The following is a 57,671-nucleotide window of genomic DNA, read 5'->3' on the forward strand; positions in this document are numbered from 1 at the left end:
ACGCGTGTGCTGACGACCCCGGTGGGCGCTGAGCGTCTGGGCGGGACGACGCAGGGGGTGGCGATGTGGGAGACAGTCGATTTGACGGCAGAGGATGGCTCGCACGTCCGCGTGACGGCGACGCCCGCTCTACACGGTCCATCTGAGTTGAGGCAGGTTGGCGAGGTGAATGGATGGATCGTTGAATGGGATGGCCAACAGCGCGGAGCGCTCTACATCTCGGGTGATACGGTGCTCTTTGAGCAGTTAGATGAGATCATTAAGCGCTATCGGATTGGTATTGCGCTGCTGCACTTTGGAGCGGCCCAGGTAGAGGCCTATGGGCCTGTCCTGCTGACCTTTGATGGTGTTGAGGGCGCAAGCTTTGCGAAGACGCTTGGAGAGGCGACGGTTATCCCCATCCACTACGAAGGCTGGGCGCACTTCTCCGAAGGGCTTGATGAGGTGGAGCAGTCTTTCGCGGCTGCAGGATTAGCAGAACATTTGCGCGTTTTGCCACTGGGTCAGCCTACATCCATCGATGCTTGAGGGGACTTATCGTGGTCCTGTCTGTGACGCATCGTCAAGAAGGAATAGCTCTGGTCAGTGCTGGAGCTATTCCTTTCTTATTTATATATCCTGTAGCGGCCTGGTGTAGGCGCTCTTAGACGCTCAAGGAGCGGTTGAGGGCGCTTAGAATGGCTTTGATGGGTGCGATCTCGATATTGGTATCGATGGCTGCTCCGAAGAAGGCTCCTGCCTCCGTGTCAAGCTGGATATAGGAGACCGCTTGCGTCTCCGCGCCGTCACCAATAGCGTGCTCGGCGTAGGAGCGCAGGGTAAAGGTGGCGATGTTGTGCTCGTTGAGGGCACGTACGAAGGCATCGATGGGACCATTGCCGTGACCGTGTACGGCGCGGACCACGTCGTTGATAGCAATACTGGCTGTACATTCGACCGATTCTGTGCCGCTGGTATCGATGTTGGCTCGGGTCTCGAATTTCTTCAAGACCAATGGGGTGCTGCGCTTGAGATATTCGCGGTCGAAGGCGGCAAACAGTTCGGTGGAGAGTATTTCGCCGCCGCGTTCATCTGAGAGGTCCTTGATAATTTTGCCGAATTCGATATGCATGGCCTTCGGCAATTGAAAGCCAAATTCGCTCTCCATCAGATAAGCGACGCCACCTTTTCCCGATTGTGAGTTGATGCGGATGATGGCTTCATAAGAACGTCCAATATCTTTGGGGTCGATGGGCAGGTAGGGAACATCCCAGAGGTCGCTTTCGGATTTGGCTTGTGCGCTCATCCCTTTGTTGATGGCATCCTGATGCGAGCCGGAGAAGGCGGTAAAGACCAGCTCTCCAGCGTATGGATGACGGACGGGTACTTCCATGCGCGTGCATTTTTCGTAGATCTTGCGTGTGGCGCTGATGTTACTGAAATCGAGCCCTGGATCAACTCCCTGCGTGTACATATTGAGTGCCAGCGTGACGATGTCGACGTTGCCCGTACGCTCGCCGTTGCCAAAGAGCGTCCCTTCAACCCGATCGGCTCCTGCAAGCAGACCCAGTTCAGAGGCGGCTACTCCTGTGCCGCGATCGTTGTGCGTATGCAGGCTGATAAAGGCGTGGTCGCGGTTGCGCAGATGGCGACAGAACCATTCGATCTGGTCGGCGTGGACGTTTGGGGTGAAGACTTCGACGGTCGCGGGCAGATTCAAAATAATCTTATTGGTCGACGTAGGCTGCCAGACGTCCACGACGGCTTCGCAGATTTCGAGGGCAAAATCGATCTCAGTCAGCGAAAAGCTTTCTGGCGAGTACTCCATGATAACCTGCGTCTCAGGAAGCGTGGCAACGAGTTGTTTGATCAGGGTGGCACCGCGTACGGCGATATCGATGATGGCTGGTCGATCGAGTCCAAAGACGATACGTCTCTGCTGCTCGGAGGTTGAGTTGTAGAGGTGCACGATGACCTTTTTCGCGCCACGGATCGCTTCAAAGGTGCGTTTGATGAGATCCTCTTTGGATTGCACCAGGACCTGGATCGTGACGTCTTCGGGGATGAGGCCTTCTTCGATCAAGCGTCGCGTGAATTCATACTCGGTCTGCGAAGCCGATGGGAAGCCGACTTCGATCTCTTTGAAGCCCAGCTTGACCAGCAGATCGAACATTTCAACTTTTTCCGCCACGCTCATCGGGATTGGGAGAGCCTGATTGCCATCGCGCAGGTCGACGCTGCACCACGTGGGAGCAGTCTTGATGCGCTTGGACGGCCATTGTCGATCCGGCAGATCGATCGGAACAAACGGTTGATACTTGCTAATGTGCCCTTTTTGCATGCCGCTGCGGGCACGAATACTGGTTTGCATTGACGTCTCCTTGCTACATGCGTCGATGGAGTCTAGTTTGGATAAGCGAGAATGATTGGATAAGCGCATTTTGTGTATGTGCTATCATACCATATGCCCCCAAAGACTGTCGAAAAATCCCCCTTTTGACTGATGACTTTTGCCTCTTTACCGGACCCGACGTGGCGGCGTCGGTGGGCGTGCCACTCCATAGCCTTCCTCCCGGACCTGCTTTGGATAGTATGCGATACGTTGGATGGTATGCGATACGCTACGAAGAGGTTTTTCGTTCTGGTTTCCTTTGGACGGAAGTGACGAAAAAGGTCACTTGAAAGACCGCTAACGCCCTCTGAAAAAGCGGCATGAGAGAGTATCCTTTTTTTGAAAGGATCACATGCATCATGCAAAATAGAGTAGAGCAGATTGACAACTGGATATTGGTGGAGCTTCCCCGCTTGAACCGTGCTATCCTGGATAAACATCTTACCGTTGAAGACCTGATGGTTCGTGCAAACCATCAGGTGCTTGACACTGCCCCAATACCAGAAGAGCTGACGCCATTGCAGGCGCAGCAGCTGGTGGTCGATATCGGATTGCTTGGAGCTTCTGTTGGCAGGCATCGGCAGGAGGCTGACCTGGAGCTACTCCGCACGCCTCAAAACAGCTTTTTGCCGATGGTTGCATCGCAGGACAAAATTCCATTTCTGGACTATATGAGGCGGCTTGCACAACGCACACATACGGGGCATCCGCCTCGAGACGCTTATGCCTCGCTGGTGCGCTGGAACGTGCCCACAATAGAAGTGAAGTGGCAAGGTCAAATCCTGGGATATAACCATTCCGTCTTTACTGGTAATCTTGTGCGGACTTATACGGGTAACCAGGGAGAAGAACTGTTCCTGGTCCTGCTAAAAAAAGCGGAGGCGTTGGAAGCTGTTGTGAACGAGTTGCTGTATCCAATCGTATCGGGAGCGGTCCAGGTCAATAGTCCCCAGGCGCTAGAGTCAGCGACCCTGGCAACGAAACTGTTGGATGTGGTGCATCAGATCAATCTGGAGTTTGCTGTAAAGAACGAATTTGGTCAATATATCTTTGAAGCAGCGCATTTTATGGATATTCTTCGTCAATTCGCTATCCACTGGGCTGCTGGAGACTCACCGCCAAGTGGCGCGCAGGACCCTGAGTTTATAAAAAGGGATTTTTATCTCGGCTACCAGTTTGCTGATTATACGAAACATGTGTATAAAATTTTCCCGGCACTTTTAGCGTCTGAAAGAAACGCGTTGGAAGAGGCTATGAGGTTGCCCGGCATCCCCTCTCTGCTGGGAAGCCTGATAGGCATCGATGCTGATATCTTTGCCAATGGTAGCCCTTCTCAGCTCCTACAACTGGCGGACGATTATCCGTGCGTTATTCCTTACTTCTTCTTGATGCAAGCTAATGGCAGGGTTGCCTCTTCGCATTTGATGCTGACCAAACGCTTTCTTTTTAAACCCATGCGCGAACGAGATCGCAGCAATATCCCCGATAGCCCTCTCGTAAGCAATCGTGCGGGTACTACAGGAATGCTAGAAAGCCTTTTGGAGGCGCTAACAAAACCCAGGCGCAATCATAGGCTCATCGGCTTCAGCCGCATTCCGCTCAGCCAACTGGCAAGTATACAAAAAACAGAGCCAGGCGAACGATATAACAGAGAGGAATTACTGGGTATGGTGAGCTTATGTTAATGAATCCTCTCATCATTTTGAGATAGAAGATACTTTTGTATTTAGTACCGGAACAAATTTGTTCCGGTACTAAATATTTATAATATAGCTATATAAAATACATGCGCTAAATACTTGACTTTATCGCATGTACATGGTATCTATATGTACAGAGAGTTTTGACAAATTTCTCCTACTATTGGGCTCTTTATGTGTTAAGCTACAGCAACTGGATATATTTCATTGTGTATGTCTGATACCCTATAGACATTCTTGTGCGAGCTTCAAGCACAACAGTAGATAACATACTGGTCGGGCATGCATTTGAAGTATGCGAAGAAGGAAGGACTCTTCTGTTCCAGGAGCCATGCTGTAGCGGTGTTTCTGACTGTCTGTTCGTGCTGTCAACAGCGATGTTATCAGTGGGAATAAACTGTAGCCAGAGCGCTATCGTGAAAAGGAATAACGATGCAACGCTTTCAATTGATGCAACCTCGTTCTACTGCTCGCTTCACCGTCTTGCCTGTGACACAGCTTTTTTTCTTCGACTCGCGCCTGGCCTGGCTGTGGCTGATTGTCCGTTTGTATGTCGGGTATGAATGGCTGAGTGCGGGCGCTGCGAAATTGACCGGCTATTCATTTACGCTTGGCTCACTGGGTCAGCCATCCAAGGGTGGATCGTGGCTCGTGGGAGGACATGGATCGGTCGCACTGACAGGTTTCTTCAAGCATTCGCTCGCGCTGGCCGGCGGAACGAGTCCTGCCGTGCAAGGCTGGTATGCTGCTTTCTTACAACATGTGGCCTTGCCGGGTGTAGGCGTCTTTGCCTACCTGATCCCTTTCGGCGAGACGCTCGTCGGCCTGGGACTGATCTTTGGAGCGTTCACCGGAGTCGCTGCGACCTTCGGTGCCTTGATGAATCTCAATTACCTGCTGGCCGGAGCTGTCAGCGTCAACCCGATCCTGCTCCTTTTAGAGATCCTCTTGATCCTCGCCTGGCGCATCGCCGGTTTCTACGGTCTTGATTATTCTCTGCTCCCACGCCTGGGTGTGCCATGGGTTTCCGCTACGAGCGCAGAGAGCATAACTCCCGCAGAGAATGTCGAGACCTCCACGCCTGAAACGCTGCCACAGACGTCATAATCCGGGCGTATTGTGGCTTTTTGTGTAGAGGCCGTGGAAGCCGAAGGGGATGATGTGTGGTACTTCGGCTCGTGCCACTTCTGTGAAGGATGCGGCATCGAGTACGAGCAGGAATGAATGTCCGCGTGAGCCGTCCAGGACGACCGAGAGAATGACTCCTTGATCTTCGTCCTGGGCGTCCGGGGCGGCTACAAAGATAGGCTCTCCCGGATAACATCCCTCTTCGTGCCAGGTCCGTGTCGTTTTGTGGTGGACATCGACCTTCACCAATTGATTCAGGAAATCATCATTGATGTGTTTGTGTGGTCCAATTCCATAGGCGTACTGATAATCTTTGCCGTTAAAGCGTCCATAGTTGATGCTGGGCAGCTCGATGGATTCGTCACTGATCGCTTCCGACGTGAGGTCGGAACCTTGCAATGGCAGATGATAACGGGTGAATGTGGGATCAGGCACGCCATTTTTTGGCTCTCTGATGCTGCTCAGGTACAGCTGGTCGATGATGGCCGCACTGGGCGTTGCACAGATGTCGACGATGATCTCGTCGTTCCGCTCAAAGGCGTTGATATGATGAAAGGAGAAGAATGCAGGCCCTACCAGCGTGTTAACGACCTCCCCGCTATCCTTGCGCATGATATAGAAATGTGTACCGAGCTCGGGTTTCCAATGGAAGTTCTCGATAAAGGGTTTCCCGCTCAAGAGCATCTGCAAGGGATTGGCAACCAGTGGATAGGCAATCAAGATGGCATAATGTTCGGTGATGCTGAAGCTGTGGATATATGCGGGTTCTTTGACAGGGATCGCACCCAGGAGGCGGCGTTTGGTGGTCCCATCGGGCGTCTCAAAGATCTGATAGCTGCTCTGAGGGCCGAAGTTGGTGATCGAATTGATGCCTGCGTGCCGCTGCTGATCATAATGGGGATGTGGTGTGCAATGCTGTCCCTTTATATCGTCATCATAGCGAATGACCCCTACCGTTGCTAGCGTCTGTGGATCAAACTCAATCGGCATGGGCGTCTCGGTGATGGCTACAAAACGTTCGCCAAGCTTGCTTATATTGACGTTCACATTGTTTCCAGGTTCGGCCGGAACGAAGAGTGCTGTGATACGTTTGAAAATTGAGCGACAGGGATCGGTTGCGAACTCGGCATAGCTGATCTTGCCATTCTTTTGCGCGCCCAGATAGGCAGGGCTCTTTACAAAAGCGTTTGCATAGGAGACCTCACCGGCTTGAAATGAGAACTTGTGCAGCATTGCCAACCCATCAAACCAATGGCGATAACTCGTCTTGCCCACCTCGAATTGTGCCGGACCGTTACGGAGCAGACTTCCCGCTAACCAATCTGGCATCGTGCCAGTTACAGGTAGATGATCGCATGTAATCTCTTCGGTAAGAGAGGAAAATCCTTCAACGTATTGAGCTGTCATGACTTTTTGATCCTTTTCTTTTCTTGAGTGTATCTCTTTTAACTACGAACAAAGAACATATGAATGTAAATAAACACCGTTCATTAAAGCGCAAAATTTTTATGGACTCAGTGCTTTTCTAATCATAGCTTGCGCGAACACAGTGATCTGGCGGATGCGTTCTTCATCAAAGGATGGCATGGTAATTGCCATCGACACAATTCCGTGCATCACAGCCCAGAGCGTATCGCTACAGATGCGAGCATCGCCTGCAACCATCGCCTTCTCATCCATCGCAATCTGCACGGCCCGCTCGATGACTGCGAAAGCGTTCAGGCGTATTTGGGTCTCGCCAGGACGCGCCTGCGTCAGATAGTCAACGCGCCACAAAAACATCAGTTGATAGTAGACTGGATTGCGTAAACCAAAAGCAATGTAGGCTTGCGCAAGATTGTTCAGGCGTGTCCATGGATCGTTGCTCTTCTCCGCCTCGGTAGCCAATTGTTGCGCAAAGATGGTAAAACCTTCATCGACAATGGCAAACAACAAAGCATCTTTATCGCGAAAATAGAGATAGAGTGTCGCCACCGAATAGCCAATCTCCTCAGCCACGCGCCGCATCGAAAAATGATCATAGCCCTGCTCCAGGAACAGATCTCCGGCAGCTCGCAGGATCATTTGCTGTAACTCTTCTTTTTCCTGATCACGGCGGTGACGGCTGGCTTTTCTAATGCGATCGTTACGCGTCGGCGCATCTTTTCTCACTACTTCTCTCCTCATAAATGAACACTGTTAATTATATAACACACTAATAGTAATTATGTCAAGGGATGAGGGAGAGATGTTTTTGCTAACGTATCACTACTACTTTCTCTGCTGGTCTTTTGCCTGAGAGACCTCTACAGTCTCATGTGTCTCGATAGCTCTCAAGAGCTTATCTCGACGCTGTAGAGTTATCTGCTTCTCTGATGAGAGAAGGTCGAGGCCACTCAAATCGAGTTGTTTGATACTTTTGTGAAGTTCCGAACCGGGGATAAATTGTGATAATTTCTCAGGGGGGATGTCTGGAATCGGATGTATTGAGCCAAAACTCTGATCATTATCATAGAGAACACATCGGCCCTCTTTGGTGCTGCCCCAGTTAACATTGACATGGTAGTCGGCTCGAAAGTCTTCATCCTTAAGAAAATCAAATTTTGTGATGCGATCTGTATGCCCTATCAGGTAGTCAAAAACTTTGGCATCGTTAGGAAGGCGATTATCTCCCTTTTTCAGGTCATTGACCCACAACTGGACTGATGTGGTGATACCATCAAATTCACGCAACACTGTCATCGGGACCATCTTTAATCCAAGGATTTTTTCACCCAGCTCATAAGCTGCAACTTCGCGGCGAGGTATGCATATGTCTAGATATTCGGGTTTAGCTACACAAGTCATTCCGCATCTTAGCGTTATTTTACTGGGAGAAAGACGACGTAGGTGCTCCATCTCTGTTCCCCCTATCTTCTCTGAATGTATAATATCGTCAGTTGCCATCAAGCGTTTTACCCATCTCGGATCTAAATGGCCTGCCCAGATATTCGCTTGTGCATCTTTTAAGAGTTCCTTTAAGTTTTGAGGAATATCTTTTATGGGGACCTTATCACCTGCATCAAGATTTTCTCTCATCGCGTGTAATAAACCCTGCTTAGACAAAAAAGTATTTTTTCGCATCCTCCCATTGCGGGCTTCAACTGCATTTTCAGTTTCCCTATGGCTTTCAGCGAGAATCTGCTCTATCGTTTTTTCAGAACCTTTTCCTCGCGTATCATCTTGTATTCTATCAATATTTCCCTTCCACTCATCAGCTAACTTTGTGGCTCTTCTGTACCTATCATTCTCTGTTGGTATGTGATGAGTAAGAATGACCTCTCTTCTGAGAGTGTCTACGTATCCTTTTGCTGTTTCTCTGAGCATATCAGCCCTTTGCTCTTGTGGAGGGTTTGGCAAACTCTCACGAGGCTGTTCGAATGATTTCATCGTACAAAATTGCCTCTTTTTATATGTTCTCTGTGCGAGAGCGTCAGTTGCACTGGTCTCATCTTTCTGACTATCATCGCCTCTCTGGCAAATTACGCGACTCACAATAGTTTGCCAGAAGAAGCCAACTATATTATAACCTGAGAAGCAAGAAGATTGTGAGGGGCAAGAGCGTAAAGCTCTCATTTGCATCTATTCGGGGATAAGCGCCAGTTTCCCGCCTGGATGCTGCTTGCGAAGCAGATCGAGGGCGCTTTTCGCCTCGGCAAAGGGAAAGGTCCGAGCTACCGGCACAACGAGTTTGCCTTCGGCTGCCAGTTGGATAAGATGAGCACGTATGCCATCGCGGAACGCGACGCTTGCAGGGACCATGCCACTCACGACCTGATACCCATCCTTTTTTGCACGGCCAAATGCTGCAATGCTCACGATGCGTTGTCGATCGGGCATGAGAGCCAGAGAGACGTCGATGGCCTCATCAGTGCCCGAAGTATCCAGCGACGCGGCCACTCCGCCTGGGGCAGCCTGACGGATACGTTCTTCAAGACCCGCTCCATAGAGAATTGGTGTTCCTCCAAACTCCTTGATCGTATCGAAGTTGCGTTCGCTAGCCGTGCCAATGACGTGTACGCCGATCAAGCGCGCCTGCTGTAGCACGCTTACTCCCACCGCTCCGGACGCGCCGTGAAGCACAATTGTATCTCCCCTTACGACGTGTGCTACGTCGAGCATCTGAGCGGCCGTTGCTCCCACGAGAAGAAGATTCGCCGCCGCAGCGAAATCAAGCGTGCTCGGCTTGGCAAACACATCCTTTGCCTTCACCGTCACAGCCGTAGCATAGCCTCCTGAAATCCTGAAAGCCAGAACCTCATCACCAACTTTGCCTCCTCCGGAAGCAATTTCCGTGTCAGGACCGAGTGCACTGATCACGCCAGCTACTTCATAGCCGATTGATAAAGGGAGAACGCTACGATCCTCGCCAGCCGCAAAGCCCTTGTAATCAGCGGGATTCATGCCGACCGCACGCACCTCGATTGTCACCTCACCGTGTGCGGGTGTCGCTACTTCTGTATCCACCTCACGGAGAACATCCAGCCCCCCGAAATCTGTTGCAATCCATTTTCGTGCCATCTTCAAACCCATCCTCTCTGACTAAAACCATCGCAGGTCGACTTTCACTAAGATGTTTCAGTCTACCACTCCTCTATGGAACAGTTCAAGCTCACGCTGTTGTTCTGATCAATATTATCATGGCAGGTAGAAACGGTGTTCAGAACCTACTTGAGACGCTTGATTTCTCTGAGATGAGCTGGGAGATTTTCGCCGGGGTATCTGCTTCTGCCAGGGGTGTATAGATAACCACTTTGAGATCTGGCGCGTCGATCACCTGAAAGGCGAGATACTCGAACCGCAGTGTACCTACCTGTGGATGATTGAACGTTTTTGATCCTTCGAGTGCACCGAGGACCTCATGATCAGGCCACCAGGCTCGAAATTCCGGGCTGCGCAGCATCAGATCGTTGATCAACGCGTTCAGTCGGGGATCTCCAGGATAGCGAGCGCAGGTAGCACGAAATTGTGCTAAGATTTGTCGCGCATGTTTTTCCCAATTGACCAGTATACGCCGATGATCTGATGTGGTGAAGAGTCGCCAGACGGAATTGCGCTCAAAGGAGGTCATCTGCCCATAATCGCCAAAGACGACGCGGGCGGCTTCGTTCCAGGCCACCACATCCCATAGTCGTCCTGATACAAATGCTGGACTGAGACCCTGCTGATCGAGGAAGCGCTGTAAGGTCGGACTTACGCTCTCAGGCTCCATCGCCCTTTCTGGTGGAGGTTGTTGGTGGGCTAAGAGGAAGAGATGTTCTCGCTCATTAACCGTCAGGCGCAGAGCCTGCACGAGGCTTTCTAAGAGTTGTGTCGAAACACTAATCGGACGTCCCTGCTCCAGCCAGGTGTACCAGTCTACACTGACGCCGGCCAATTGGGCCACTTCAGCGCGTCTGAGTCCGGGAGCTCGCCGCCTGCTTCCCCGTGGCATTCCTACGTCTTCAGGAGCCAATCGGGCTCTCCGGGTACGCAGAAAATCTCCGAGTTCTTGCAGGCGTTGCTTGTCCTGCTCACGTTGTATCATTCTTTTTCTTTTTCCTTTTCCTTTGTCGGCTATTATGGCGGGAACGTAGGAGCTCTACACCTATGATAAACACTTCTCTTGTTCTAGTATTCCTCCCAGTATACACTCTCAATATGCCGAGCACAACGCCAGCAGAAAGCTGTCTTCGCTTCGCTTAACCGATAATTCATTTTACATCTACAGGAGGAATTTCCTATGAAAGTTTTTGTTACTGGTGCAACCGGTTATATCGGCACCATGGTCACTCGTGAGCTTTTAGCTGCCGAGCATCAGGTTATTGGCCTGGCTCGCTCAGATACATCTGCCGCGTCGCTTACCGCTGTTGGTGCGGAGGTGCAGCGCGGGACCCTTGAGGATCTTGATAGTCTCCGTCGCGGTGCCGCTGCTGCGGATGGCGTGATCCATCTTGCCTTTGTGCACGACTTTTCGGACATCCCGGCTGCGGATGCGGTCGACCTGCACGCCATCGAGGCGATGATGACAGTGCTCGAAGGTACTGGAAAACTGTTCATCGGTACCTCGGGCACATTGATGCTTCCTCTCGGTCGGCTCGGAACGGAAGAGGATGCTGGTCAGCCTGGCATGCGCCGCGTCGCTGCGGAGCATGCTGTCCGATCCATGGCCGAGCGCGGTGTGCGCGCATCGTTTGTGCGGCTTGCACCGACTGTGCACGGCCATGGCGACGCTGGCTTTGTCACAGGTCTCATTGGCATTGCACGCACGAAGGGCGTGTCTGCGTACATCGGTGATGGCTCGAACCGCTGGCCCGCTGTACATCGTCTCGACGCGGCCCATCTGTTCCGGCTGGCCCTGGAATCTGCTCCAGCGGGCTCGCGACTGCATGGAGCCGCTGAAGAGGGCGTGCCATTCCGGGATATTGCAGAGGTCATTGGCCGTCAGTTGAAGGTACCGGTCGTCAGTATTACCGCTGAGGAAGCGAGCGACCACTTCGGCTGGCTGTCATTGCTGGTGTCGGCCGACAACCCGACGTCGAGCACTTTGACGCGGGAACGTCTGGGCTGGCGGCCTCAACATCCTGGATTAATCGCCGACCTTGAAGAAGGCCACTACTTTACAGATCACAAGGCATAAAGTAGCAGTAGCAACTGATAGAAGGAAGGAATTTTATTCATCGGAGAAGTGCCATAATAAGAAGGGGCCAACATTTTCGACCCCTTCTTATTATGACAAAAGGAGCTTATCTGTATGTGCTATGACGACAATGCCCGCCCGCCTGTACCGGCGACGGCTGGAGGAAGTGCTCATGGAGAGGATATTGTCCTGACGGCCTCCGATGGCAATCGCTTTGCCGCCTACGCGGCCTATCCAGATCAACCTCTGGGAGCGCAAGTCATTATTTATCCAGATGTACGTGGCCTGCATCAATTCTACAGGGAGCTGGCGCTACGTTTTGCGGAGTCGGGTGTGCAGGCGGTGGCGATCGATTATTTTGGACGCACAGCTGGTTTGACATCGCGTGATGACTCTTTTGAATGGATGCCGCACGTACAAAAACTGGAGATGTTGACTTTTTTCTCCGATGTCCAGGCTGCTTTGGATTTCTTGCATGGGAGTGAACAGGGGGCCTTACCGACTTTTACCGTTGGATTTTGTCTGGGAGGAACCTTCTCGCTCCTCAGCGCCACACAAAGTTTTGGGCTTGCCGGTGTAGTTGGCTTCTATGCTGCCCTGTCGCGTAGTCTGGGTGGAGAGGGGACAGTATTGGATCGTGTTCCGGAGATCAAATATCCTGTGCTTGGACTCTTTGGCGGAGCTGATCAAGGTATCCCGGTTGAGCAGGTTCATGAGCTCGAAAAGAAGCTGAACAGTACAGGCGTCGAAAATACGATCGTCATCTATCCTGACGCGCCACATAGCTTCTTCGATCGTCGTGCTACCGATCATGCTGAAGCTTCGGCGGATGCCTGGCATCGGATCTTCCACTTTATCGAAGACCACAAAAACAAGGCATCTTAAATCCGCAGGAGTCTTGGACCCTGTGTCCGAGGCTCCTCGCTCATATTTCCTGGAGACGTTTTTCTTCCAGCGTACCGCGCTGTTTGAGTTGGAGATAGATCCAGAGCGTCACACCCAGAAGTACGCCACCAATCAGATACGATCCCAGCACGTCGCTGGCCCAGTGGTCTCCCAGATAGATGCGCGAGGGACCCACTAAGATGACGAAGAAGGCTGAAACTGCCAGCAGGGCCACGCGCCACCAATGCCAGCCCTTAAAGACGATGATACCGAAGGAGAAAAGCAGTCCCCAAAATGCGATATACGCCATCACGTGTCCGCTGGGGAAACTCTTTCCCTGCGCGGCCTGGATCACATCCACCAGTTGCGCGTTCGGACGTGGTCGTGCGACCAGAAACTTGATGAAGACGTTTAAAAGCGAGCTCACTACGGACAGGATCACGATGAAGAGCGCTTCCAGACGTAGTCCGACGATCGCAAAGATCAGAGCCGCCACCACAATCAGGACTGAAAGCAGCACTGTGCTTCCCTGATAGCTGATGAAGAGCATGAAAATGCGCAATATCGGCGTTTGATTTTCCTGAAATTCACGTGTGATAGCGACATCAATCGCCAGCACTGGCGTCACATGCACCCACCAGGCCAGGAGCGCAAAGAGAATCAAGAGGACGGCGTAGATGATAAAGAGCGTGCGGGCCACGCTGGTTAGCGTATACCAGGGACGATGTGCGAGTCGCGTCTCCTCCATCGCACCCTCTACCATAGACTGCACACTATTAGATTTCTTATTCAAGATCCTGATCCTCCTCTATTCATTTTTTTTCAATTCTACAAACACTCCTGCATATATATATGTGAGCTCCCAGCCTTCGCTCGCAGCAATTCAGCCTGCCACATTCTAGCATGCAATACTGTGAGTGAAACTGTCTGGGAGTCTTAGCTTTGGATTCAGCAATCATTAAAGCCAACTCTTTTTAAACGGATGAACCTTTGTACCGGACGCATATGCCGCAACACTTGAACTCTTCGATTACCGTTTTTGAACATAAGCGTCAAGAAAAATTTAATGGGTTTCTCGACGTAGTAACACGGAGAAAAGAAGGAGACTATAATATGCTCTCCCTGCTAGAAAGATCAGGGAAGCTCTTGACTGTTCAGTGTGCTACCATAACACAAGGACATGAAATGTGGATGAAAGGCCTTGAGGGGGAGTACGTTCCTGAAGGCAACATTAACATCTGGAAGATGATTGTAAAGCAGAGGAAAACCGCACAAATTTCCTAGACAATCTTATCAGGAGGAGGCTATTCTGGAAGGAGTATAGAAGCGCAATGGGGCGAGCATCTGATCTATTATGGGTGCTTAACAGTAAGTATGTTGTTTACTGACTTTGATAGCAGGTGGTTTACCCAACATTGTAGAGAAGGGGAAAGCATTCATGAGACCTCTCGGTATGAGAGTTGGATCTGAGGTAGTCGACAGTGGCGTTAAAATGTGGCGACCGTGGCAACTCGAGCAATTCGAACTTTTCCAGGGATCGGCCTTCAGTAATTCCTCGATTCACCATTATTATACTCAGCAGTATATGGTTGTGGCACTACAATCTGGTGTTGGGGACTTGCAGTATCGAACTAACCATGAAAGTATCAATGCCACCGATGGAACCTTTTATGTCTTCGAGCCCGGAGAACTCTGTATCTGTCAATCCAAAGATGTCACTTTCCAAGTTCTCTGTGTTGATCCTGCCTGGCTACAACAGATCGCTACAGAGATGACCCAAAGGGAGAGGTCCCAGCCCCATTTTCCCGGCCATTGCCTCTTTGATCCATCCTTGAGCAGGATCTTGCGCGAACTCGCTGCCAGTTCGCAGGCACCTGTTTCTCGTCTGCGACAGGAGGAATTGCTCCTCTCGTTTGCTCGGATCTTGCTGTCTCACGCTGAAGATCCTGGAGCTCTTCCTCGACCAGGCAGGGAGCACCCGGCTGTCAAGCGTGCTAAGGAGTACCTACAAGCGTATTATGCCGAGGAGATCACGCAGCAAAAACTGGCCCAGGAGGCCGGCCTGAGTCCCTTTCATTTTACCCGGGTTTTCCGTCAGGCTGTTGGTCTCTCTCCCCACTCCTATCAGACCCAGATACGGTTGGCACACGCCAGAACGCTGTTGGCGCAAGGGCACGAGGTGGGCTATGTCGCGATGGAAACGGGCTTTTTTGATCAATCCCACTTCACCCGGCAGTTTAAGCGCATCCTCTTCACGACACCTGGAAGCTATCGCAAAACCGCACAAATTTCCTAGTCTGTCTTCCTTTAGAATGCTATCTTGGAGCAAGACGGGGTGAGAAGCGTCTTGTCTTGTCCAAAGATTTGGGGTACCGGAGTATTTCGGATGAACCCTCTGCTTAGAGTTAATAAATGTGAAGCGCTTATACACTAAAAGGAGACTTTCCATGAAATATCAAGGCATTCACCATGTGAGCTTGCTCGTACGAAATAATGAAAGAGCGAGGCATTTTTTTCTTGAGGTGCTCGGTTTAGAGCAACATGAGCGTATTCCTGTCTGGTTCATTGCCGGGGAGAGTACCATACACGTTGTAGAGATTCCTGATGCATCGTCGGAGACCACTCCCTACGATGTTGTTCGACACGTTGCCTTACAGGTGGATAACTTGAATGAAATCCTCTCACGCCTTCTCCTGGCATCGCTCAAGCCGTTTCAGGTTGATATCGAAATGCGAAAAAAGCCGCTGACTGATCTCCATGATGATCTCTCTTATGGCACGGGAACTATTTTTGTCTTTGATCCTGATGGAAACCTGATTGAGTTTGTCCAGATCGGTCGGGGCCTCTTCGCGCAAGATTCAGAGCTCTTACGATCGATCGAGGCTGCCTTTTCGGAGAACTGATCTCATTGTCTGGCTTGATCGCGACATGCCCGGTGTCAACGTCCACCGACGCAACGCTCCATTGTGAGAAGATCGCTTAATGGAATCTCATGAGGTGCATGGTCGTACGACCCACGGGATGCCATTCTCGTGGCGCATCTTATGCCGAAGAGTCACGTTCAATCACGTAGCGTCAGGCCCAAGTCCTGACGCTACGTTGGCTGGCCTGTCACCCTTGTTTTGGAGCCATCGTCCGGGAAACTGTCAGTGGGTCTCTCGACGTAGCGACACGAAGAGAAGCAATAGGATGGCAACAATCAGGATCACGCCTGAAGCTGCCCGCAAGGCGTTGAGCGCGGCAATTGTATCGATGAGGGCCAGCAGCAGCACGGTGATCAGGACGCCCACCAGAAATACCATGTCACCAACAAAGAAATTGTAGATGGCCTTTATGATTTTCATCAATGCTTCTCCTTGCTAGTTTGACACATGCGCCGTCGTATTTTGCCGCTGCGTCTGCTGCTGTTTAACCTGTTTCAGCCAGAGCACCAGCAGGAACGTTCCCAATAAATAGATGATTGCCAGGATCGGAAGAAAGAGATCTGCATAGGGCCAGTTGACGCCGAAGCCTTCGCCAGTCCAGAAGGTGCCGAAGGTTGTTAGCATGATACCGACCACAAATTTGAGTGTATTCTCCGGCACCTTTGTCAGCGGTGCCCGTACGACAAAACCCAGAATGATCACCAGGATGCCCGCCAGTGCTGCTCCGATGGCGGCTGACGTGATGCTGCTTGATCTGCTGACGCTCGCCGTGACGGCGCTACTGCCGAAGGTGATCACGATGAAGGCCACTTCTAATCCCTCCAGCAGGACCGCTTTATAGGATAAAGCCACTCCAAAGGGTTGGATGCGTACAGCTGGCTGCTCTCCACGGGCATTTACCTCGGCCATCTGCTCTTCAAAGATAGCCTCTTCATCGTGCAGGGCCTTCATTCCGCTGTAGCGCAGAATGGATTTTTTTAGCCACTTTAAGCCAAAGAGGATCAATAGTACTCCGACGACCAGGCGTAAGACGTCCAGAGGGACAAACTGAACGATCGCGACTCCAAAGGTTGCAATAATGGCGGCGAGCGTGAGCGCGGCCGCCAGGGCGCCAACTAATGAGCTACGCCAGTTAATCGTGACACCAACCACAAGGACAATCGTAAAGGCCTCAACGAATTCCACCGCCGAAGCCAGAAATGATGCTATCGCCACAGCCCATTGCATAGAAAATCTCCATTCCAGGTGCATCAGAACATCATAACGAGAAAGGCCCTCTCTTTTTTCATCGGAATAGCATAGAGAGAGGAGCACGTAGTTTTCTCTTCTTGCCAGAAAGATTGAGGAAAGCTCTTAGATGCTCAGTGTGCTACCATAGCACAAGGACATGAAACGTGGATGAAAAGCCTTGCACTTCATCTTCGCTTCATGTGAGAAGAGTAAAGTAGTTATCTTACTGGCTAAATCTAACACATCTCGTCGTAGAATACGAAGCTCTGAGGAGAACTCTTATGCGTCTCTTGCTCGTGGAAGATCATCCTGGATTGGGTCCTGACCTTAAAAGGGGGTTGGAGGATTGTCTCTATGCGGTAGATCTGGTCACCAATGGGACGGATGCTCTGGCTGTAGGAACACTCATACCGTATGACTTGATCATTTTAGATATCCTGTTGCCGGGGATGAACGGTTGGGAGGTGTGTCGTCAATTGCGTGAGCAAAAATCTCAGGTTCCGATCCTCTTCCTGACGGCGCTCGATGATGTCAATGACCGCGTGCGTGGCCTGGATCTGGGTGGTGATGATTATCTAATCAAGCCGTTCGCGTTTCGTGAATTGGAGGCACGTATTCGTGCACTACTGCGCCGCGAACATGCTAGCAAATCGCCGCTGTTACAATTTCTCGACCTCACCCTTGATCCGAGTACCTATGAGGCGCGACGCGGCGAGCGTCTGATACCGCTCTCACACAAGGAATACGCCCTGCTCGAATTTTTGCTACGCCATCCACGCCAGATTATGAGTCGCATGATGATCACTGAACACGTCTGGAACGAGGATGCCGATCATCTTTCCAATGTGATCGATGTCTATATTCGTCATCTGCGTCAAAAACTCTGTGCTGGTGGTGAACCAAACATCATCCAGACCATTCGTCACGCAGGCTATCAACTCAAGGAACCGGCCAGCTCATGAAAACCTTTTGGCGTGCCATCTGGCCGCTCAACATTCGCCTGCAACTCATGGCCTGGTACACTGGAGTCTTTGCCGTCCTGCTGCTTTTCACGGGACTCTTCTTTTATCAGCACCTTGAAACGTCGCTGGAAACCAGCCTGGACAGCTCCTTGCAAATTCGCGGGCAGCAGATCGCCAGCGAGATTGTGACTTCCAATGGAGAGCTTACCTTTAATGATCTGACCTTAAACCCTTCGGGACAGATCATTAAAGGGCAAGCCTCACCGCAGGGGAATGTGGATTATGGAGAAATGGTGCGTCTCCTCGATGATCGTGGGAAGATCTTACGACAAACTCAGGCCTTCAGTCTGCTGAATGTCCCCAATAGTAGCATCGTACAATCGCTTCAGGGGAATCCCTGGCAGGGCACGGTGAGAGTCAAGGATGTAGAAATTCGCGTCTACAGCCGTGCGCTACTCCAGGGTGGGCATGTGATCGCAGTGATCCAGGTGGCACAATCGCTGGCCCCATTGCATCAACTCCTGCACGAACTGGTTGGAGAACTGCTGCTACTTGGAGCACTGGCCTTGCTCGTCTGTGCCCTGGGAAGTTACTGGCTGGCCGCACGAGCGTTTGCACCCATTCGACATCTGGCCCAGGTTGCCAGGCACATCAAGGCGGATGACCTTCAGCAGCGCGTCCTCATCCCAGCGGCTCGTGACGAGATCCAGTATCTCGCCCTGACCCTGAATGAAATGCTTGACTCGCTGGAACAAGCCTTTCTCCGACAGCGTCGCTTCGTTGCCGACGCCTCTCATGAGTTACGGACACCTATCGCTGTGCTACGCAATAAAGCGGATATTACTCTGCTCAAGATGCGTGACCCACAGGAGTACGCGCAGGTTCTGCAAGAGGTCAGTGAGGAGTCTGAGCGGCTCGGCCATCTGATCGGAGACCTGCTGGCGCTGGCTCGCGGCGATGAGGGACGGACACAATTCACCTGGGAAACAGTCTCGCTCAACCAGCTCGTCGAAATGGTGATCGCTTATGCTCAGCCGCTGGCCGACGAGCGAGGTATCAGCTTATCCGTGCAGGACGTTGATATGGCGATTATTTGTGGAGATGAGACACGCTTGATCCAGATCTTAATGAATCTGGTAGAAAATGCGATCTTCTATACCAATGAAGGCGGAGCAGTCGACATCTCAATTCAGAAGCAGCAGGAGACGGCCAGTATTATCGTTCGGGATAGTGGTGTTGGGATCGCCCCAGAGCATCTCCCGCATATTTTCGAGCGCTTTTATCGCGGAGATCAAGCGCGCCAGAAAAATACTCAGGGGAGTAGTGGACTGGGGCTGGCGATCGTCGATTGGATTGTCCAGGCGCATGGAGGTTCAGTCTCCGTTGAAAGCGAGCTCGGTCGCGGATCGACCTTCACGATCACGCTTCCAATCGGCAACATTGTTCAGGTAAACAAGTGATCAGGTAGCTGCTGGCACTTCCTTGCGGAATGGTCTCCTGACGAGGAGCACTGCGGCTAGCAGGGCTATGATGAGCGTTACGACGAGGAGACCTCCCCATCCGAGCGCCACAAGCTGTAACAGAGTATCTTCGCGTTGCTCCACTTCACGCAGCGAACGGCCTGCGACCACAAATCCTGAACTTGCTCCACTAAATTTAGTCACGACAATGGCATGGCGTACACCATCCTGAGGCTGCCAGGTGATTTTGTCTTCGCCGTCTTGCCTGACGGAGTCAAAGACTCCTGCCGGGATTGCTGGCGTCTGACCATTGAGCTGTGCCGATGATGCTACTGGCTTGCCGTTAGCATCGAAGACGATAATATAAGGTGCCAGACTCTGCTTGATGTCGACCTTTTGCGTTGGTACAACACTTTCTATCGATTGTCCGTTTGTTAAGGCTGTAGCAGCGTCTTCAGCCATCTGCGTCTGTGGATCATTGGCGTTGAGCCGCAGATCCTGTTGCATTACAATGTAGATCAGGCCAGATGCCCCCGATAAGATGATGGCTGCGCACAGCCAATAGAGCAAAGCTTTTTTCATTGATATTTCCCTCTTGCGTATATCTTCTTGAGGGAAGAATAGCGGAAGTATCAACTATTTACTATGTTTCGGGTGCCGTTTGAAGATCATCTGAGTGCGCGATTATTGGACGCGTGCGTACGATGCTATTGAGGTAGGCGAGGATTAGTATGATGAGCAGGACGTTTCGTATGGCGGCGACTTCGAAGAAGCCGGTGGGGATCTTGATATGATTGGGGTCGAGGATCTGTGAGTAGAAGACGACATAGATAAAGGTGGTCAGGAATGCAATGATACTCCATACAATGGTCCAGGCTTTTGTGAACGCATCCGCATAGGCCAGTAGCGGGATGAGCCAGATGAGGTATTGTGGGCTAAAGACTTTTCCGGTTGCGATAAAGACCAGCATCAGAGCGATCACTGTCTGAACAAGATTGAGCTTATTTTGCCACTGGAGCCAGAAGACGAATAGCACTCCCAGGATAAACAATCCGCTAAACAGCGGCGAAATGAGGCTGTTCAGATAGGCATAGGCATTGATGGAGCCATAGGTATACTGAATGGTCCATGGCATGCCGCCGAGATGGGCGAGCCAGAGCAGAGTGGCTCCGCTCGATTCGATCTGGATCGGCCGACTGAGAAAATAGCTGATCTGACTGACCACTGCGTATTGAAAGTTGATGAGTGCGAAGAGTCCCGTAACGATGATGATGACGGCGCAGCAGATCAAGCTGTTCCGCCATTGCCAGCGCAGACACGTACGGAGTGTACGCCAAAGCTGCGCTGGCAGTTGTCGTAGCGCCGACGTCGTGGGGACATCCATCAGTTGTTTGCTGCGCTGCTCGGCGATGAAGAGGGCGGGGAGCAGCAGGATGGGATAGATTTTGAGCAGGACTCCTCCGGCGAGGGCGAGATAGGCCAGTATCCAGCGCTGCTGGCGAGCGGCGATGACGCTCAGCAATGTGAGCACGGATGGAAGCAGGTCGTAGCGCATCGGCACAAGGGCGCAGGCTCCGATCACGATATACAGCAGGAACGCCACTGCACCGCCGGGTTGCCCATAGCGCCGTATGATCAGGTAGGTGAATAGGGTCAGCGCGGACATGATGCAGACGAAGCCAACTTGATAGTAAGCCAGCGGAAGCACTAATGGGAGTGAGAAGAGGAGCAGGGTGAGCGGGGGATATTCTTTGGGAAGCATCTGAAAGGCTGGCTGCGCTGTGCTGATGTCAAGAAAGCTGCAATGATTGGCTGGCAGCAGATGGGTCGCCTGACTCCCGAGCCAGAAAGTGAGGGCATAGCATTGATAACGTGCCGGATCAGTTGTGGGCCAGAAACTTTGTGCCGCCCCGCCGGCCAGGATCAGCAGTGTGATGATGAGAGCGGGCAGTAACGCCATGAACGTATTTCGTTGTTGCCAGCGCTGCTGCGTCCGTGCAAAAAAAGACTTTTCGGGCTGATCCTTCTTATATTCATCTTCCTGTGCATCATCCTTGCTTGATATCTGCTCCAAAGATGTATCCATCCTCTCTTTTACTTATTTGACAGCGTCCCGAGGCCAGTGCTACAATCCCGAACAGCATAGCATATGCGTCCAACATTTATCAACGAAGCCATTGCGGCTTTTTGGTGCCTGATAGGCTGGAGATTACTTAAATGGATAGTAGAAATCGTCGCGAAACTCAAACGTTGAAGGTCGGTGATCTGGCTCCTGATTTTACGCTGAATACTGAAGAGCGCCAGCCGTGGCACCTCAGCGATCTGCGTGGCAAGAAGAACGTTGTACTGGCATTTGTGCCTTTTGCCTTTAGTGGCGTTTGTTCTGCACAGTTGCCGGCCTACGAAGCTGAGCTGGAGCGCTTCCGGGATTTCGATACGGAAGTGGTGAGCATCAGTATGGATAGCTTTCATGCTTTGAAGGCCTGGAAGAAGGCGATGCAGACAAGCTTTCCGTTGCTCTCGGATTTCTATCCCCAGGGGAGCGTGGTGGACCTCTATGGGGTACGTCATCCTGCTGGTATGGCTGAGCGTGCGCTGTTCGCGATCGACAAGGAGGGCGTGATCCGCTATATCGAGGTCCAGTCTTCTCCTGGCGAGATGCCCGATAATGAGGATCTCTTTGACGCGCTGCGCAAATTATAACGCCCACGATCAGAGATAGTATGCTCTTTTGTCCCCACGGGGAAGTCTGCATGCCAGGTTTTTTAATGGGTGATGGTCCAGATGGCGTGCGTATGCGCGGTCGCCGATGTATTTTTCTCGGGCTGTTCTTGCTCTGGATCAACTACAATCGGGATGACGATGCTAAAGACACTCCCCTGTCCCAGGAGCGTCTGCACTTCGATGTGTCCACCGTGGCGCTCGATGATCTTTCTGGCAATGTAGAGACCAAGTCCCAGGCCGATGCGCGTTCCTGATTGAATCTCAACCCCTGGGACGCGATAAAATTGTTCAAAGATATGTGGGAGATCTTCTTCGGGGATGCCGATCCCCTGATCTCGCACGGAGAGCGTGGCTTCGTAGCCGGATTGCTGGAGCGTGATGGTGATATCTGTCCCCTTCTTGGAAAATTTTCGTGCGTTCGACAGCAGGTTGATGATGACCTGCGAAAAGCGATCCTGATCGATGTCGACTTCGATTGGATCTCCCTTGAAATCGCACTGTAAGGAGAGCACGGAACGCGTGGTGTATTCGTTGAAGAGCTTGTCACAGACCTCTATCAGGTTGTGATGCTGGCGCTTCAAGACAAAGAGATTGGTCTCAATTAATGACGTGTCAAGGAGATCCTGGACCAGATATTCTGTGCGGGTGATTGAGCGCTCCATGTCAACGAGTCCCTGATGGACCGTATTGGTGGCATCTCCACGCTCAAGCTGATGGCGCATCATCTGAGTCATCCCTTTGAGGTTGGAGAGAGGGGATTTTAATTCCTGCGAGACGATATCGATGAATTTGTCTTTGGTGGCGTTGGCGGTGACCAACTCACCGGTGCGCTTCTCTACCAGACGCTCTAGCGACTTGGCATGTAGGGCCAGGGCTAATTGTTGCTCCGTTACCTTGCGGCGCAGTTGACGCGTCTGGATGGCACGGTTGAGTGCACTGATAAACGCATCGCGATCGATCGGTTTAAGGATATAATCATAGGCTCCGCCACGGATCGCCTGGATCGCTAATCCATGGTCGCCGTGACCGGTGATTAGCACCACCGGCGTATCGGGACGAACTTCCCGTATCTGTGCCAGGAGCTCAATACCATCCATACCAGGCATCTTCACATCGCTTACAATCGCATCATAATCGTTTTCTTTGATCAGCGTGAGCGCTTGCTGAGCCGAATCAGCCGTTTCCACCTGCACATCTTTCATACGCAGATCAACTACTTGAGGCAGAGCCTGTAACAGTGCGGCATCATCGTCAACAATCAGGATAGGTGCATTGTTGATTTCTTCATCCATAAGTCAACCCTTATTCTACTTGTTTTTATATTATACGTAAGACGAGCTTAATTTGTTTCGTAGAATATTCCTTCTTCAATATATATATATCAGATATAACATATACCATATTTTAATGGTTTTTGCCTCTTTGTCTGTTTTTTTGCTCTCTTGATGAATCTGCTCTGAAAATTGGCGCTATGAGCCTACGGGATGCGCAGTTGGCCGGTCGGGCTGCTGAGAGCTTTCTCCGATAATCCGATTTTGATTAGCCCTCGCTTTGATCGATGGGCTGCCAGCTGCTACTATCATAGCCAGGATACTCAATCGTCCAGCTCTGTCCCGGCTCCTCACGAGCCTCCCAACGCTTTAAGGCATCCAGAAGCACACTGCGCTGCACGTCGCGCTGTCCGGGACCACCCAGGCTATTGCCTAATTTAAAATGCAGTGGTGCCAGCTCGCGTGGTGGCCCCGACTGTTTGGATTGATCCGGTGCGACGGTGATTAGAACGGTGGGAATACCGACCATTTCGACTTCACGCGCAATCGCGCCCGCCACGCGGTGACAGAGAGGACATCCAGCCGTAACGATGACTCCATCAGCTCTGGAGCGCAGTATGATCTTCGCCATCTCCGGCGCCACGCGCTCATAGAGACCGCGGAAATTCTGTGTAAAGCCCATAAAGCCCAGATGTTTGTCGGAGACGCCTGCGATGATGCCTTCTGCGGCCAACTCGCGCAAGCGATCGAGTGGAAAAATGCAATTGATATCCTGATCGGCATCGTGATGATCATAATGATCGTGCGTGACCATCAACTGATTGCTCTCAAGATCTCCGGGCAACACGCGCCAGCTATTATCGCCCTCAATATTATATGGCTCCTGCTCACGCAAATGCACGCCAGCCGTGCTGATCAGCGCAAACACCGTCTCATTTACTGCGCGGCTGCGGGGAGTATATGGGATACAACGCTTCGACATAACCATCTTTTTTTGTCCTTTGCCACCATCAAAAGAATGAATAGATGCCAACATTGTAGCCCATAGCTCCACGTTTACCAAAACCCGGTGCCGGGATAGGTTTTTTTGCCTACTGCGTGCTGCGACGAAATGGTTGATCAATCTCGCATCTACGGTCGATAGTGGTAAATGAGCGCATTGAGAAGTGGAGGTGTGAAGGGGGTGCCCAGCCCGCTGGAGGCATCCCAGCCGTTGTGCGACGTGTAGCCCAGGATCGGGACCTGGTAGCCTGCCTCTTTATAGGTAAAGTTGTTGGTGCCGACGACGATGTCACGGAAGATGCGATGATAGAAAAGTCCATTTTTTCCGAGCGTATAGAGGGCAGGATTGAGGAAGCCGAGTCTTCTCTGGGCCATCTGATTGGCGAGGGCGGCGATGCCGGCCCATTGAGGGGCTCCTGCGCTGGTGCCTCCGATGGGAATGATGACTGGTTTGTTGGGATGGACGCTGATGACGACCGGGACGCCAAATTCTGGATCGGCGCTGTAGGAGATATCTGGCAGCCCCCGCTTGACGCCAATGGCTGCGATGCCGTTCTGATAGGTTGGTTTGGTGAAGATTCGACTGAAGCCGCCGCCGGTGGCTCCGGTCGTGTTGCTCCAGACGGTCTCGCTCGACACTCCGGTGGTGGGATTGACTCTGAGGCTGGTGCCGCCGACGCTTGTGACGAGTGGATCGCTGGCGGGATAGTTGACTCCCGGGCTGAGGGCGATGATTTTTTGTGGCTTCTTTTGTGTGTAGATTGGCTCAAGCGTACCTGTGTCGCCTGATGAGGCGAAGACTGAGATGTTTTTTGCTCGTGCCTGTGTGAAGAGTGCATGCACAGCGGTCAGGTACGCACTACTCTCGGCAGTCTCGGGAGCTCCGAAGCTTTGCGAGATGATGCCGCCTAGATTATGCTGAATCGCAAATTGAGTTGCATGATAGACATCAGCGTCCTCGGGCGTCCGTCCCAGGACGAGCGCGATGTCGGCGGCTGGCGCGATGGCATGTGCCCATTCGACATCCAGATTGGTCTCGTATGCATAGATGATCTGCGATGGATCGTTGCTATTGAAGGGAGCATATCCATCGGGAGCGTAGATCGTTAACTTTGGATCTGGTAAGCCGAACAGGGTATCAAACAGATGCAGATCGTGGCGGATGTTCGGACTTTGATAAAAATCAATGATGACGATGGTCTGTCCCGCGCCGGTGATGCCTGCTTTGGTCAGAGATTGTATCTGATATGCTTCTCGCATTTGCAGTGGCGAGTAACAGTGCGGAGCTCCTACGTTTGTCAGGCAGGCGGGCAGACCTGTTCCATAGGGGATGGCGTATTTGTTGAGCGGGATGGCGTGCACGAGCGGTTGCCGCTTGTGCATGGCGTGCTGGAGCAACTGGACCTGGCCGGGCGCGCCCGCTGTTCCTGTACGGCCGGCGTGTACTACCGGATTACCCTGTACAAGTTGTGACATCGTCATAAGTAAACTGGATAGAAGAAGGATGGTTGCTATCTGTAAAATGCGTTGGCGTCTATATCTCATCTGCTACTGCCCCCATGGTGAATAGACCAAACGTAGCGTCGTGCCCTCGGGCACGATGTCCCAGTTCCTCGCACGAGACAGCTCGATCTCGCCAGTCCACGCTGGCCTGCCTGATCGTACGTCAAGTGGGACATCGTGCCCGAGGGCACGACGCTACGTTTGGTGCTGACAGTGTTCTTGCTAAACGGTACTCTGTACCTGTGAGTAGAATCTTTTCGTCATTAAGCAGTATAAAATGGAAACGTGTATGTCAACATCGGCTAAATGGTTGATTGAAAGATGGAGTTTTTGTCTATTGCTCTGCCGAGGTTTGGATGCTAGCATCAGGTTTACGCTTTGTTCAGGGCTCCCTGAGGGAGGAGTCCAGCGTAGAAAGAAGGTAGGTTGCGCCGTGTACGCAGTTGAAGCAGGGAGGCCACGTCCATTGGGAGCTACTCCCGATGCCGCTGGCGTGAATTTTTCGATTTTTTCCGAGCATGCCACTAATATCGAGCTCTTGCTCTTTGCACACAGCAGCGATGTGGAGCCGTTCCAAATCATTTTATTGGATCAGCTTAAAAACCGCACCTTTCACTTCTGGCACGTCTATGTTCGGGGCCTGCGTCCTGGGATGCATTACGCCTACCGTGTCTTCGGCTCTGAGCAGACAGAGTTAACGGGCGATCGTTTCAACTTCAATAAAGTTGTGATTGATCCCTATGGTCGCGGCATCACCAGTGAGCTCTGGCAGCGCGAGGATGCCATTGGTCCGGCCGATAACGTTGCGACTGCGTTACGTAGTACGATTATCGACATCTCTCAATACGATTGGGAGGGGGATCAATGCCTGAACCGGCCGATGAGCGAAGCTATTATCTACGAGCTGCACGTTGGCGGCTTTACGCGTTTGTTGACCGATCAATGCGTGCGACCAGGCACTTTTTGTGCTTTAATCGAGCGCATCCCCTATTTGAAAGAGCTGGGCATTAACGCCATCGAGCTCATGCCCGTCTTCGCCTTTGATCCAACCAGCGTCACGCGACACAATCCGCTCACCGGCGAGCGGCTCACCAATTACTGGGGCTATGATCCTATCTGTCACTTTGCGCCGCATCCCGGTTACTGCATCGACAGCGAAGGCGGTAACCATATCAATGAATTTAGAGATATGGTTAAAGCGTTTCATCGAGCGGGCATTGAGGTGCTGCTGGATGTCGTCTTTAATCACACGGGCGAGGGAGGCAATGACGAGCCGACGATCAGTTTTAAAGGTATCGATAATCGCATCTATTATTTCCTGGACGAACAGGATAAGCGCATTTATCTGAACTATTCTGGCTGTGGCAATACCTTTAACTGCAACCATCCGATTGCCTCCAAGCTGATCGTTGAATGTCTGAACTTCTGGGTGCAGGAGATGCATATCGATGGCTTTCGCTTCGACGAGGGATCTATCCTGACGCGTGGCATCGATGGCAAGCCAATGGAGTATGCCGCGATCCTCTGGGCCATCGAGCTCTCAGACATCCTGGCGGACACCAAAATCATCGCCGAGCCCTGGGACGCAGCTGGTCTTTATCAAGTAGGAAACTTTCCTGGCTATCGCTGGGCTGTCTGGAACGGACAGTATCGGGATACCATTCGTAGCTTTGTCAAAGGCGATCCAGGCATGATTGGCTCGGTTGCCTCGCGGATCGCGGGCAGCCAGGATATCTTCTCGGAGCCTGGCCAGCGTCCCATCAATGGTATCAACTTTGTCACCTGCCATGATGGCTTTACCTTACGCGATCTCGTCTCCTATAACGACAAACACAATGAGAGCAATGGCGAGGATAATCGTGACGGCTCAACGTATAACGCTAGCTGGAATCATGGCGTCGAAGGAGAGACCGATGATGCCTCCATCAACGCTCTGCGCCAGCAGCAAGTCAAAAACTTCTACACGATCCTGCTGCTCTCGCAAGGCGTGCCGATGCTGCTGGCAGGCGACGAAGTCTATCGTACACAGTACGGCAACAATAATACCTATTGTCAGGATAATCCAACCTCCTGGTTCGATTGGCAGCAGCTCACTACACATGCCGACCTGTTCCGCTTTGTCAAGGACCTGATCGCCCTGCGCCATCGCTATCCCGCCCTGCGCCGTGAGAACTTTTTCAGTGGTCTCGTCGATCGGCACGGCACACGCGATATCGAATGGCACGGCAATCATCTGCTGTCGCCCGACTGGAACGATCCCAACGCTCGCCTGCTTGCATTTACCATCTCCGATAACGATACACGCTTCCATGTCATGCTCAACATGGACTTTGTCGACCAGTGCTTCGATCTCCCATCGGTAACGTCCAACTCCTGCTGGAAAAAAATCATCGACACTGCACAGCCATCTCCGCAGGATCTCGTCGCCATCGAGCAGGCCGCCACAATTGATAACCCTCAACAACTCGTTGCCAGGCACAGCATCGTCGTTCTTCTATCTGGAAGATAGCCAAACGTAGTACTTTGCCAAAGGTTATCACGTCTCTGTTGAAGAGGAGGTGTGTCTCCAAAACAGTTCCGTGAAGCCGTCGGGTGACAGGCCAGCCAACGTAGCGGCGCGGCTCCGCCGTGCTGTCTGTGACTCGTCTGATTCGGCCTGGGAGCGTCTCGCAATGTAACGCCATGGGCAACGTGGTCGTGCGTGCAGTGACAGCACGGCGGAGCCGCGCCGCTACTACTCGGTCAACGGTCATCGCGCCGATGTCGCATTGAAAACGCGATCCCAATGAGGTGAGAGGCTCGCCGACGTAGTACTCTGTCAAAGGTCATCGCACCGATCTCTCATCTGAGATATGCACCTCATGGGGTGAGACGCCCACCGACGTAGCGGCGCGGCTCCGCCGTGCTGTCTGTGACTCGTCCGACCATGCTCCTCATGAGGTTCCATTGCACAATCTTCCCACTGTGGAGCGTCTTGTTGGCGTTGCTTCCATCGGCACGTGGGACGGTGTCGTGCGGGAAGTGACAGCACGGCGGAGCCGCGCCGCTACGTCGGTGGGCGTCTCACCCCACGACTTCACGGATCTGTTTTGGGAACATATCTCCTCTGAGACAGAGGCGTGATGACCATTGACAGAGTAGTAGCGCCGTGGTCTTGTGCCCGGCGGCCAGTTCACGTGCGAAAATGCTGAATATCAGCCCCCATATGCACAATTGCATTTCTCTTCTTTCACTATTGAGTGACAAAATTGAACAGTACGTACGTCACGAGGCCGCCGGGCACAAGACCACGGCGCTACGTCGGCAAACGTGGATGCCTGGTTCAAGGGGTCATCCCTCTTGTCCGGGCAACGTCGGTGAGCGTTGACGCCTCGTGTAAGGAGTCATCCTGGTCTCTTAGACGACGTTGCTATGATCTTTGACAGAGCAGCAGCGTCGGACGCTTGTGCTGTGGGTGAAAGGGGATCTCGCCTGCACTGTTGTAGTTGGACGATACCTGTACGATAGCTTGGAGTTATTCTTTCCATTTTGCCTTTCGATTATAATTCATTCCGGACAAGGGTAGATTGTTAGTAATAAATTAGATAAGGAAAGCTTGCTCTATGGCGATTACAGAAAAGAATCCTACAACTGGCGTAATCCTTGATGTTTTTGGATCAACGTTGGAGTTTTTGGTTGCACCAGGCGATGAGCAGAGTGATTTTTGCGTGTTGAAAGGCGTACTTCCTCCAGGATCTGCTATACCGTTACACACTCATGCTGATACAGAGGATTTCGTGATCATCTCCGGCACGTTACAGTTTTTGAGAAAGGACGATACTGGCCATGATTGGCTTGAGTGCCACGTTGGTGATTATATCCATGTGCCCTCGAATGCCCTGCATGCCTTGCGTAACGTCTCGCATGAGCCGGCAGTGACACTTTTAAACACGACAAAAAAAATAGGATCTTTTTTTCAGGAGACTGGCAGGCCAGTGACTGGCGGTCCTCAGCCGGTGACTCCCGAAGATCTGATGAAATTTTTTACTATCAGTGACAAATATGGCTATTGGAATGCGAGTCCCGAAGAGAATGCGGCCGTTGGCCTCCAATTCTAATCTCATATCTTTGTGTTGCGCATCATGAAGAGTCGATTGGTGAGAATTTCTCCTGCTCTTTAGTGTGTGGGATGCAAAGAGACAGATTAGCAGGACATTTGTGGCACTCCGTGTTCACGACGGAGCCTGGTCCATATGGCCTGCGTGCGAGCGACTTCTAAGAGTGCCTCTCCTGACAGGAGGGTCTGGACGCTGGCATTGAGATGCTCCTGCGCTTCTTCCCAGCGTCCGAGACGCTCTAACGCCTGCCCCCAGACGCATTCGGCCAGTCCGGTGCTCAGGATGGCTCCCACCTCTTCTGTGGCAATGCGCACGGTTGTCATGGCACGCTCAAGTGCTTGTTCTATCTGACCTTGCGCGAGTAGTAGCTCGGCCGTTATCGCTTCTAAAATGTCTTGTCCCATAATGTCTTTGCCTAAAGTTTGACTCGCTCTCTGGGCGTGAGCGAGGCTTTGTTCGGCTTCTGCATATCTTCCCAGACGTACTTGTGCCCAGCCACGGAAACCGTATGCCCAGTAAATAAAGAGTTGTTCACCGCTCTGTTGCGCTTCGACGACAACATGATCGCTTTCTTCGAGCATGACTAAGAGATTGTGGCTATGGACGTAGATATTGCAAAGAAAATGGCGTGCCTTTAATCCAATGTGACGCTGTAGTTCTCCTGCTTGACGTGCACGTTCGACTGAGCGTTGTCCTTGAGCAACCCCCAACTCGGCGTGGCCGCGTGCCGCATAGGCCACGCCGAGATAGCCCAGGGCGTAGGTCCAATCCAGCCAATTCGCAGAGCGTTCCAGGATAGGAATGATCGGGAGAAGTAGTGGTTCGATGTGGCCATACTGTCCTTGTAGGATCAGTACACGGCTGAGTTGTAGAGAGGATAACGCTATGAGCTTTTCGTCTTCAAGGGCCTGCGCTTCTAACAGGACGCGTTCGGCGTATTTGCATGCCTGGCGCATAGCATGGCGCGTTCCGTAAACTACAGCAATCCAATAGTGGATATACGCGAGCTTTTTCTGATCGTGTTGGGTTTGAGCCAGATGCTCTGCCTCGCTGAGTCTGTGAAGTGTTTGCTCTATATCTACGTTCATCCAGGAAACCTGAACCAGCTTGAGAATGATCTCTATATGCTGATCCCAGGTTGTAGTGTCTTCTGGTAGACGCTTCAGCACATCCAGCGCCTGCTTATAGTACGTATATGCCTCTGCATTAGCAAACAAGCGCACTGCATCATCACCGGCTGCCAGACTAAGATGCATGGCTTGCTCGGACAGTCCAGCTTCCAGAGCGTGATGAACCAGTTCAGCTGCTGGCTGCCCACGTGCTGTGAGGATCTGGAGCGCTTGTTGATGGAGGTGACGGCGCTGAGCCTCGCTCATTTCGCTTGCAATCACCTCACAAACCTTATCATGCCCGAAGAAATAGTGTGGTATTTGATCCTTCTCAGTGTTGACTTCACGTAACAATCCTTGTTGTAGGACTCTCTCCAGTGCAGGCAGAGCAATGTGCGTCTCTACATCAAGGACACGGCAGAGAAGATCAAATGAAGTTGTGTATCCAAGGATGGCGCTGGCTGTGAGCAGGGCGCGTTCTGTGGATGTAAGTTGTTCCAGGCGTGCAAGAATCAGTCGTCGTACATTTGGTGCCAGCAGATGTTGCTGTTGTAATGTGCTCAGGGAAGTTAGATCCACCATCAATTCAGTGCCATGCGCCGTGTGATTTAATGTAATGACCCGATGTTCTTGGAGCATCTTTAATGTTTCGATCAAGTAGAATGGCTGTCCCTGTGTTTCATTAAAGAGCCATTGTCCAAGTGTCGCATAATGTTGTTGTTGAAGCTTGGACGAAGTCTGTTGCGTGCCAATAACTTCCAGTAGATGAAGCGTCGCTGCATAGCTCAATGGCTCAAGGATGAGATCTGTCACGGGTAAATTATGGTAAAACCCCTTGATCCATTGCTTGAATGTATCCGGTGTTGCCAGTGCCTCGGAACGTATCGAGAGTAGTAAAAGGAGAGGTGTGTCACTTTCGTTCCAACGCTGTAGTGCGTAGTGTAGCATTTCCTGGGATGCTGTATCGATCCATTGGACATCATCAACGAAGAGTATGACTGGAGCTCGTTCACCGAGTCCTTGTACCAGACGTGTCACGGCCTCAAATAAGCACATGCGCCCGGTTATTTCATCTCCTGTTACGTGTGGTAGTGAGGGATAGCGGCCATGGAGCTCTGGGAGTATACGCGAAAGTGCGCTCAGCCAGGTCGCGCTGAGCAAGCTTTCGAGATCCTGCTCCTTTTCAATACTTTGACTGAGCATATGCACCAATGGCTGATAAGGAAGGTAGCCTCCTATCGCGAATGCGCGTCCCTGGAGTAGCATGGCGCCTTGCGTGGTTGCCCAATGTATGAAAGTAGAGGCCAGACGTGTTTTACCGATACCCGCTTCTCCCTGGAGGAGCACTATTCGCGTTTGTCCTTGTTGAACTTCCTCAAAGAAGGCTTGGAGCATGTACATCTCGTCGTCGCGTCCGACAAGAGGAAGAGAGGAAAGTTGTGAAGAGCCGGATCTGGATGGAACTGTCGGCGCTTGATACGTATGGGGTTGGGGCGCTTCATGGGCTTGCCATTCTTTTAGCAATCCGAGATCGCTGGCTTGTTGTCCAAAGAGCTGACAGAGCCGTTCTACATAGAATGCGCTCGGAAAAGCTGTGCCACTCTCCCAACGCGTCACAATCACATCATTTGGAGCACCAATACGTTCCGCTACAGCTTTCTGTGTCCATCCTCTCTCCTGCCGAGCCCGGCGTAGAAGTAGATTGGGAGTCGCCTCTTTTGCCCTTTTTCCCATATAGCTCCTTCCTGATAAAAAATGCAAAACTTCCATGCCTTTTAGAGTATAGCATATGCCGTAGCCAGACGATATCTGCACGATAGCCTGGGGCCATTCTTTCCTAATTACCTTGCTTGTATGCTCTATTGTGATGTCGCGCCCCCAGCGCCAGACATTTTTTAAGAAAGATATGATGAAAGGTATTTTATTATGCTTGATGTGCTTATCGTTGGTGGAGGACCCGTGGGGACCTTTTTAGGCTGTGAGTTGGCTCTGGCCGGTGTCGAGGTCGCGGTATTGGAGCGACGTGAGCAACCAACTCCGTACTCGCGTGCCATGGGTATTCATGCCAGATCATTAGAAATACTCGATCTGCGTGGTATCGTAGAAAAATTTCTGGCGGCTGGTGCAACGCGATCTGCCTTTCACTTTGGTTTTCTCGAAACACAGCTAGATTTTAGTTCCCTGGATACAAGTCATCCTTACATGTTAGCTTTACCGCAGGCGCGGACAGAGGCTTTTTTGCGTGCGCGTCTGCAAGAACTGGGGACAACAGTTCGGTATGGATGCAATGTGCTGGCTCTTGAGCCGCATTCTGATTACGTAGATGTGACGGTTGAGCATGCGCAGGGGAGATCTACTTTACAGGCAAAGTTTGTGGTTGGTTGTGATGGAGCATCCAGTATTGTGCGCACGCAGGCGGGTATTGACTTCCCTGGCAACGAAAATACTATGATGTCGATTCTTGGCGAGGTACGCGTTTCTGAGCGACCATCATTTTTGAACTTGTTTAATGCTGATGGTTGTATTCTGGCCGTGCCTCTGGGACCAGACTTCTATCGCTTCGCTATTATTGATCCTCTGCTTTTCCATATGGATAGGTCCGAGCCTGTGACCATTGAAGTGCTGAGCACAAGTCTGAAGCGTATTGCAGGCACCGATTTTGGGATTCACGATCCGCAGTGGCTGACCAGCTTCGGGGATCGCAATTGTCAGGCCGAGCTCTATCACAAAGGACGCATATTTCTGGCTGGCGATGCCGCTCATATTCATGCTCCGGCAGGGGGACAGGGACTCAATGTCGGCTTGCAGGATGCTATGAATCTTGGCTGGAAGTTAGCCGCCTATCTGCAAGGCCGAGCCAGTTACGAGATTCTGGAGAGCTATCATACCGAGCGCCATCCGATTGGGGCAGCCCTGATGCAAAACACACAGGTGCAAGTTCAACTCATGACCTCATTTTCAGAGGGTGGTAGAGCGCTACGAGCCTGGACCTCTTCATTGTTGCAGCTAGCATCCGTCAATCGACCACTTGCCAATCAGGTCACTGCACTCAGTACTGCCTATGAGCCAGTGTTTGAAAACCTCTCTACGCATCCACTGACCGGCAAGCGCTTGCCCAATTTCTCCCTGAGAACGCACGGCGGCGGCGATGAGATGCTCTATCAATCCTTTCACGGAGGAAATTTCGTTCTGCTTGATCTGACAATGGCTGACGTACCACAATCTAGCCAGCAGACGCTTCACGAAAAGACGGATATCAAACTACTGCGAGCCAGTGAGCCAGTCTCATATGCTCCGCTAGAACAGGTCCAGATGGCGCTTATACGTCCCGATGGACATGTTGCCTGGGCAAGTGATGAGCAGGATGATGAGCAACGCCTCGTGCAGTTGGCAGAGGCGCTTGCCTTATGGACATAGTGAGGGTATTTAGCTTTTCAGTGCCCAGATCCAGACGCAGGCAGCGAAAGCGACGCTGCCTGCTATGACGAAGATGTGGAATATTTCGTGATAGCCAAAGATACGTGGCAGAGGATTGGGCCAGTGGCTGGCATAGATGACAGCTCCGATGGTGTAGAGGACGCCTCCAGCGATCATAGTCAGCACAAATGACCACGGCAGGACGGCCAGAAAGGCTGGCAGTGCCAGGATGGCGATCCACCCCATCAGGATGTACAGGAGGGCGTTGAACCATTTAGGGACGCGTACCGCAGAGGGGAAGATCGTAAAGACCATGCCAGCAAGCGCGAGTATCCAGATGACGCTCAGCAGGGTGATACGTATCCAGCCGGAGAGTATATTAAAGCAGAGCGGCGTATAGGTTCCGGCGATTAAGAGAAAGATGTTGGCATGGTCGAGGGCTCGCCAGACGAGTCTCTGGGCCGGTTTCCAGTAGACGATATGATAGATCGCACTTACCGTATACATCTCGATCATGCTCAGGCCAAAGATCAGCAACGTGATCAGGCGAGGGATATCTGTACGACTCAACCAGCAGAGCGTGATTGTTAATCCCAGAGAAGCCACTGCCGCCGCAGCATGAAACCATCCCCGCAGGAGTGGCTTGATCTTCTCTTGCGTCTCTTCATCAGTTTTCATCAGTTTCATTTCCAAGCAAGTTTCCAATCATTATCTATAAATTCAATTGCAGTATAGAGCAAAGCGACCAAAAAAGCATCATTGCCAGCTAACATCGCCAAATCTTTGTTCTTTTATCCAGGCTTATCGTCTCTCTTAAAGAGAGCTGTTTTGATCATGAGAAGATGCTGATGGTACGTGTCAGGATAACTGTTTTTCGTCCTTACTCTCGTTCAGGCTAATGATTTGTCCTGACGCCGCAGACGTTGAATGCCGGGAATATCCCTGCTCGCTATCCTTTTGCGGCTACCAAACTGTGTAACTATATAGAAACTATTAGAAACAATTGTAGTTTTTACTCAATAAAAAGTAAAAAATAACTCACCAAAAAGTAATAGTTAGATGCGATTGCTCGTTGGATTTGTGTTATTGATTAGATTGAATGTACAATGGAAATCTACCAGTTGGGTGGAGCGATATTCCCATGGATGAGAATATCTTTGTCGCTGGACTTTGTAAAGGGCCTGGCAGTGTTTTTTCTTATGCGTTGATAAGTGTGCCTGAAAGGGGGTGTGGGCGATGCTTTTATTTTTCTATGATGTCCGAAATGCTTGTCCATCAGGTATACGAGGAAAGCAGGTTTAGAATGTCTTTCTCTCCCAGATCGAACGAGGTGCCACCACCGCCACTAGAAAAAATCGGTGACCTGATCTATTCACCAGGAACCGATCTGCCTTTTGGAAAGCGTGTACGTATCGGCCTACAAGAACAGACTATCTATGAGAGCGCTGTAGAGCACGGTTACCGCGTCGGCATCCGTGCCCACATGGCATTTATTCAAGACAACAAATGTGGGAACCCGGTGCCATTGGATGACAAACAGTTTACTATGATTATTGAGCATCTCTTGCCTGATGACTTCAATGCCTTTGAGCAGGGATTATGGCGCTCGCATTTTATTGCCGGATGGATGAGTGTGTATTTGGGACTGGTCGCGAACGAAGATGATGTGGATATAAAACAAGAAGAAGACTAGCATTTTTATGCAGGATACCTCTCTATCTTTTGTAGAGAGGTATCCTGTTTTTTGTTGTTGAATGCTGAGAAAATATCACGTTTTTTTTGATAAAAAATGTATTTATGATTGTGCACTCTCCTCTGTATCGCTGCGAGGCTAGCGGATTTCTTTTGTGAGGTATATGTCCAGGGGCATGATGGGATAGGTGCTGGTATGTATGGATAGATGGGACAATTGACACTCTTTCCTGACTGTCTCTTCGCGTATAGTATGCATATGTACTGATTTGATTGTATCTATGCATAAGATTGATTGAGAGAAGAGGATGCAAATAGATCGTCCCTCAGTTGTCCGCAGGCAACGCGTTGCGCGAACGATGATACGCTTGTTTTTTGTGCTTCTCTGTGGAGCTGGTTTTTTCTTTTCCGTTTTGCCAGGAGGCCGCTCGGCCTTGCGCTCGGCCTTTATTTTGCCAGCGCTGATAACGGCGTCGCAGCCGCAGGTCCTGCTGAGCACTGGTGATCCCATCAAGCACACGCAGATGCAGCTCTCCGTCCCCGATGGCCTGGCCTATCTGGATATCTACGCGCCGTCCAGCCCTGATCCTCTCCTGGCGCAGGCGCGTGGAGGCGTTTTGATGGTGCCTGGCGTTGGAGATAATCGTCAGGTGCCGCAACTGATCAATCTTGCGGAGTCGCTGGCGCGTACGGGACTTGTGGTCATGGATATCACAGCTCCGGCCCTGATGGCTTATCAGATCTCGGCTGAGGATACCGAGGCGGTGGTTCAGGCCTTTCTGATGCTCCAGAGCCTTCCTGGCATGACTGGACGCCATAGCGGTATGATCGCTTTTAGCGGTGGCGTGCCCTTGATCTGCTTCGCAGCCGCCGATCCGCGTATCCGCTCCCAGGTGGCGTATGTGACCTCCTTTGGAGGCTACTTCGATACCCGCTCGCTTCTGCGTACTTTTGCCACGCGTAGCATGATTATCGATGGCAAAAAGGAGGCCTGGCATCCCATCGACATACCGATGCAAGTGTTGTCCAATACGACGACGCCAAACCTTCCCTCCAACGAGCGGAGCGCCATCGTCGCCGCGTTCTTGACCGGCGCACCCCCTCTGGATGCGTCTACGCTGGCCGGATTCTCGCCAGGAGCGCAAGCGATCTATCATCTGCTCAAAGGAGACCAGCCTGAGCGCGTCGATGCCAATATGGCGGCGCTTCCGTCCGATGTCACAGCGCGCCTGGATCAACTCTCGCCACGGCGCGTGCTCACTCAGATCCAGGCCCCCATCTTTTTGCTGCACGATCGCAATGATGATTCGCTGCCGGTCACTGGTTCACGTGAATTTGATACTGCTCTGACGCAACTGCATCATCAGCACGAATATGTCGAGTTCCACATCTTTGATCACGTTGAGATGCGCTCCGGACTCCCAATCGCTCAGCTGGCCGGTGATGGCTCACGGCTTTTCTTGCTCCTCTCTCATTTGATGTATGCCGACTAAATATCTACTAGCTATACAAAGCTATGCCTTCATAGAAGATGGTTATAAAGGAGACAAATAATGCTCTTACTCTCGCTCGTCTGGTGTGTGATTGGCCTCTTGATAGGACTTATCTCGCTGGCCACACATTTTCAGCCTGTCGAATGGATAAACAGGTATCGCAAGGCCACTGTGATCCTCATGGGAGGCCTGGCTGGCGGCCTCGGTGGCTGGTTGGGCATCTGGCTCTTTGGACATCTCTTTGCCGCCGCCACTGCCATCTGGTTTGCAGGCGTCATCGTGCTCGTCGTCCCATGGAGCATCTACGCGCTTCATCGGACGCGCTTAAAAGTGTCGAGCGAAGCGAGGACACCGTAGCGTCGTGCCCTCGGGCACGATGTCCCACTTGACGTACGATCAGGTACCCCCGCGAGATCCCACTCGACGTACGATCAGGTACCCCCGCGTATTTTGCCGAGATCTTGCTGTCTCGTACGTCGAGTGGGACATCGTGCCCGAGGGCACGACGCTACGGTCTCCCGAGGCAAAAAAGATGAAAGGACACCCGAGTTTTTGGATACCGTTCACTCGTCCTGTCATTTCTGCTACAATGATAAGAGATTGTAACAGAAATGAGGAAATGAGCCTATGCGGCCCGAAGGCCGTTCCATGCGCGAGAATATTTTAGCTGCTGCCGTCCAATTGTTTGCGCAATATGGTTATCATGCAGCCCCCTTGCGTGATATTGCCCGTCTGGCGGGGATTCAGGCGGCGAGTATTTATCATCACTACCCGAGCAAGCAGGCGCTGCTGGTAAAGATCATGGAGACCTACATGCAGCGTCTGAATGCCAGCCTCGAGCATATTTTGAGCGCGTATAGTGATCCTTTACGCCGCCTGGATGAGGCTATTGCGAATCATATTCGCATGCATACGATCTACAAGGCGGAGTTTTTTATTATCGATACCGAGATGAGAGCTTTAGAAGACTCATCTCGTCTTTATGTCTTCTCTTTGCGTGATACGTATGAATCTTTGCTCCAGGACCTGCTACGCGATGGCATGGAGCGCCATGTCTTTCGTCCCTGCGATGCGAAAGTGACATCGTATGCGCTTATCGCGATGTGTACGCAGGTTGCGACATGGTTCCGTCCCGATGGGCGGCTCAGCGTGCAACAGGTGATTACCATGTATCGTCAATTGATCACGGAAGGATTGCTCTTGCCGCAAGATCTGCCTCAGCGGGCGGATGAGACTCTGCCTGATACGACTGCGCATCAGCTTTAGTTTTTTTGCTACTTTGATGGGATGGAAGTCTGGCGGATCTAAGGGAGCAAGAGGAAGAAGGTGTCTTGTTCGGGTGCTATATCTGGACAGATCTATCTTTTCTTTTCTCTTTCTATGTAAATAAATGGAGGCGGCAGGCAGGTAGGATAAAACTAGCTGTTTGGCTTCTCTATGCTAAATATTGAGGATAATAAGGGAGCAATTCACCGTTATGGTAAGTGAAAAAAAGCGCCCTCGTAAGTACAGAAGGTTCTGGGTCTGGGTCGTGTTGGTACTTTTTGTTCTTCTCTGTGGTTGCGCGATTTTTACAACCCGGATGCAGGGAAGTTTGGACCCTGTCATTGTCCAGCCGACAGCGAAACCGACGCACACAACGACAGCTACACAGCCCTCGATGACTCCCAGTGCCAGCGTCATTGCCACGTTGACTTCGACTCCGGTTCCTCTGTTCACCGAGGACTTTAATGATAATCATAATGGATGGGCCGTGAATACCGCCGAGTATCTACGCACCTTGAGCCATCAGAGATTAACGCTCTCCGTCTCAAATCATACGACCTTAACCGAGAACATTCCGGTTTCGACTGCGTTAAGTGACTTCACCTTGTCGACAAATTTTACTCTGGTGCAGGCGGATAAGGGCGATAAGATGGGTCTCTATCTACGTGGCGATGGCAATCTGGATCATGACTATCGCATTGATATTTTTGGGAGCAATATTGTCACGATCAATAAAGAGTATTTAGATACTGCTGGTCTGTCACAGAGTCTCCAACTGGCTTCCGTTGCCAGCAAAGAGAGCGTCTTGAATCCGATTGGACAAGAGAATAATTTGCAAATAGCGATGAATGGTCCCGATATCGCTCTCTGGATCAATGGGGTCAATATCGCAACTGTACAAGATTATGACTACACGCATGGACAAGCCGCTCTCTTTGTGCAAAATAGTTGCTCTTCAAGTGCCGCCACCGTCGCCTTTAGCAGTCTGGATATCACATCTATCCCTGATCCTAATCCTGATGTGACTCCGTCGGTTACCGCGACCCCATCGGTTACCGTGACGCCATCCGCAACCCCGACCACCACAGCGACCCCGACCGCTACCGCGACCCCATGCCAGTAGCGTCGCACGCGAGCGTGCGACGCTACTAGATGTGCCATGCGTGTCTATCGATATAGGGTTGCAGGTAGGCTCTGACAGGCTCTTTAAGTTGCTGATAAATCTTGAAGAGCAGAGGTCCTATAAAGTAGATGAATACGAGCACGCTATAGACAACATACAGCTTCTGTCCAATGGTTAATTGCGGATGCGCGATCAGCGGTTGCCAGAGGACACTAAAGTCGGGGATATAATGACAGGCGGCTTCCAGGGCATAATTGTTCTGCATGCATACAGTCAGACGCGCCTCACTTTGGAAGATGGTTGCGCAGATGCCGACCCAGGTCGAAAGACAAAGGATGCCAGCCGTTAACAGGTTGATCATTGGATGGCTATCCTTTTCATGTAGTCTGATCGCGAGCGCCAGCGTTGCAGGTAGCGAGGCAAAGAGGAAGAAGCGTGGTCCCCAATAGAGACCTCCGTACCAGGCCCACCATCTTGAATAGACAAGTATCAATCCTATCAAGAAACAGACCCAGAGGGTGTAGACCTGATACAGATTGAGCTCATATTTTTCCTGCCAGCTTTTTAACGTGCGTCTGACAGGTAACAGGAGTCCTGGGGCGAAGAAGATTAATCCCTTGCCAAAAGAAAAGAGAATCGATAAGAGTCCATAGATGAATGGATAGCTGAAGCCAGGTAGTCCAGCAAAAGGCATAAAGGTGTGGTTACCCGCATCGTTGGCGTAGCCGTTGGCAAAAAATGATCCACGTCGTAGCCACGATTCGCCTAATATCAAAAGGCCGGTAATCACCAGCGCAATCACATAGCGGAGGCGTTTCGTGGCGATGATCCGCTGTAAGACGGCCAGTCCTAGTCCAACGAGTGTTGCTGGCGTATTGACTACTCCCAGAATTACCGCGATCCATCCCCCCCATGAGGTGAAACGAATCATCACGGCCAGCAGACCGAAACCGACGCAGACGGCGGTAAAGACTTCTCCATAGTAGGAGGTAAGATGAGCGGCAAACATGGAAGCTGTAATCAGCAGCAGAAAAAACTTTCGTAGCAGTCCACGCGGTATGCGATCCTTGCAGAGAAGGTAGACGAAGCCGAGGCTCAAAGCAAAAAGCACATAGTTGTAGATGAGGATCCAATCGATGGGATCTCCCAGCCTTTGGCCGATGATCAGCAATGGTAACGAAAATAATGGTCCAATCAGCGAATATTTATTCTGTAACGAGACAACGTTTCCATGCTGAAGAAAGGTCGTAATGTATTGATAACGAAGCGTTCCATCTCCATGGAGTGTTCTGGGCATAATAAAAAAGAGGAAAAGCAGGCCAATGATAATCAAACAGGTCTCGAGAGAAGCAAATAAAAAGGTCAGTTTGGAATCTTTACTCTCCTGATTTGATAATACTGTGTGTGATCCTTCAGCAATCATTAATAAGATGGCTCCTATCTGTTCTGATGCCAGTCTGTAATAGAGTAGATCTGGTAATGTATTAGATCTGGCTAGATAAACATATAAGTTTATGATGTTATCTGTACTGTACTTGATAGTACTGATCAGAAGCAAATAATTAATCTTTTGTCGTACCGGAGACGTCTTTGAGAGGCGATGGCGGGAGATGCTCACCAACGTAGAAGCGTTGGCTAACTTTTGTGCTATGAGTGGAGTGTATCTCCCACGGGATGCGCAACGAATGCACCTCATTTTGCTGCCTGTTTTAATTATTAATACCGCAAATGTAGCACAGGGGTTTTACGCCCCTGTGAGGTGCCATAGCGTCAAAGACCCTCCATTGATCATATTGCCAGGGAGGCACTGGGAGCCGAACATGGCACATGAGTGGCATGGGCACCTCGGTTTTACGCCCCTGCGAGGTGCCATAGCGTCAAAGTCCCTCCATTGATCATATTGCCAGGGAGGCGCTGGGAGCCGAACATGGTACATGAGTGGCGTGGGCACCTCACAGGGGCGTAAAACCCCTGTGCTACATTTGCGGTGTATTTGTATAAAAGATACAAATAATTATTTTACCTATTTATGGTGGCGCTGGCCTGTAGAAACTGTGCCACATAGCGCCCGATGATATCCGTCTCGACATTGACCTGTGAGCCTATCCGGGCCTGCCCGAAGTTGGTATGCTCGCGTGTGTAGGGGATGAGCGAGATCGAGAAGCGATCATCCCAGACATCGACGACGGTCAGGCTGACGCCGTTGAGCGCGATGAAGCCTTTGGGGACGATGTAGGATTTTAGTTGCGGAGGCAATGCCAGTGTGACGTCGAGTCCGATGCCATCAACGGAGGTTGTGAGAATCGAGACGCAGGCTTCAACGTGTCCCTGGACCATATGGCCTCCCATGCGTCCATTGGCGAGCAGCGAGCGCTCCAGGTTGATTGGATCTCCCGGCTGTAAGCTACCCAGACGTGTCCGGCGGAGCGTTTCGGGCATTGTATCCACACGAAACCAGTCTGTCCCCAACTCGGTTACTGTCAGGCAGATGCCATCGACGGCGACGCTATCTTTGATTGAGAGATCATCCAGGATCTGCCGCGCCTCGATGACGATGCCGGTCGGCTCGCAGGCACGCAGAGATCCTATCTCTTCAACGATTCCCGTAAACATGAGCCTCTCCTTTCACTTGCGCCTTGTTTTTGAGCATACGAATGGTGCGGACGGTCTCGACGGCGGCGTGTGCAAATTCGGTGCCGCGTGCGATACGTTCTTCTGCCTGCTGCTGATTCTCAGCGCACTGCACGCCAAAGATGATTGGTACACCGGTATCCAGAGCGACGCGCTGGATGCCTTGCGCGGCTGCGTCTCCGACGATTACGTCGTGGCGGGTAGCGCCTTTCATGACGCAGCCAATGCAGATAATGGCATCGTACTGGTTCGTTGATGCCATTGCCTGTGAGATGGTGGCCAATTCGTAGGTGCCGGGCGCGTAGACGGTATGAATTTGGTCCTCGGCGGTGCCCAGGCGCAGTAGCTCCTGATGTGTCAGGTTCAGGAGCGCTCCTGTGATGTGCCAGTTATAGCGAGCCACGATGATCCCGATGCGCAGTCCCGTGCCATCGAGCGTCATCTCTTGTACCTGGTATTGCATAATGATCGGACTCCTTTTCAAGTATGATCCATAAAAAAATTATAATGCTGCAGGAGTAATATGATGTGGCGTTAACATATGTCCCATGCGCTCGAATTTTGTTTGTAAATAGTGCATATTATCGGCGGTAGGAAGTATCTCTAATGGGACGCGTTCGACGTTGATCCCTGCTTCGGCAAGGGCCTGGATTTTCTGCGGATTGTTGGTCAGCAGGCGAGCGCGGGCGATGTTGAGATCCTTGAGTATTTCGATGGCGATGTTATAGCTGCGGGCATCGCTGGGATATCCCAGTTTTTCATTGGCCTCGATGGTGTCGAAGCCCTGATCCTGCAAGGCGTAGGCCTGCAATTTGGCGGTGAGTCCGATGCCACGTCCCTCCTGCGGCATGTAGATGAGGATGCCGCGTCCTTCGGCTGCGATGGCATGCAGGGAGGCGTGTAGCTGCGCCTGACAGTCACAGCGCTGCGAGCCAAAGATGTCCCCGGTGGCGCAGGCCGAATGAAGACGTACCAGCGGAGCCTCTGCCTGCGGATCATCGATATTGCCCAGGGTCAGCGCCATGTATTGCTCTTGCGCGTCGAGCTCCTGATAGGCGAACGCTTTGAATTTGGCTTCTGGCAGCGGGAGCTGTGTCTGTGCGACGCGGGTGACATGATGCTCCTGACGATAGCGGGCGATGGCTGCGACGGTGATAATTCCGATCTGCCACTGCTTGGAGAGCTCATGGAGCGCTTGTCCACGTGCCGCTTCTCCCGTATGATCGAGCACCTCGCAGATCACGGCAGCCTGTGTCAGGCCAGCGAAGTTCATGAGATCGACGGACGCTTCAGTATGTCCTCGACGCTCAAGTGAGCCTCCGGGACGAGCGCGCAGCGGAAAGACATGTCCTGGACGTCCCAGATCATCTGGTCGGGTGGTGGGATCGACGAGCGCTCGGATCGTACGTGCACGATCGTGTGCTGAAATCCCCGTTGTGGTCCCATGCAGTGCATCCACCGACATCGTAAAAGCTGTACCTTGAAGCGAGGCACCACGATCGTGGAGGAGGGATAATTGTAGTTTATCGATCAGATCGCCCGCCATCGCCACACAGATAAGTCCATGGGCTGATTGCAGCAAGAAGTTGATCGACTCGGGCTGGGCGAATTGAGCGGCCAGACAGAGATCCGCCTCATTCTCACGCTGCTCGTCATCGGTAATTAAAACCATCTTGCCCGCCTGAATATCGCGTACCGCCTCCGCCACTGAAAGATAGTGAAATGTGTTGTTTGTCTGATTGGACATGCGAAAGGTACTCCTTATGATGTTTTCTAACCAGTTTTTATTTGCTAGAGCTAAATTATGCGCACAAGATAGTACTCTGTCAAAGGTCATGAAAACAGCGTAGTGTCGCACGCTCGCGTGCGATGTCCCAGGAACTCGTACTACGCAAACGGGCCTGATCGTACGTCGAGTGGACATCGCACGCTCGCGTGCGACGCTACTGGAAATACGGCCTACTTGCATGGCACAAAGCGATAAGCTTCGGGACGGGGGAAAGCACCTGAAGAGGTCTTGAGGGGAGAAAAAAGTGTGCAAAAGACACTATCTCATATATGCAGGCAACGCAGAGCAGTCCTTGAAGACAAGCTTCAGCAATGCCAGGAAATGAATAGCATCGATCACATAGCAGCGGCACAACAAAGCCTTGAGTCTTTGTTGCTGACTGTGTCTTCTCCCATCCGGACTATACCGTCGGCTCTGGAACTTCCCCAGATCCACCAGTGCAAGCGTAGCTATGCAGTAGGTCGCGGGCTTTACCGCCGATCGGGAATTGGAAACACCTGATGATGTATCCTCACCCTGCCCCGAAGACATATGATATAAAATTCTTCTACTCAGATAGTAATGAAATTCTGGTACTTTGTCAACACTTGCGCACGTTTTTAGCTGGCGTTTCTGATATTTAGATATTATTTCCGCTTAAAAGGCACTCGTGAAGAATGCGTGTATATCTTTCTCTACATCTCTCTGAGAGGCTGGCAAGACTCAAGGGAATGATCTCTATCTCGGTGTTTTTCACTCGCCCTTTGTACGTATCCAGATTATTTCTTTCCTCAGTCCGATTCTTATTGCCGCTCTGGCTCCCTTTGTCCAACAAATATTGGGTACGGTCTTTCGTATTTCAGTCTAAACGAAGATATTGATCAGTCGTTTGAGTTTGAGAGGGGAGTGCAATTCAGATCGGGTTGTGCTCCCCAATTGCCTCCGTAGATGTTTTGTCCAATTGGATCGATCCAGTGTTGCTGCTGCTGATAGTCGTTGGTGGCGTTGAAGACTTGTCCATTGGGAGCCTGTAATCGATAACTTTTAAGGCCTTTGTCGATACATGAATGGAATAGTATCGTTGATTAGATACTATAATCCTATCCAGATAGTGTTATAGCGTAAGTTATAAAATTTAAGTGCTGAGTCGTATAGAAACGTTGCACCGGGCAAGTAGGAAACTTTTATAGTATGCTTGATTAGCGGCAAAAAATAATGCATCAGTTCACAAAAACCTGATTTTTAAGCTCCTTTGTCAGTGATGGGCGATTCGAATAGCTTTGTTACACTGTATACGTGTTTGTTTGAGTTATGCTACCTGTACGATTTCTGTACGATGACGATTTCTATACGATGTTGAGGTGAGACTGTATGTCTTTTAATACTTCGATAATACCTCTGTGATGCGGCTGTATGATACACTGAAAGAGAATTCTTCCTACCCCTTGATTTTATTATAGTTTTGGGGAAGATTTTTTGATTGCACCAATGCTGGTTGCATGTGAGCCGAGGCTGGCGAGATTATGTATAGAATAAATGCGTGTTTATCGCTCGTCAGGTAGACGCTATGAGCTACGTTCAATGTTGAGGAAAAGCTATGATTAATAATCCTATTTCGTGCCATCTGATCACCTGGGGGGATCATTTTGAGCAGGGCTTGCAAGAAGTAGAAGAGATTGGTTTCCATGCCTGCGAGCCGTTTTCGCATGTTGCTCTGGCTTATGAAGAGAAGCCTGAGCAGTTGACCGAGCTGCTGGCGTCGCATCATCTGCGGCTCTCGGCCCTCTATGGCGGAGGACGCTTCAGCGATCCGACGCGTCGCAATGAGACCGTGGCGGCGAATGTACGCCTGGCTCGTCTGTTAGCACGTCTGGGAGTTGATCGCCTGGTATTTGGACCTGCTGGCCCCCGTACGATCGGCGGCACCAGTGATGATGCTCTGCGGGAGGCCGCTCAGACCATCAATGAAGCGGCGCGTGCCTGCTATGATCTTGGCGTTCTGGCCTGCGTGCATCCGCATCTCGGCACCGAGATCGAGACCGAGCACGAGATCGATACCATCATGGAACTGACCGATCCACGCTACGTCTATTTTTGTCCCGACACCGCTCATCTAACCTGCGCCGAGATCGATGTTCCGCAGATCATCCGCCGCTATGGCGATCGCATGCGCTACATGCACGTCAAAGACCTGCGCGACGGAGCCATCGAAGAGCGTCGCAGCAAGCAAGCGGGAACGCCAGTCTCGTCCGGGACGGAGTCGCTGCCGATCTTTAGCGAGCTGGGAACAGGCATCATCGACTACACACCCATCATGAGTGCCCTCGCTGACGTCAACTATCAGGACTGGATCACCGTCGAGATCGACGTCTCCCTGACAACGCCCAAAGAGAGCCTCATCCTCTGTCGCGACTACCTCCAGCAAAGACTGGGCGCACAGCTTTAGTCGCGAGCCGAGCTTCATTATTAGAATCGAACAAAGTAAACTGAAAGTGCCTGATTAGTTTACTTTGTTCGATTCGTTTACGTCTTTGCTGCTATCTGCTATACTAAGGTGGTCGGAAGTTCTAAATTGGGCGGGAGGCCTGCTGTGGAGAACAATGAGTTACCCAATGCGCATGTGCGGGATGAGAAGGTGGATAAGTATCTTGAGAAGCTGTTGCCTGGCATCACGCAGCGTGGATTTAGTCATGAGCGTATCGATGATATTGTGCGCTCTATGGATATCAGTAAGGCGACCTTCTATAAGTATTTTTCTTCGAAAGAGGATGTGATTGAGCGTGGGGTCGATCTGATGGTGAGCTATCTGGAGCGAGCGAGCGCATTAATTAGCGACGAGGCCATCTCATACACGCAGCGCTTTCAGGAGATTTATCAACAATCAGTCGTCATCGCTTGCTATCTCTCCAACCCCTTCTTGCTCGACCTGAAGCAGATATATCCCGCCCTCTGGGAACGCGTCAAGCAAGCTCAGCAGGAGCGGCAACAACAGATCCAGCGCTGCTACGAGCAAGGCATGCGGGCGGGCATCTTTCAGCCCATCAACCCGATGCTCATCATTTTGCAGGACGAGGTGGTGCTGCGTAACCTGATCGATCCCACCTTCCGCACGGAGCATGATCTGACGCTGCGTACGCTGCTCTATGACTACTACATCATGCAAAAGTATCAATGGTTCTTCCCGGAAGCGCGTCCGCAGATCGACGATGAATCCGTCACGGCCTATATCGACATGATGGCGCGCAAAATATCGCTGGGCATCCACACCGACTCCTTGCGACCGTAACGTCGTATGCCTGCCCGCATGTATGATCTGGGCGGGGCCAGAGATAGATCATACAATGCCGAGACGTGCCCGATAGCTAAACCAGAAGGGGATGAGCTCCTCTCCCAATGCCTGCCTGACATCCGACTCAAAGCGATCCCACTCAACCTCCTCCGGACGCAATCCCTGCTTGATTAGATGGCTGATGTGGCTGCTGCGTATCAGACCGATAAAGCGCTCGGCATCGCCCATCTCCTGATGGTGGAGCTGTATCTCTTTGAGATAGCGGAAGCGTCCGCTCGCCCGCATCCGCGCCAGATGCTGATCCTTGGACCAGCGTGTTACTCCTTCCTCAATCCCCCGCCTCTGACACACCGTCTCGACACGCTCCATCAGCGCCCGATACGCCTCCTCTGCTTGCCAGGAGAGCGTCGGCGGCCAATCATAATCGTAGGCCGCGAACAGCCCTCCCGGACGCAGGATACGCTCGACCTCCTGGAAGGTCGCATCCGGTTCCATCCAATGCAGCGATTGCGAACACGTCACAATATCGGCACAGCTGTCGGCCAGACCCGTCGCCGTCGAGCGTCCTTCCTGATAGCGCACATTCTCCCGCTGGCTCGCCAGACGTAGCTCATCCGCCTGCCTTCGCATATCCGCATTTGGCTCAATCCCGACCACCTCATCCGCGCATCCTGACCACAAATGCGTCGACAGACCAGTCCCGCTGCCCAGATCGACCACCCTATGCGGCCTTTTCCGCTGTATCAACTGAGGGAAGATGTCCAGAATCACCGTCGGCGGCTGCGGACGATAGGTCGTGTAAGCACGCGCTCGACCACTCCAGATCGCACTGTTATCTTGCATCGCTGTAAACTCCTCACTGTCTCATAGATGTATCCTTATTATATCTTCTCACTTCTTCAGGCAATCATCTTGCAGCATTTCCAAATTAGAGTCCGTTCAAAAATCGATTTTTTGGAAACACATGCAGATGGTATACTAGTTGATGTTGGATGATCTTAGTGGAAAGAAGGATTTTTCCGTTTCTATGGATAGTAGAAAAATAGAGCAAAGCAGATCTAAAGAGAGCGTGGGTCAGGATACCTTTTCGCGTCAACAATACCAGGAAATGTTTTATTCACAGAAGAATAGACTTCTTGAAGCAAAAAATAGATATGAATCATTATCACCTGTAACACTTGAAAAGGATCACAGAGAAAAGAATATAAGGCAAAAATTCCAGGCTTATGATATAAAAGAAGACGCATATTTATTTATGAGATTAGAACAGGTGAGAGAGAAACTACAAGGTGCCAATAACGATGTTAAAAAATTAAAATCTAATGATTTATTCACTAGGAAGCAGCAAGATGATTTGCAGCAAAAAGAGTTGCAGCAGAAAGATTTGAAGAGAATGGAAATTGCGTTGCAAGGTGCTATGGAAAAAAGACAGCACTATGAAAGTAATCTTGTGAGAAGAATAAGTGAGCTAAAGGGTATTATAACAGATATTCGGGCAACTAGTAGAACCCAATATACTCAACAAAATGGTGGTGATGTAATCAAGGCCATTCAACATAGGATAAAAGAAACCCATAGGGAGTTAATAGGTAATGCAGATCATCTTGGTACCAACACATATAAGTATTTTCATGAGAGCCAATTACATTCTTGTCCTCCAGATTTACAGATGAGAATGCTACAGCAATATCCTGATGGATATGATTGTGGTGCTGCTTGTGTGACTGCACTCTATGGTACACGTATAAAAGGGACATCATTACTAGAATTGTCTAAAGACGTTTATCCGAAATATCCCTTAGAGGATCTTAACATGAACGGAACTGTAATAAGTCAACATGTGCAAGTTTTATCGGATTTAGGAATCCAGACGAGAACCTTTGGTGCAACAAAGGATCTTAGAGAGAGACTTAATACAGGTGGAACAATTAACCCGATTATGGCATTGATTGGCAGGCGCGACAATAATAGTGGTCATTATGTAATAATTTCTGATGTTACCTTACGTTATAAAGGTGAAGAGATGATCGCATTTGCAGATCCCCTTACACAGAAATCGCATCTCGTCTCATTTAATGAATTTTTAGATGTATCAGGTGGAAGATATCTTCAAACAGTGTAATTTACTGGGCGGAGCCGCGGTTTATAGGCCTCTTGCAGTTCAGGTGTGGATGTGGGACGCGTGACTATTGAGGAATTGATCCGAGGGAGGCACTGGATGGATCAGAGGTTGTCTGCAAGAAGAGTGCTGGCGTGTCAGATATCGTCAGGAAGCTGAGCAAGTGGATCATGTTCAGCTAATTCAGCTAAGGTATATATAGCGGGATGGGCAAAAAGCCTGCGGTAAAAAACCTGGAGTGCATAACCCTCTGAGCAACTCCAGGTCCCATGATTAAAATTACCGCTGATCTTCGAGCGATTGCACTATTTCTTTATACTCTTCACTGTGTTTGGCTCTTTTTCCTCCGCCTTGCTTGACTTTATTGATGATAGCCATAGCAAGTTCCTTACTGTCGGCATGATGCTTGACCTCAAGCCAGTGCTTATGATGATTTGGCAGGCTGCCAGAGATGCTTCCGGTTGGAAGGTTATTCACTGCTTGTATGTAGCTTTTTATCTTGCTGGCGACAGGATCGTTGGGAGGTTTATCATCTTCGTGGTGATCAGGCGCGTCTGCGACTTTGCTGATCTTCGGAGGCTGGACGCCATCGATCTGCAAGCGTCCGTAGCCGCTGGACGTTTTTGCTCCGATGCCGAGTTCCTGGAGGGCTCCGGCGAGGATCTTGAAGGCGAGTGCTAGCCATAGCTCGGCATGCTCAAGATCGGGGGCGGTGAGCGCGATCAGATACTGTCCGGTGGCGCTGAGGAAGGGGACGGGGATGGGAGTATCCATGTCGGTGGGTGCAGCTCCTTGTGTGCCTTGATAGTAGTTTTGGTGGTGGACAGTGATGATGTCTGGATGCAGGGCTTTGAGATTATGATCGCTTGCGGGCACATAGAAGGCGTCCAGGAAGTTGATATAGCCAGCTTCTTTGTCGTTGCCAAACAGGATGGTCTGGGCTGTCTGAGCGGATTGTGTTTTGCTGACCTGTTTCCAATGGTCGTCTGATTTGAGGTAGCGGTGCACGTAGCTGGCGGCCAGGCCTTTGAGGGCGCTGCCTGGGATATAGGGGACTCCATAGGTCCGATGGAGTGTCACTGATGCCTCGAGGACACTCTCGTTGCCCAATCCTACAATCATACGTCCGAGCGCCGTGGCTTTATGCGTGCTGGCTTGCTTTTTTTTCTCCAACGGTACAAGTGTTTGTGTCCAGCGTTGATAGAAAGATTGATAGATGCTGGTTTCCGCAATGTTCGCGACCTCCTGCACGAGACCTGCTCGACTGGAGGTATCATCGCGATCCTGGCTGGCGAGGAACTTGTCCAGCCACAGACCTGCGTGCGTCTGATGCTGATCTCTTTCTTGCGCTCCCATGTAGGCGCAGATGGATGTAAGCTGGCTGCGACGACTATCCATTGCTCTGTTCCTCCTCGGCGCCAAGGTCGCCGTTTTGTACGTCGAGAATCGATTGCGCAAAGCGCTTGTACCAGAGGAGTGCGTCCATGATCTGCTGCGTCAGGCGCATGTATGCTTGTAGCTGATCCTCTGGTCGCTGACCCTCATGCTTTGTCCTGTCAACCTCGCCTCTGGAGGCTTTGAGCAGCTCGTCACGATTTGCCTTGCCAATCGTGCTGGCGAGATCGCTCAAGAGCTCTTGCTGACACGTGTTGCCCCGTGAGTCGACAAAGGCCAGAGCTTGTGCCAGGCCGGCGGAGCGGATCAAAATCGGCAGCTTATGTGCCATCGCGCCGTAACTTTTGGCGAGAGGATTTGCTTGAATGGCTTTCACCTTCTCGTGTGCGCTTATCGCATATTTTTGATCGCGTGTGAGCATCGCTTTATTCTCCTTTGCCAGTCAGTCGAACCTGACACAGACCGCGTCCGACGGTCGCGTTGCCTCCCAACTGGATTGTCTCTGTGGTCAGCAACGACAGCTCTTGAAAGATGGTTTTCGCTGGCAACGCTGCGGAGCTGGTTGGGGTGGCGAGTACGATGCCGGAGAGGATCGTCTCGGCAGGGAGCGCTTCTTCATACCAGAGTGCGCCGTCAACGGTCGTCTTGGTATCAGCGTCCAGGCGGATACGCGTGATGATCTCCGTCGCCGTATCGAGCAGGAAGCTCAGGACATCGTCATGGACGAGGCAGAAGCGCTGCTGCAATAACTTTTGCCATTCTACATCATCTGGAAAGACCCGCGTGGCGATCCATTTGGACCAGATGCGGACCTGCTTGCTTTTCTGGGCTGCCAGATCAAGATCCTCCAGACATATCTTGTCCTCGGCATCGACCGTCATTGTGAGCACGCTCCCCTCGTCGTTGATGGCGCACTGGATCGATGTTTCGATCGCCGGGACACCTTCTACATCGGGTAGTGGGGTTCGCGTCTCCTTGATATCGCGCAGCAGTCGCTGGAGCACAAACGGCGAGGTCACCCAGGCAAATGTCCCCGCCAGGCTGCGGACCGGGAGCAGGAGCAGTTTCTGATCGGAGAATTGAGCCAGGCTGGCGCGATTATCGACCGCATCAAGCTCTCTCGGTCCAAAGATCAGCTTGCTTAAGCGCAACCTTTCCTCATCGGTCTGATTGAAGCCGCGTGTGGCCAGAGCTCCTTTCAATGACGATCCCGGGAGATAAGGTAGGCCGGTGGCTTTTTCGCGTGCGATGGGCAGATCGATCACTCCTGCCCCCTGACCGGTTCCCGGATGTAGCGCAGATAGGGCATGTATAAAAGAAAGTTGTGCTTTCATTAGTTATTATTTCCTCTCTTGAGATAGTTCATAAATGCTTTTAGTACATTGGTTTGTCTTAAATTTAGGCTAACGAGTTTATCTAAATCTGTATCTGTAAGCTGATGATCTACCAGATACTCTTTTTCGTCATCGACAAGTTCTTTAAGCGTTAATTTTCCTGAGGGTAAGTGGGTACCTTCAAGAATTATTGCTACTCCAACTGCTATATTATTTTTGCAGAGCAATGGTTTTAGGATGAGTGGACTCGCAAATCGATCTTTTTTTTCTTTATCATCACCAACTATATTATCTGTGACTTTTAATATAGATTTTGGCGGATCAGGATTGTCCTCCGTTCCATTTTCTTCACTATCTATAAATTGGAAATTAATTGGCAGGCCAAAAGCGGCTCTAGGAAATTTGCTTGGATGGCCTTTGGGTTTGTAGTGACTCTTTTCTGTGTATCCTCGAATGGCTTCTGCTTCAGGCCAACGACTGCGACCAGAGCGGCCAAAAGAGCCCTGACGAAAATTTGCTAACTTACCAATAAGATAGTCCCAGGCTTTTTCCGATGTAGTTCTTGGACGTTGTGTTTTCTTGGTTGCATTTGTTGGTATTGATACGATACGGATGTCCATTTCTCGACTTAAATGTGGAACACCTTCAGGCCATCTCATGTTGGGAAAATCATTGAGTTTCGTCTCAATCCATTTTTCGACCTCTGAGTATGACTCAGGTAAATCGAGATTGGGCTTCTCATTACGCATTTGTAAATGCAATGCACCAAACCCTCTTCGTGTTCGTGCTCCTATTCCTCCAAAAGTTTCCCATGCCCATAAGGCTGCTTCGATGTCTTTTTTTCTGTTCTCTGGAAATGTGATTGTTAATGTGAAACCTATATTGTTATAGACCTTTTTTGCCTGAATACTGGGGTCTATTTTCTTTTGCTGCTCTGTTGGTCGTAATGGAAAGGCTGCATATGTAGCAAGAGAATCGTCTTCCTCATGATGAACTGTGGCCGTATCTCCTTCAACAGAGATAATTACAGCTTCCTTGATTAGAGATTCTTCATCATCTTTTTTATTTGCCTTGCCCCAGATTGCATCCTCAAGCTCTTTCATCTCAGCGAGATCGCCGGTAGCGTTGCCGCCGCGACAGGCACGCCACCAGAAGCGCAACATGCCGCGAATCTCGGTAGCGCGTACGACTGTGATGGGATCATACTCGAAGGGCTTGACGCCTCCGCCGTAGAGGGGAGTGATCAATCTGTACTCACGTGTTTCGCTGACACGTTGTTCCGTGGTCGTGGGCATAAGATCTGCTGGCGGAATACTTTTTGATAGTCTTCTCATGACGCTTACTCCTCCTTCTTCTGTGCTGCATTATGTTTTGGCCAGATCCCAACCATCGCCAGGCCGAAGCCATCGCGCTGATACTGTAGATTGAGCTCATTGCTCTCGCTATGCATTGGAGTGTCGCTCACGCATTGCAGCCAGACGTCATCGAGCCATTGCTTGATGTTCTCTGGAGTTGTATCGCCCTCAAAGGAGAGAAACATGACTGTTCCCGCTGGTGCAAGTCGCATTGTCGCTCGTCGATTACCCTTTTCCAGATCCCAGCCGGAGACAACTTGCGGTCGGTCGATCTTGATGGCCTGGAGGATAGGTTTCATGTTGTACTTCTCTGCGAGCAGGGTTGTGGGCTGGAAGCCTTGCTCGAAGTAAGCTGGAGTGAGCAAGATCACGCGACACTGTTTATCTTGATGAATCCGGTGGATCAGATCCTCTGGATAGGTGGGGATGGTCGCTTGACTCTGATGCCAGCTGACGATCCTCCGCTCGCCGCCCAGGGTGCTGAGTCCCTCCTTGGGCGAAAACCTTGGAGCGCCAGGATCGTCGACGATCACGGCCAGGGCCAGTCGTTGGGCGTCGCCAAGCTGCTTGATCGAATGGGATAGCACCTTGCGAGCCAGTTCCGGATCTGACTCATCTGTGTCCTGCCTGCGGTTGAGCATGAGTGTAAATTCCAGTCCGCCAGTATCGAAGAGATGCTGATCGAGGGCGGTACGTTTCTCGTGATCCATCGTAATGTGGACGCGTAGCTCGGGCACAGGTCCTCCATGTCCCAGACTGGTGACATCCAGGCTTTCGGCCCTCAAGGATGCGGGATCAAACAGCCACTCCTTGAAATGGGACCAATTCCAGAACAGAGGCGCTCTTTTATGCACATCCAACTTTGCAGCATCCTCGGCCAACCCGACCATCATTGGCAGAGCCGAAAAGTCTGTCACTTCGTCTTCGCCCGGCTCGATAGGTATAAATTGCGCGATCTGACATTTCTCGGTTGTTCCCTCGACCGATATCACCAGCGCGTCGCCGGGAACGGGGAGCAATAATTGATCTTGGGTGAAATCATTATCATCGACCGCGAGTCGCACCAGGAATGGACCACGCACTTTTAGCTTCCTTAACTCGTTGAGGTGAGCTGTATTGTTTTTGTGCATAAACACGCCCTCCTCATCGAGTCCAGCCAACTGACGCAGTCCGCCAGTGGTTGTCGAGGGAAACGGGAATGGCATGGATTTTGCATGTGCTCCTGGTGTGGGACCAAACGGCCTGCCATCGCGGAAGATCAGTGGATCGTGGGGATCAATAAACCAGAACCTCATAACGTGATCGACTCCTTTTGCTGCTCATCAATGGATATACCGGCCAGATTCAGCGCGTCAGCCAGCTCGCGAGCAACGATCAGCTCATGGATAAACTCATTGATCTCCACTGACTGAGGCTCAAAGTCCGGTGACGGCCCAACTGGATTTGCCTCTGGATCTGGATTTGGCGTAGGAACCTCCTTGTCTGAGACTCCAAGGCGTCGCTTGAAGAGGCGTAAGAGCGCGTTGTACGCCTGCTCTTCTCTGGCAAAGGGCTTCAGTTTGCGCTTCAGGATACGGATTGCGTCGACCTTGATAGCATCGAGCAAGGCCTGATGAGTTTTTGCCAGCTCCTGGAGCGTCTCTGCATCGGAGCGTTCAAGGCGTGGAGTAAGTCTCAGCGCCATGTCACGGATCTCATAGGCGGTCCCTTTGGGGATAGAGATCGTACGCGAAAAAGAGGCTGGTCGGAGATCTGAGTATTGAAAGTAGGGGATAATCTGTTCCAGGTAGGTATCGATGTCGCCCCAGCGGCCAACTATGTCATATTCCTCGCCGCCGCGCTTACAGATCGAGATGGCTACTGCATTCTTGCCAGTCGACTCATCCTTTATGTCCATCGAAGTATTCTCGCTTGTCGACTCATTCTTACCCCGCAGGCTCTTGGCGCGACTTTCGGCACTGCGAGCCTTGTTCAGCGACTCCTGAAGCAGCGAGAGGTGATGGACGATGGCTATGCCGACTGAGAGATGTGGCGATCCTCCTCCTGGATATTTGAAATCTTTGAGCTGATCATTGAACGTGCGTGCCAGTGTCTGAGCGCAGTGCAAAACGGTATGCAGCGGCAAAAACGCCAGCACATCGTCGCCGCCCGCGTAGATCAAGGTTCCGTGATGGTCGGTCTCGACCGTTGTCCTGACGCTGGCAGCGAACCCGGCCAGCGTGCCGGATAGTTTTTGATGCGCCTGGATACCTGCTTGCGCCTGTTGATCGATCAGCTTCCCCATGCTATCGCCATCGGCACAAATGATCGCGTAGTAGGGATACGGTCGGATCTTGCTGCCGAGAGCCAGATCAACGGCCATAAAAAAGTCTTCCAGCGAGTTATGAAGACCTGTGAGCTGTTTTGGATCCGAAAGATCTTCAAGTAAACGCTCCTCGAAGAGACGCGCCCCATCGTCTTTACCTGTCACCGGATATGTTAAATCTGTCCGGATGTCAGGGAGCTTTTCATCCTGGGATATGTCTATCGAGACGGTCTGTCCGATCGCCTTGATGTATTCTGCCCACAGTATCTTTAAGGGATTGGTCCACGTCGGATCGAGCGTCTCCAGACGCTGTAAGTAGGAGAGTGCAGCCACGTGCGATGTACTCAAAAAGTCATCGACGCGTGATCCTTGCTTGACCTCGTGAAAGCGTCCTCGACGCTTGAGCAGATCCACGCCCGACAGGCGCTCAGCGGAACTGGCCCGAAAGTGCGTATAGAGCAGGATGCTTTTTGTGCGCTTCAGATCTGCCTCATCTTTGCCCTGAGGATAATAGAAAGTATCATCGATCACGCATTCGAGCCGTCCATCAAGCGACGATTTATAGCGTGTGCTGCCAGTGGTCACCTTGCTGAATTGACGAGTATTTTTGCGTGCCGCCAGTAATGACTCAAGTTTTTTGCGTTGCTCATTGTAGTTTTTGTATGTTTGATGTTCGATGCCAGCCTGATTTTCGCCGCTACTTTCGATTGTCAAAGGAACGGCAGCCCATATATATTCAACTAATTCATCTATCTGCGTTTTCGCCGTGTCGACAAAAAAGTAGCGCTGATCGACATTCTGGGCCGCGAGATCGGCAAAGAGACGATCTTGAATTACTTTTAAGCGATCATTAATCGCTTGACGCGTCCGAGCCCCCACCTGGCGTGGATCATCTTCTATATAGGCCACAATCTTATTTGCTACCGTAAAGGTATCCGGCAGATTGGGATCACTTATCCTGTCATGGGCCGGGAAAATGAGTCTATTGCCAGAACCCGTATCCTCGATGATCGTGTGCGCCACCGTTTTCGACAAGTCGCTCAGCAAGCGCGAACCAAACCAGAGGTCACGCGTGCGCCGCGCACTCGCAATAAAGGATTGGATTGGTCCAATGTTTCCGATGAACAAATTATCCATCCTTACACACCTACTTTCCTTAAAATGTATGGCATTAATTATTATCTGTTAAAGAGACGTCCCGTCCGAGTCGTTTTCCATAAAGCCAACTATTGATTTAGTACCCTGGGAATAACTCATAGTGTCCTGATCTATAATGATCCTATTATCATCTCAAACCGCTGCCGCGTATACACTCCTGCCCAAAAATTTCTATCTACCCATCCATCCGATAGTACCCCTTCTGGAAAATGGCTTGAAATAGCCTCCCTTCGAAAATCGTAGCCACCACCACACTAATCAGGACAATTTTGCCCTGATTATGCCTCCATACCCGATTTATTGCCTCTTTTAAATGTTTCTGT

At 51.2% G+C, this 57,671-nt stretch carries 52 protein-coding genes and 1 riboswitch (2 of these 53 only partly in view); of the genes, 24 read left to right on the plus strand and 28 right to left on the minus strand.

Features of this window, described 5'->3' with window-relative positions; genetic code table 11:
- Positions 1 to 528: the 3' portion of an MBL fold metallo-hydrolase gene (locus AC27N8_RS32225; RefSeq protein WP_487073256.1), read on the plus strand. 267 nt of this gene lie to the left of the window's left edge; only the last 528 of its 795 coding nucleotides appear in the window; the start codon falls outside the window, past its left edge; it ends in the stop codon at positions 526 to 528.
- Positions 529 to 643: 115 nt separating this feature from the next.
- Here AC27N8_RS32225 and leuA read toward each other — a convergent pair whose 3' ends face one another.
- Complete coding sequence (gene leuA / locus AC27N8_RS32230) at positions 644 to 2,320, minus strand: 2-isopropylmalate synthase (RefSeq protein WP_487074792.1); 1,677 nt, start codon at positions 2,318 to 2,320, stop codon at positions 644 to 646.
- Positions 2,321 to 2,475: 155 nt separating this feature from the next.
- Between leuA and AC27N8_RS32235 the strand changes: the two genes are divergently transcribed.
- The 3 genes from AC27N8_RS32235 to AC27N8_RS32245 all read left to right on the plus strand — a co-directional run bounded on the left by AC27N8_RS32235 (position 2,476) and on the right by AC27N8_RS32245 (position 5,178).
- Entirely contained in the window at positions 2,476 to 2,661 is a 186-nt protein-coding gene (locus AC27N8_RS32235) for a hypothetical protein (protein WP_487073258.1), read from the plus strand.
- A gap of 69 nt (positions 2,662 to 2,730) precedes the next feature.
- Entirely contained in the window at positions 2,731 to 4,056 is a 1,326-nt protein-coding gene (locus AC27N8_RS32240) for a hypothetical protein (protein WP_487073260.1), read from the plus strand.
- Positions 4,057 to 4,503: 447 nt separating this feature from the next.
- Positions 4,504 to 5,178 (plus strand): DoxX family protein, encoded by a 675-nt coding sequence (locus tag AC27N8_RS32245; RefSeq protein ID WP_487073262.1) that lies wholly within the window; start codon positions 4,504 to 4,506, stop codon positions 5,176 to 5,178.
- Here the strand turns inward: AC27N8_RS32245 and AC27N8_RS32250 are convergent.
- From AC27N8_RS32250 to AC27N8_RS32270, 5 genes are all read right to left on the minus strand, one after another.
- Entirely contained in the window at positions 5,173 to 6,606 is a 1,434-nt protein-coding gene (locus AC27N8_RS32250) for a carotenoid oxygenase family protein (protein ID WP_487073264.1), read from the minus strand. The two genes, AC27N8_RS32245 and AC27N8_RS32250, sit on opposite strands and share 6 nt — an antisense overlap.
- 99 nt (positions 6,607 to 6,705) lie before the next feature.
- Positions 6,706 to 7,350, minus strand: a complete 645-nt coding sequence (locus AC27N8_RS32255; RefSeq protein ID WP_487073266.1) for a TetR/AcrR family transcriptional regulator — start codon at positions 7,348 to 7,350, stop codon at positions 6,706 to 6,708.
- A 99-nt stretch (positions 7,351 to 7,449) separates the two neighbouring features.
- Positions 7,450 to 8,607: a hypothetical protein gene (locus tag AC27N8_RS32260; RefSeq protein WP_487073268.1), complete on the minus strand. Its 1,158-nt coding sequence runs from the start codon at positions 8,605 to 8,607 to the stop codon at positions 7,450 to 7,452.
- 192 nt (positions 8,608 to 8,799) lie between these two features.
- Positions 8,800 to 9,738, minus strand: coding sequence for an NADP-dependent oxidoreductase (locus AC27N8_RS32265; RefSeq protein ID WP_487073270.1), 939 nt, complete (start codon positions 9,736 to 9,738; stop codon positions 8,800 to 8,802).
- A gap of 139 nt (positions 9,739 to 9,877) precedes the next feature.
- A complete protein-coding gene (locus AC27N8_RS32270) occupies positions 9,878 to 10,744 on the minus strand; it encodes a helix-turn-helix transcriptional regulator (protein WP_487073272.1) in 867 nt (288 codons plus the stop codon).
- Positions 10,745 to 10,939: 195 nt separating this feature from the next.
- Between AC27N8_RS32270 and AC27N8_RS32275 the strand changes: the two genes are divergently transcribed.
- Together AC27N8_RS32275 and AC27N8_RS32280 are read left to right on the plus strand one after the other, a co-directional pair.
- Positions 10,940 to 11,836, plus strand: coding sequence for an SDR family oxidoreductase (locus AC27N8_RS32275; protein ID WP_487073274.1), 897 nt, complete (start codon positions 10,940 to 10,942; stop codon positions 11,834 to 11,836).
- A 114-nt stretch (positions 11,837 to 11,950) separates the two neighbouring features.
- Positions 11,951 to 12,721, plus strand: coding sequence for a dienelactone hydrolase family protein (locus AC27N8_RS32280; protein ID WP_487073276.1), 771 nt, complete (start codon positions 11,951 to 11,953; stop codon positions 12,719 to 12,721).
- A gap of 40 nt (positions 12,722 to 12,761) precedes the next feature.
- Here the strand turns inward: AC27N8_RS32280 and AC27N8_RS32285 are convergent, their stop codons facing one another.
- A complete protein-coding gene (locus AC27N8_RS32285) occupies positions 12,762 to 13,514 on the minus strand; it encodes a phosphatase PAP2 family protein (protein ID WP_487073278.1) in 753 nt (250 codons plus the stop codon).
- A gap of 645 nt (positions 13,515 to 14,159) precedes the next feature.
- Between AC27N8_RS32285 and AC27N8_RS32290 the strand changes: the two genes are divergently transcribed.
- Both AC27N8_RS32290 and AC27N8_RS32295 read left to right on the plus strand, forming a co-directional pair.
- Positions 14,160 to 15,017 (plus strand): helix-turn-helix domain-containing protein, encoded by an 858-nt coding sequence (locus AC27N8_RS32290; protein ID WP_487073280.1) that lies wholly within the window; start codon positions 14,160 to 14,162, stop codon positions 15,015 to 15,017.
- A 151-nt stretch (positions 15,018 to 15,168) separates the two neighbouring features.
- Positions 15,169 to 15,624, plus strand: coding sequence for a VOC family protein (locus AC27N8_RS32295; RefSeq protein WP_487073282.1), 456 nt, complete (start codon positions 15,169 to 15,171; stop codon positions 15,622 to 15,624).
- Positions 15,625 to 15,867: 243 nt separating this feature from the next.
- Here AC27N8_RS32295 and AC27N8_RS32300 read toward each other — a convergent pair whose 3' ends face one another.
- Positions 15,868 to 16,065 carry a hypothetical protein gene (locus tag AC27N8_RS32300; protein ID WP_487073284.1) on the minus strand — a complete coding sequence of 66 codons (198 nt, stop codon included), beginning with the start codon at positions 16,063 to 16,065 and terminating at the stop codon, positions 15,868 to 15,870.
- Between the two features lie 15 nt (positions 16,066 to 16,080).
- Positions 16,081 to 16,872, minus strand: a complete 792-nt coding sequence (locus tag AC27N8_RS32305; RefSeq protein WP_487073286.1) for a COG4280 domain-containing protein — start codon at positions 16,870 to 16,872, stop codon at positions 16,081 to 16,083.
- A 284-nt stretch (positions 16,873 to 17,156) separates the two neighbouring features.
- Between AC27N8_RS32305 and AC27N8_RS32310 the strand changes: the two genes are divergently transcribed.
- Entirely contained in the window at positions 17,157 to 17,837 is a 681-nt protein-coding gene (locus tag AC27N8_RS32310; RefSeq protein WP_487073288.1) for a response regulator transcription factor, read from the plus strand.
- Positions 17,834 to 19,297 (plus strand): sensor histidine kinase, encoded by a 1,464-nt coding sequence (locus AC27N8_RS32315; protein ID WP_487073290.1) that lies wholly within the window; start codon positions 17,834 to 17,836, stop codon positions 19,295 to 19,297. Before AC27N8_RS32310 ends, AC27N8_RS32315 begins: the two co-directional genes overlap by 4 nt.
- On the opposite strand, the gene AC27N8_RS32320 is transcribed toward AC27N8_RS32315, so the two are convergent.
- Both AC27N8_RS32320 and AC27N8_RS32325 read right to left on the minus strand, forming a co-directional pair.
- The gene (locus tag AC27N8_RS32320; protein ID WP_487073292.1) at positions 19,298 to 19,879 is read right to left on the minus strand and encodes a hypothetical protein; all 582 of its coding nucleotides are present in this window, start codon (positions 19,877 to 19,879) and stop codon (positions 19,298 to 19,300) included.
- 61 nt (positions 19,880 to 19,940) lie between these two features.
- Entirely contained in the window at positions 19,941 to 21,383 is a 1,443-nt protein-coding gene (locus tag AC27N8_RS32325; protein ID WP_487073294.1) for a hypothetical protein, read from the minus strand.
- 131 nt (positions 21,384 to 21,514) lie between these two features.
- Here AC27N8_RS32325 and AC27N8_RS32330 point away from each other — a divergent pair, with 131 nt between their 5' ends.
- Positions 21,515 to 22,000, plus strand: coding sequence for a redoxin domain-containing protein (locus AC27N8_RS32330; RefSeq protein WP_487073296.1), 486 nt, complete (start codon positions 21,515 to 21,517; stop codon positions 21,998 to 22,000).
- Positions 22,001 to 22,062: 62 nt separating this feature from the next.
- Here AC27N8_RS32330 and AC27N8_RS32335 read toward each other — a convergent pair whose 3' ends face one another.
- From AC27N8_RS32335 to AC27N8_RS32345, 3 genes are all read right to left on the minus strand, one after another.
- Positions 22,063 to 23,313: a hybrid sensor histidine kinase/response regulator gene (locus AC27N8_RS32335; protein WP_487073298.1), complete on the minus strand. Its 1,251-nt coding sequence runs from the start codon at positions 23,311 to 23,313 to the stop codon at positions 22,063 to 22,065.
- 247 nt (positions 23,314 to 23,560) lie between these two features.
- Positions 23,561 to 24,280 (minus strand): glycine/sarcosine/betaine reductase selenoprotein B family protein, encoded by a 720-nt coding sequence (locus AC27N8_RS32340; protein ID WP_487073300.1) that lies wholly within the window; start codon positions 24,278 to 24,280, stop codon positions 23,561 to 23,563.
- A gap of 143 nt (positions 24,281 to 24,423) precedes the next feature.
- Positions 24,424 to 25,839, minus strand: coding sequence for a S53 family peptidase (locus AC27N8_RS32345; RefSeq protein WP_487073302.1), 1,416 nt, complete (start codon positions 25,837 to 25,839; stop codon positions 24,424 to 24,426).
- Positions 25,840 to 26,230: 391 nt separating this feature from the next.
- Between AC27N8_RS32345 and glgX the strand changes: the two genes are divergently transcribed.
- The 4 genes from glgX (at position 26,231) to AC27N8_RS32365 (ending at position 29,894) form a co-directional block, all read left to right on the plus strand.
- Positions 26,231 to 28,306 carry a glycogen debranching protein GlgX gene (gene glgX, locus AC27N8_RS32350; protein WP_487073304.1) on the plus strand — a complete coding sequence of 692 codons (2,076 nt, stop codon included), beginning with the start codon at positions 26,231 to 26,233 and terminating at the stop codon, positions 28,304 to 28,306.
- Between the two features lie 119 nt (positions 28,307 to 28,425).
- Positions 28,426 to 28,569 carry a hypothetical protein gene (locus AC27N8_RS32355; RefSeq protein ID WP_487073306.1) on the plus strand — a complete coding sequence of 48 codons (144 nt, stop codon included), beginning with the start codon at positions 28,426 to 28,428 and terminating at the stop codon, positions 28,567 to 28,569.
- A 174-nt stretch (positions 28,570 to 28,743) separates the two neighbouring features.
- Complete coding sequence (locus tag AC27N8_RS32360; protein ID WP_487064165.1) at positions 28,744 to 28,920, plus strand: hypothetical protein; 177 nt, start codon at positions 28,744 to 28,746, stop codon at positions 28,918 to 28,920.
- Between the two features lie 479 nt (positions 28,921 to 29,399).
- On the plus strand, positions 29,400 to 29,894 hold the full coding sequence (locus tag AC27N8_RS32365) for a cupin domain-containing protein (RefSeq protein ID WP_487073308.1): 495 nt from the start codon (positions 29,400 to 29,402) through the stop codon (positions 29,892 to 29,894).
- 86 nt (positions 29,895 to 29,980) lie between these two features.
- Here AC27N8_RS32365 and AC27N8_RS32370 read toward each other — a convergent pair whose 3' ends face one another.
- Positions 29,981 to 32,737 (minus strand): AAA family ATPase, encoded by a 2,757-nt coding sequence (locus AC27N8_RS32370; RefSeq protein ID WP_487073310.1) that lies wholly within the window; start codon positions 32,735 to 32,737, stop codon positions 29,981 to 29,983.
- Positions 32,738 to 32,929: 192 nt separating this feature from the next.
- On the opposite strand from AC27N8_RS32370, the gene AC27N8_RS32375 reads away from it, so the two are divergent.
- Positions 32,930 to 34,420 (plus strand): FAD-dependent monooxygenase, encoded by a 1,491-nt coding sequence (locus AC27N8_RS32375; protein ID WP_487073312.1) that lies wholly within the window; start codon positions 32,930 to 32,932, stop codon positions 34,418 to 34,420.
- A gap of 9 nt (positions 34,421 to 34,429) precedes the next feature.
- On the opposite strand, the gene trhA is transcribed toward AC27N8_RS32375, so the two are convergent.
- A complete protein-coding gene (trhA, locus tag AC27N8_RS32380) occupies positions 34,430 to 35,098 on the minus strand; it encodes a PAQR family membrane homeostasis protein TrhA (protein WP_487073314.1) in 669 nt (222 codons plus the stop codon).
- Positions 35,099 to 35,561: 463 nt separating this feature from the next.
- Here trhA and AC27N8_RS32385 point away from each other — a divergent pair, with 463 nt between their 5' ends.
- The 5 genes from AC27N8_RS32385 (at position 35,562) to AC27N8_RS32405 (ending at position 39,994) form a co-directional block, all read left to right on the plus strand.
- A complete protein-coding gene (locus tag AC27N8_RS32385; protein WP_487073316.1) occupies positions 35,562 to 36,113 on the plus strand; it encodes a hypothetical protein in 552 nt (183 codons plus the stop codon).
- A 307-nt stretch (positions 36,114 to 36,420) separates the two neighbouring features.
- Entirely contained in the window at positions 36,421 to 37,605 is a 1,185-nt protein-coding gene (locus AC27N8_RS32390; protein WP_487073318.1) for an alpha/beta hydrolase family protein, read from the plus strand.
- Between the two features lie 60 nt (positions 37,606 to 37,665).
- A complete protein-coding gene (locus AC27N8_RS32395; protein WP_487073320.1) occupies positions 37,666 to 37,962 on the plus strand; it encodes a hypothetical protein in 297 nt (98 codons plus the stop codon).
- A 270-nt stretch (positions 37,963 to 38,232) separates the two neighbouring features.
- A complete protein-coding gene (locus AC27N8_RS32400; RefSeq protein WP_487073322.1) occupies positions 38,233 to 38,871 on the plus strand; it encodes a TetR/AcrR family transcriptional regulator in 639 nt (212 codons plus the stop codon).
- A 211-nt stretch (positions 38,872 to 39,082) separates the two neighbouring features.
- On the plus strand, positions 39,083 to 39,994 hold the full coding sequence (locus tag AC27N8_RS32405) for a 3-keto-alpha-glucoside-1,2-lyase-like domain-containing protein (protein ID WP_487073324.1): 912 nt from the start codon (positions 39,083 to 39,085) through the stop codon (positions 39,992 to 39,994).
- Positions 39,995 to 40,019: 25 nt separating this feature from the next.
- Here AC27N8_RS32405 and AC27N8_RS32410 read toward each other — a convergent pair whose 3' ends face one another.
- From AC27N8_RS32410 to ribA, 4 genes are all read right to left on the minus strand, one after another.
- On the minus strand, positions 40,020 to 41,417 hold the full coding sequence (locus tag AC27N8_RS32410) for a hypothetical protein (RefSeq protein WP_487073326.1): 1,398 nt from the start codon (positions 41,415 to 41,417) through the stop codon (positions 40,020 to 40,022).
- Between the two features lie 596 nt (positions 41,418 to 42,013).
- Positions 42,014 to 42,607, minus strand: a complete 594-nt coding sequence (locus AC27N8_RS32415) for a riboflavin synthase (RefSeq protein ID WP_487073328.1) — start codon at positions 42,605 to 42,607, stop codon at positions 42,014 to 42,016.
- Positions 42,588 to 43,088: a 6,7-dimethyl-8-ribityllumazine synthase gene (gene ribH / locus AC27N8_RS32420; RefSeq protein WP_487073330.1), complete on the minus strand. Its 501-nt coding sequence runs from the start codon at positions 43,086 to 43,088 to the stop codon at positions 42,588 to 42,590. The genes AC27N8_RS32415 and ribH overlap by 20 nt, the downstream gene beginning before the upstream one ends.
- 39 nt (positions 43,089 to 43,127) lie before the next feature.
- Positions 43,128 to 44,372, minus strand: coding sequence for a GTP cyclohydrolase II (ribA, locus tag AC27N8_RS32425; RefSeq protein WP_487073332.1), 1,245 nt, complete (start codon positions 44,370 to 44,372; stop codon positions 43,128 to 43,130).
- Positions 44,373 to 44,793: 421 nt separating this feature from the next.
- A riboswitch (FMN riboswitch) is annotated at positions 44,794 to 44,947 on the minus strand.
- A 1,043-nt stretch (positions 44,948 to 45,990) separates the two neighbouring features.
- Here ribA and AC27N8_RS32430 point away from each other — a divergent pair.
- On the plus strand, positions 45,991 to 46,839 hold the full coding sequence (locus AC27N8_RS32430) for a sugar phosphate isomerase/epimerase family protein (protein WP_487073334.1): 849 nt from the start codon (positions 45,991 to 45,993) through the stop codon (positions 46,837 to 46,839).
- Between the two features lie 144 nt (positions 46,840 to 46,983).
- Positions 46,984 to 47,679, plus strand: a complete 696-nt coding sequence (locus AC27N8_RS32435; protein ID WP_487073336.1) for a TetR/AcrR family transcriptional regulator — start codon at positions 46,984 to 46,986, stop codon at positions 47,677 to 47,679.
- A 48-nt stretch (positions 47,680 to 47,727) separates the two neighbouring features.
- Here AC27N8_RS32435 and AC27N8_RS32440 read toward each other — a convergent pair whose 3' ends face one another.
- Positions 47,728 to 48,525: a class I SAM-dependent methyltransferase gene (locus AC27N8_RS32440; RefSeq protein ID WP_487073338.1), complete on the minus strand. Its 798-nt coding sequence runs from the start codon at positions 48,523 to 48,525 to the stop codon at positions 47,728 to 47,730.
- Positions 48,526 to 48,709: 184 nt separating this feature from the next.
- On the opposite strand from AC27N8_RS32440, the gene AC27N8_RS32445 reads away from it, so the two are divergent.
- Entirely contained in the window at positions 48,710 to 49,804 is a 1,095-nt protein-coding gene (locus AC27N8_RS32445) for a cysteine peptidase family C39 domain-containing protein (protein ID WP_487073340.1), read from the plus strand.
- 276 nt (positions 49,805 to 50,080) lie between these two features.
- Here AC27N8_RS32445 and cmr6 read toward each other — a convergent pair whose 3' ends face one another.
- The 7 genes from cmr6 to AC27N8_RS32480 all read right to left on the minus strand — a co-directional run.
- The gene (cmr6, locus tag AC27N8_RS32450) at positions 50,081 to 51,199 is read right to left on the minus strand and encodes a type III-B CRISPR module RAMP protein Cmr6 (RefSeq protein ID WP_487073342.1); all 1,119 of its coding nucleotides are present in this window, start codon (positions 51,197 to 51,199) and stop codon (positions 50,081 to 50,083) included.
- Positions 51,192 to 51,617 carry a type III-B CRISPR module-associated protein Cmr5 gene (gene cmr5 / locus AC27N8_RS32455; RefSeq protein ID WP_487073344.1) on the minus strand — a complete coding sequence of 142 codons (426 nt, stop codon included), beginning with the start codon at positions 51,615 to 51,617 and terminating at the stop codon, positions 51,192 to 51,194. Before cmr5 ends, cmr6 begins: the two co-directional genes overlap by 8 nt.
- Positions 51,618 to 51,621: 4 nt before the next feature.
- On the minus strand, positions 51,622 to 52,530 hold the full coding sequence (gene cmr4 / locus AC27N8_RS32460) for a type III-B CRISPR module RAMP protein Cmr4 (RefSeq protein ID WP_487073346.1): 909 nt from the start codon (positions 52,528 to 52,530) through the stop codon (positions 51,622 to 51,624).
- Positions 52,530 to 53,864, minus strand: a complete 1,335-nt coding sequence (cmr1, locus tag AC27N8_RS32465; protein ID WP_487073348.1) for a type III-B CRISPR module RAMP protein Cmr1 — start codon at positions 53,862 to 53,864, stop codon at positions 52,530 to 52,532. Before cmr1 ends, cmr4 begins: the two co-directional genes overlap by 1 nt.
- A 5-nt stretch (positions 53,865 to 53,869) precedes the next feature.
- Positions 53,870 to 55,180 carry a type III-B CRISPR module-associated Cmr3 family protein gene (locus AC27N8_RS32470; RefSeq protein WP_487073350.1) on the minus strand — a complete coding sequence of 437 codons (1,311 nt, stop codon included), beginning with the start codon at positions 55,178 to 55,180 and terminating at the stop codon, positions 53,870 to 53,872.
- The gene (gene cas10, locus AC27N8_RS32475; protein ID WP_487073352.1) at positions 55,177 to 57,327 is read right to left on the minus strand and encodes a type III-B CRISPR-associated protein Cas10/Cmr2; all 2,151 of its coding nucleotides are present in this window, start codon (positions 57,325 to 57,327) and stop codon (positions 55,177 to 55,179) included. The genes AC27N8_RS32470 and cas10 overlap by 4 nt, the downstream gene beginning before the upstream one ends.
- A gap of 196 nt (positions 57,328 to 57,523) precedes the next feature.
- A protein-coding gene (locus AC27N8_RS32480; RefSeq protein WP_487073354.1) for a hypothetical protein crosses the window boundary here: on the minus strand, positions 57,524 to 57,671 show its end. It continues 158 nt past the right edge of the window; 148 of the gene's 306 nt are visible here — the last part of the coding sequence; the start codon falls outside the window, past its right edge — the gene reads right to left on this strand; its stop codon occupies positions 57,524 to 57,526.

It is taken from the genome of Dictyobacter sp. Z7_2 (assembly GCF_057551105.1).

What these genes read in the sequence shown, in the direction of transcription:
- AC27N8_RS32320 (WP_487073292.1), bottom strand. Translation starts at nt 19,879, where the DNA reads ATGAAAAAAGCTTTGCTCTATTGGCTGTGCGCAGCCATCATCTTATCG.
- AC27N8_RS32335 (WP_487073298.1), bottom strand. Translation starts at nt 23,313, where the DNA reads ATGGATGAAGAAATCAACAATGCACCTATCCTGATTGTTGACGATGAT.
- AC27N8_RS32375 (WP_487073312.1), top strand. Translation starts at nt 32,930, where the DNA reads ATGCTTGATGTGCTTATCGTTGGTGGAGGACCCGTGGGGACCTTTTTA.
- AC27N8_RS32325 (WP_487073294.1), bottom strand. Translation starts at nt 21,383, where the DNA reads ATGGATACATCTTTGGAGCAGATATCAAGCAAGGATGATGCACAGGAA.
- AC27N8_RS32275 (WP_487073274.1), top strand. Translation starts at nt 10,940, where the DNA reads ATGAAAGTTTTTGTTACTGGTGCAACCGGTTATATCGGCACCATGGTC.
- cmr1 (WP_487073348.1), bottom strand. Translation starts at nt 53,864, where the DNA reads ATGAGAAGACTATCAAAAAGTATTCCGCCAGCAGATCTTATGCCCACG.
- AC27N8_RS32440 (WP_487073338.1), bottom strand. Translation starts at nt 48,525, where the DNA reads ATGCAAGATAACAGTGCGATCTGGAGTGGTCGAGCGCGTGCTTACACG.
- AC27N8_RS32240 (WP_487073260.1), top strand. Translation starts at nt 2,731, where the DNA reads ATGCAAAATAGAGTAGAGCAGATTGACAACTGGATATTGGTGGAGCTT.
- AC27N8_RS32245 (WP_487073262.1), top strand. Translation starts at nt 4,504, where the DNA reads ATGCAACGCTTTCAATTGATGCAACCTCGTTCTACTGCTCGCTTCACC.
- AC27N8_RS32390 (WP_487073318.1), top strand. Translation starts at nt 36,421, where the DNA reads ATGCAAATAGATCGTCCCTCAGTTGTCCGCAGGCAACGCGTTGCGCGA.
- cmr5 (WP_487073344.1), bottom strand. Translation starts at nt 51,617, where the DNA reads ATGCTCACACGCGATCAAAAATATGCGATAAGCGCACACGAGAAGGTG.
- AC27N8_RS32445 (WP_487073340.1), top strand. Translation starts at nt 48,710, where the DNA reads ATGGATAGTAGAAAAATAGAGCAAAGCAGATCTAAAGAGAGCGTGGGT.
- AC27N8_RS32300 (WP_487073284.1), bottom strand. Translation starts at nt 16,065, where the DNA reads ATGAAAATCATAAAGGCCATCTACAATTTCTTTGTTGGTGACATGGTA.
- AC27N8_RS32270 (WP_487073272.1), bottom strand. Translation starts at nt 10,744, where the DNA reads ATGATACAACGTGAGCAGGACAAGCAACGCCTGCAAGAACTCGGAGAT.
- AC27N8_RS32415 (WP_487073328.1), bottom strand. Translation starts at nt 42,607, where the DNA reads ATGTTTACGGGAATCGTTGAAGAGATAGGATCTCTGCGTGCCTGCGAG.
- ribH (WP_487073330.1), bottom strand. Translation starts at nt 43,088, where the DNA reads ATGCAATACCAGGTACAAGAGATGACGCTCGATGGCACGGGACTGCGC.
- trhA (WP_487073314.1), bottom strand. Translation starts at nt 35,098, where the DNA reads ATGAAAACTGATGAAGAGACGCAAGAGAAGATCAAGCCACTCCTGCGG.
- AC27N8_RS32365 (WP_487073308.1), top strand. Translation starts at nt 29,400, where the DNA reads ATGGCGATTACAGAAAAGAATCCTACAACTGGCGTAATCCTTGATGTT.
- AC27N8_RS32410 (WP_487073326.1), bottom strand. Translation starts at nt 41,417, where the DNA reads ATGATTGCTGAAGGATCACACACAGTATTATCAAATCAGGAGAGTAAA.
- AC27N8_RS32370 (WP_487073310.1), bottom strand. Translation starts at nt 32,737, where the DNA reads ATGGGAAAAAGGGCAAAAGAGGCGACTCCCAATCTACTTCTACGCCGG.
- AC27N8_RS32395 (WP_487073320.1), top strand. Translation starts at nt 37,666, where the DNA reads ATGCTCTTACTCTCGCTCGTCTGGTGTGTGATTGGCCTCTTGATAGGA.
- AC27N8_RS32400 (WP_487073322.1), top strand. Translation starts at nt 38,233, where the DNA reads ATGCGGCCCGAAGGCCGTTCCATGCGCGAGAATATTTTAGCTGCTGCC.
- ribA (WP_487073332.1), bottom strand. Translation starts at nt 44,372, where the DNA reads ATGTCCAATCAGACAAACAACACATTTCACTATCTTTCAGTGGCGGAG.
- AC27N8_RS32290 (WP_487073280.1), top strand. Translation starts at nt 14,160, where the DNA reads ATGAGACCTCTCGGTATGAGAGTTGGATCTGAGGTAGTCGACAGTGGC.
- AC27N8_RS32260 (WP_487073268.1), bottom strand. Translation starts at nt 8,607, where the DNA reads ATGAAATCATTCGAACAGCCTCGTGAGAGTTTGCCAAACCCTCCACAA.
- AC27N8_RS32295 (WP_487073282.1), top strand. Translation starts at nt 15,169, where the DNA reads ATGAAATATCAAGGCATTCACCATGTGAGCTTGCTCGTACGAAATAAT.
- AC27N8_RS32340 (WP_487073300.1), bottom strand. Translation starts at nt 24,280, where the DNA reads ATGGTTATGTCGAAGCGTTGTATCCCATATACTCCCCGCAGCCGCGCA.
- AC27N8_RS32250 (WP_487073264.1), bottom strand. Translation starts at nt 6,606, where the DNA reads ATGACAGCTCAATACGTTGAAGGATTTTCCTCTCTTACCGAAGAGATT.
- cmr6 (WP_487073342.1), bottom strand. Translation starts at nt 51,199, where the DNA reads ATGGATAGTCGTCGCAGCCAGCTTACATCCATCTGCGCCTACATGGGA.
- AC27N8_RS32345 (WP_487073302.1), bottom strand. Translation starts at nt 25,839, where the DNA reads ATGAGATATAGACGCCAACGCATTTTACAGATAGCAACCATCCTTCTT.
- AC27N8_RS32315 (WP_487073290.1), top strand. Translation starts at nt 17,834, where the DNA reads ATGAAAACCTTTTGGCGTGCCATCTGGCCGCTCAACATTCGCCTGCAA.
- AC27N8_RS32265 (WP_487073270.1), bottom strand. Translation starts at nt 9,738, where the DNA reads ATGGCACGAAAATGGATTGCAACAGATTTCGGGGGGCTGGATGTTCTC.
- AC27N8_RS32330 (WP_487073296.1), top strand. Translation starts at nt 21,515, where the DNA reads ATGGATAGTAGAAATCGTCGCGAAACTCAAACGTTGAAGGTCGGTGAT.
- AC27N8_RS32430 (WP_487073334.1), top strand. Translation starts at nt 45,991, where the DNA reads ATGATTAATAATCCTATTTCGTGCCATCTGATCACCTGGGGGGATCAT.
- AC27N8_RS32405 (WP_487073324.1), top strand. Translation starts at nt 39,083, where the DNA reads ATGGTAAGTGAAAAAAAGCGCCCTCGTAAGTACAGAAGGTTCTGGGTC.
- leuA (WP_487074792.1), bottom strand. Translation starts at nt 2,320, where the DNA reads ATGCAAAAAGGGCACATTAGCAAGTATCAACCGTTTGTTCCGATCGAT.
- AC27N8_RS32310 (WP_487073288.1), top strand. Translation starts at nt 17,157, where the DNA reads ATGCGTCTCTTGCTCGTGGAAGATCATCCTGGATTGGGTCCTGACCTT.
- AC27N8_RS32385 (WP_487073316.1), top strand. Translation starts at nt 35,562, where the DNA reads ATGGATGAGAATATCTTTGTCGCTGGACTTTGTAAAGGGCCTGGCAGT.
- cmr4 (WP_487073346.1), bottom strand. Translation starts at nt 52,530, where the DNA reads ATGAAAGCACAACTTTCTTTTATACATGCCCTATCTGCGCTACATCCG.
- AC27N8_RS32305 (WP_487073286.1), bottom strand. Translation starts at nt 16,872, where the DNA reads ATGCAATGGGCTGTGGCGATAGCATCATTTCTGGCTTCGGCGGTGGAA.
- AC27N8_RS32470 (WP_487073350.1), bottom strand. Translation starts at nt 55,180, where the DNA reads ATGAGGTTCTGGTTTATTGATCCCCACGATCCACTGATCTTCCGCGAT.
- cas10 (WP_487073352.1), bottom strand. Translation starts at nt 57,327, where the DNA reads ATGGATAATTTGTTCATCGGAAACATTGGACCAATCCAATCCTTTATT.
- AC27N8_RS32280 (WP_487073276.1), top strand. Translation starts at nt 11,951, where the DNA reads ATGTGCTATGACGACAATGCCCGCCCGCCTGTACCGGCGACGGCTGGA.